A 57,543-nucleotide genomic window follows, 5' to 3' on the forward strand; every position below is an offset into this window, starting at 1 on the left:
AGCCGGAAAAGCCACTTGGCGCGGCCGATCAGTCGAGGTCGCATCGACCAGTCCAATGGCGCCATCAGGGTAACATTCGCTGATGCGGCAATACGGGGGGTCAATATTGCAGGCCGAATGACACCGTAGCCCTAGCATAGCCTTCTCTCCAGCAACTGAATCTGATCGGTTACGTTGCTTGGAAGCGCGTGCAGCGTGTCGATTGCGGCACGGTGGTGCCCTGCTGCAGGGTGAAGCCGGCCGCTGGGCATGGCTTCACGGAGTGGCACCAAGAAAGCGATGAACGTAACAGATTGAGCGAAAGAGCTAACAATCGGCGGCCCGTTGTAATTATTGATCTCGGTTAGCTTCAAACTGATCGGCATAGCCCCACCTCGTGGCGGCGGCGCCTCTCTCCGAAATCAATTGAATTTCCCAGGGCCCGTATATGGTTGCAGGCATGGAAACGACGCGCACTCTCTTGCCGGCCCCAGGTCGGGTACAAGCGAGACTACGAATGCGGGCTCCGTCGTCCTGAGCCATTGCGACGATTGCCTTTCGGATTTGGAATGGCGTTTCGCAGATGACAGTGTCAGCCATCGTCCAAAAATAGGACGTCTTGACGTCTACCGATCCATCCGATTGCCAGCGGAGCCAAACGGCCCCTGCAACCGCAAAGGCGAAGCCAATGTCGAGGAGGCGCATGAGACCTACGTACCAGCCCGGCGCGGCTCCGGCCGCGGGAATCCGGTCAAGATCTATATTACAGGACAGACCTGCTGTGCGCCAGAGCCGGAACCAAAGATCTGGAGGTGATGTGGTGATTGGTACGCGGCTTGAAGCCGCGCATTGCCGCCGTGGCACTCAGTGACCGTTGGCTGACACAGGCCAACCATCTAAACCATCATCGACCCGATTCCTGTGACGGACTCGATGGAAAATGATCGGCTGCCTCAAGCCAGAAAAGCCGGGCCGTCGGAATCCAATTAGGAGCTTTCACCGAATTTGCGGCCGGCATGCGCAGAGGCAACTGCCATTAACCTGCACCGGTGGGCAACTCTGGCAGCGACATGCATTGATGCGCACTGCCGGAGATGGGTCCGCGCAGTCCTAGGTTACGCTAACCAGTTTCAGAAGGTGAACAGAACGGATGTGTACCAGGAATAGCGATCAGTTTGCTCCGTGTTCTCGACTCCTCGCCTGACATAACCGAGCAGATGAAAGTTCTTGCTGAGATCATAGCGCCAACCTACGCCGACATCCGATGAAGCAGGGGTGCCTTGGGAGTCGGCAGTCCGATGAAAGAGCTCAGCGCCGATCTGAAGCCTGGGCATCAGCTGATACGTCAGAACGGCACCTGCCAAACAGAAATCCGCCGTGCGGATTGCACTGAATGTGCATCCACCGCCTCCGAAGGCGGACCATCCTGACTTCCAGTCCTTTTCTACCCAGACCGGCAGAAGCACCGAGGTATGGTTGTCGCCGATCGTGTTCGAACCACTGGGAAGAAAAACGCGAGGAAAAAAGGCGACGTCCAGACCGAAAGTGTCTTGATGCAGAAAGCGGTATTTTGCGGCAAGCTCTATGTTGCTTAACCCGAAATTGGTGCCGCCGGCCGAAGATTGACTAAAGCCCGCGGGCAAGGTCGCTGTGAGCTGGAGATCAGGCGCTGCACCGTAGTTGAAATCTATGCCGGTCTCGCCATCCGTGCCGTCGCGCGTACTCGTTCCGTTGTTGAAGGTGTAGATCTCGAACTGATGATAAGGAGTCGGCTCGGGATCATCGGACACGAAGGGAGGACCAGCGATCGCTGGCCGCGCCAAAACGACGACCAGCACTGTAGCGCCCAACCAGCTCAACAGAACCCGCATTGAACTGCCTCCTCCGCTCAGCAATGCGAGGACTCCATCTGAGAGTCACCGCGGCTGCGCAGCTACCTCGGATCCGGGATGCCGTCCCGGCCGCTGCGGCAAGACCAGAATAAGCACAACGATTGCGGCGAGGATCACCGCAGACGCCAAAGGACGGCTCAGCGCCAGGCCGCCATGGCTCGTCGGCTTGTCAAGAAAGTCTCCGACCGTCGCACCGAGCGGTCGCGTCAATATGAAGGCGGCCCAGAACAGGAACACGCGCGAGATTGCAGTCCAATAATACAGAGCCGCCAGCAGGACCAGTCCCGCACAAAACAGGAGCGCGCCTCCGTCATAGCCCAAACCGGTGCTGTCCGCGGTCCAATCTCCGAGCGCGGTCCCGAGGGTCTGCGAGAACGTGATCGTCACCCAGTAGAAGATTTCCACTTTCGGCGTTGCAACCGTCTGAACATTGATCGAGCCGAGAGTGAAGTACCAAATCGCGAGCGAGCACAAGACGCACGCTAACAGGATCGACGAACCTCCGGTGTAGCCAATGCCCAGTGAGCGATCGAAAAAATCGGCCATGGCCGTGCCCACTGTCGTGGAGGCCACGATGGCCAGCCAGTAAATCCAGGCATTGAACCTTGTTGTCGAAATTTGAGCGAGCACTGCCGCAACAAACACCGCAAGAAATATCCAAGTACCGATCAGATAACCCCCATTGTGAGCATTTTGGTCAGCATGCAGCCAGGTCATTGTCACCGCATCGCCGCCCGTTTCGCCGAGCGTCGTGGCAAGGATCTTGATCACCCAGAAGCCGAGTGTCACCTCGGGGACTTTGCTTAGGATCTCGTCGTCGTTTTGCATTGTGCCTCTCGCAAACATTCACGCAGTTTGAGTTTCACCAGTGTAGAGCGGCAACCTCTCGCGCGTACAACGCAGGACGCACGAGAAGGTCGCTTGGTAAGCTAAACATTCTCGTCACATCGCCGTTGGTAAGCGCGGCACCCGCGCGTTGGAGACATCGTTGCTCCATGGCGCAGATTCATGAAGCGCATAATTGCCGTTAGCCCGCCTCATGATTTTCCGATCGAGTCCATAACGGACAGCAGGTCGGTGATCGTCTGCTTGCATTGGGCGGGATCTAGCGTCGCTGCGCGCAGCGCTTCGAGCGTGCGATCGATTGCCTTGTCGACGATGTGCCACTCGACGGCGGCGCGCGGCTTCAATGCAGCTTCCGCATCGTCCCACTGCGTCTCGAGATCCTTGATCCGGTTCTTGGCGCCAACGAGGTCACCCTTGTCGATAAAGGCAGAAACATCGATGACGATGGTGCGGAACGGTGAGAGGTCACCGAGATGCGCGGACACTCCGGCCTCGGCGCGCGTTAGGAACGAGATGGGCCCGCGTGCATGCATCGGCTCGCCAATGGCCCATGTCAGCAGGCCGATCGCCGCTGCCAGAAGAACTCTTTTCATGAAACATCTCCTCATGGTTTCCCCACGCAGGATCCACGCAGGCTCTCGGGTGGAAGCTCAAAGGTTTTTCGGATCACTCCGCCGGATCGGCGCCTTCGCTGCGGTCACCTTCGAAGGTCACCCAGGCGACTAGAGCAATAATCACAGTCAGGAACGCGAGGCTGGTGTGAATCGTGCCGAGACCCACCCCGCCGTAGTGTCGTGATTGCGACAGCAAATCGCCGAGCGAAGCGCCAAGGGGGCGCGTCAGAATGTAGGCGAGCCAGAAGGTGAGGACCGGATTGACACCGAGCGAGTAGAAAATGCTAATGAACGCGATTAGCACGCCGAACGCGAGAACGCCGAGCTGGAAACCGAGCCCGAGCGCTTCCGTGGCGAGGTCTCCCGCCGCCGTCCCCAGCGCAAAGGTGAAGAGAATAGCGGCCCAGTAAAACAGCTCGCGTCGCGTCGTGACAATCGTGCGGATCGAGAGCGAGCGTTCGACGCCGTACCAGATCGCGAAGGTTGCAGCGAGCGCGCAGGCGAACGCCGCCGTGCTCACGTAAAGGCTGATCTCGAGCTTGTCGCTTATGAAGTCGGTGATCTGGGTTCCGACAATGCTGACCAGAACCACCGTCAGCCAATAAATCCACGGAATGTAGCAACGCGCGCGCAGCTGCTGGATCAGCGCACCGATTAGGAGACCGGCCATGCACGCCATGGTCAGGGTTGACCCGAGACCGACATGCAAGGCGAGATAGTCGGCGCCGGTCTCGCCGACGGTGGTCGAGAGGATTTTGATGGTCCAGAAGATCAGCGTGACCTCCGGAACCTTGTTCAGCATCGGAGATGGACGCAATTCCCAGGTCGTGGACATGTGGGTCTCCCCGAAACGAGTCACCCCCAGGCGACGCCAGAGATTGGCCATGGCCGACTTAGGTGCGCCTTAGGGCCAGGGTTGTCCTGCGGCGCCGAGACCCACTTTTCTGTCAAAGCATTGTGAAGCGCGACACCTCCCTAAGTCTGCGCTAAGTCTGGAGCACAAGAATTCGGCAAGTCCGGCTCTGGCCTCCCGGATGAGGGAAAGGTGATGCGAGTTCTGCTGATCGAGGACGACAGGATGATCGGCACGGCCATGCAGCAGGCGCTCAAGGATGCAGCCTATGCCGTCGACTGGATCACTGATGGTGAGACCGCGATCCACGCAGCGGAGAACGAAGCTTACGGGTTGGCCCTGCTCGATCTTGGGCTGCCGAAGGCAGACGGCCGCAAGGTGCTTCGGCGCCTGCGCACGCTGGGCCGGAAGCTCCCCGTGATCATCGTCACCGCGCGGGACGGCGTCGATGACCGGATCGACGGACTCGATCTCGGCGCAGACGACTATCTGGTGAAACCATTTGAGATTCGCGAACTGCTGGCGCGCATGCGCGCCGTGCTCCGCCGCGAGGGCGGAGGCTCCCCGCCGCTTTTGAGCAATGGCAAGCTCAGTCTCGACCCGGCGACGCGGGAGGCGTCCTTTTTCGGCGAGAGCGCACTGCTCACCGCGCGCGAATATTCTCTGCTGCAGGCGCTGCTTGCGCGGCCGGGCACGGTTCTGTCGCGCAGCGAGCTCGAACGGCAGATTTACGGCTGGAATGAAGAGGTCGAGAGCAATGCCATTGAATATCTGATCCACACCATCCGCAAGAAGCTCGGAGTCACAGCGATCCGTAACTTGCGCGGTGTAGGGTGGATGGTGGACCAATCATCATGATCGAGTCGTTGCGCGGACGTCTCTACGTCGGGTTGACCGCAATCATCCTGCTGACCGGCGCAATCGGCAGCATGTTCGCCTACCGGTGGGCGTTCGGCGAGGCCATCGAGCTGCAGGACTCGATCCTGATCCAGCTCGCGAGCCTGGCGCAAAATACCAGTTTCAGCGGCGGCCAGCCTCTTCACGGCGTCGAGGAAGACACTGAGGTCTGGCTCATCGAGTTGGGAAAGATGCCGCGGGTCTCGGCAGACGATCGCCAGCTCTTCACCCTGCAGGATGGTCTGCAGGTCGCAACGTGGAAAAACCAACCAGTTCGGGTGCTGCTACGAACACGACCCGACGGCAGCCGGTTTGCCGTGGCACAGCCGACCGCTATTCGAGAGGAAACCGCGCGCGATGTAGCGTTTCGCACGCTGCTTCCGATCGCGGCGCTCATTCCCTGCCTGATGGTGGTCACGGCGCTTGTCATTGCGTACTCGCTGCGCCCGATGGTCCGGCTGGCCGGTGATCTCGATGCAAGACGCGCCGATGACATGACCGCGCTGCCGCTTTCGGGGACGCCCAGCGAGCTGCATCCACTCATCACCTCGATCAATGGCCTGCTTAAGCGAATGCGGCTCTTGATGGATCAGCACCAGCGCTTCGTTGCCGATGCCGCTCACGAGCTGCGCACACCGATCACTGCGCTGAGCCTGCAGGCGGAAAACCTTGAGTCGGTCGCGCTCCCCAAGCGGGCGCGGGAGCGCGTTGCCGCGCTCAGGCAGGGTATGCACCGCACCAAGCATCTTCTTGAGCAATTGCTCGCGCTGGCGCGGCATGAAGCGGCTCCGACCGGCCTTGCCGAAAAGCCGCTGGCCGCGCTCGACCATGTGGCGAAAGAGGTCGTGGCCGATCTGTTGCCCGAGGCAGTCGATCGGGGCATCGATCTCGGCTTCGCGTTTGTCGAACCTCTCACGGTGCACAGCGAGCCGGCGATGCTCGCGGCGATCATCCGGAATTTGCTCGAGAACGCGCTTCGCTTCACGCCCCGGGGCGGGACGATCGATATCGGAGTTTATCGAGAAGATAGCACGGCGATCCTGCAGGTTGAGGATACCGGCCCCGGCATCGCATCGGCTGATATGGATCAGATTTTCGAGCCGTTCTTCCGCGGTTCGCGCCCGGAGGGCGAAGGCACGGGACTTGGTTTGTCCATCGTGAAGCGCATTGTCGACAGTCTGGGTGGCAGAATTGCGCTGGAGAATGTCACGGGCATCGGCCGGTCGGGGCTCCGTGCCACGGTTCGGCTGCCGATTTCTGGCAATCCGGATTCATTGCCCAGTAAAGGCGCGGGCGAGTAGAGAAGCCCAGGGGCGCTGGAACGGGCGTGCTGCTAAGTCGCAGCTAATTCTCATCGGAGAAATGATCTCGCTCAATCCAAGAGGCGAAGGAGGATGATAGAAAGATAACCAACGAGCTTGGGCATCTTCAAAATCGCAATCCGCAAGGGGTGGCAACAGGAGGTCAACCATGAACAGAATGAGCGCCCTTACCATCGCCGCCGCTATGGCGAGCCTTGTTGGATTTGCGCCCGCGTCGCTCTTTGCGCAGGCAAGCAGCGCCGAAAAGCCCGTGGCCACGGAAAAGAACCCGCCTGGCGACATCCCGGACAATCAGGTCTTCATCGACTACCGCTCGCCGCTCGGCTTCAAAATCAAGGTCCCGGAAGGATGGGCTCGTCGCGAGACCTCGGACGGTGTCACCTTCAGAGACAAATACAACACGATTGCGTTGGACGTGTCGCAACGTGCCGATGCCATAAGCGTGGCCAACGCCAAACAACAGGAGATCGCCGACCTTGAAAAGACTGGCAGGGCGGTTCGTATGACAGGGGTCAAATCCGTCAAGCTCCCTTCCGGACCTGCCATTGTCGTCAGCTACAGCTCGAATTCCGAACCGAACCCGGTGACCGAGAAAGCGATCCGCGAGGAGAACGACCGCTATTTCTTCTGGCAGAATGGCAAGCTGGTCACGTTGACCATGTCGGCGCCCTTGGGAGCGGACAATGCCGATCAATGGGATCTGATGGCGAAGAGTTTCAGGTGGCAATGACATGGCCGTCGTTGAGGCTTTCGATATCTACAGGTTCTTTCACACGCGAGAATCCGAAACGCTTGCGCTTCGTGGCGTCTGCCTGCGGCTCGACGAGGGCGAACTGGTCGCGCTGGTGGGCCCGTCCGGCAGCGGCAAGTCGACGCTGCTTGCCTGCCTGTCGGGTCTGGATGAACCCGATGGGGGGTATGTCGAATTACTCGGGGAGCGCCTGACCCGCCGGTCGGAAGCCGAGCGCGCACGCCGCCGCGGCGCGAACATCGGCATCCTGATGCAATCCAGGAATCTGTTTCCCTCGCTTTCCGTAATGGACAACATCAAGCTGGCGATGCTCATCGCCGGCAAGATCAGCGATGAGCGGGCAAAGAACCTGTTGGCGGGTGTCGGGCTCGGAGAGCGCGCGGCGGCTCGGCCCGGTCAGCTGTCGGGAGGCGAATTGGCGCGGGCGGGTCTTGCCGTCGCCCTGGCTGCGGCTCCTCGTATCCTTCTCGCGGATGAGCCGACCGGAGAGGTCGATGCCGTCACGGAGCGGTCCATCCTCGATATACTGAACGAGCAATGCCGGGCCGGAGTTGCCGTCCTCGTGGCAACCCATAGTCAGGCGCTTGCCGCGCGCGCCGATCGGATTATTCATCTTCGCGACGGGAGAATCGGCGATGCCTGACATCCTTGTCGAGGGCAGGGAGGTGACGCGCCGCTTCAGCCAGGGCGGCAGCGACATCTACGCCCTGCAGCCGGCATTGTTCGAGATCCGGGCCGGCGACCGAATAGCCCTGCTCGGCCGCTCTGGAAGCGGCAAATCGACATTGCTTCATCTGATCGCCGGGCTCGATACGCCGACCAGCGGTCTGCTGAGATGGCCCGCGTTCGGCCCGCATGATGCGCTTCGGCCGGGATTTGTCGGGATCGTGTTCCAGGCGCCAAGCCTGATCCCGACGTTGAACGTCGTCGAAAACATCGAGGTCCCGCTGCGAATAGCCGGAAATATCTCCTCGCCGCAGACCCGGGCACTGGCGGCGCTGGAGTCGCTTGGGCTGGCAGACATAGCCGACAAAGTCCCGGACGAGCTGTCGGGTGGCCAGGCGCAACGCGTCGCGCTCGCGCGGGCGATCGCGCTGAAGCCCCGGCTGATTCTGGCCGACGAGCCGACCGGCCAGCTCGATCAGTCGATCGCCCGGCAAACCGTCGATGCATTGCTCAACTCCCTTGAGGGGAGCGACGCCGCCCTTCTCGTTGCCACCCACGATCCCTCCGTGGCCAAGCGCATGAAGACCACATGGCTCATGGATCACGGACGGCTCCAGCTCACGGCGATGGCGGAGAGCACATGATACGGCTTTGGCTCAAGGGCTTTTTCGCCGCACATTTTGGCCGCCTTGCCGCTGCTGTTGTCGGGCTCGCATTGCCTGTCGCGCTGCTGGGATCTCTGGGCGCATTTGTCGTCGCATCCTCCGAAAGCATGGCCCGACGCGCCGTGGCGAACCTGCCCGCGGACTGGCAGGTTCTTCTCGTCCCCGGAGCCGATGAGGCAACGGTGATCGACGCGATCGGCAATGCCGCTCGCTATGAAAACTTGCAGTCCGCAGGCTATGCGGACACGGAGGGATTTTCCGCTATCACGGGCGGGACGACGCAGACGACCGGACCGGGCAAGGTGCTCGGCCTGGAGACGGATTATCGTCAGCTCTTTCCCGGCCAGATTCAGCTCAACCTGGGATCATGGGACGGCGTGCTGATTGCCGCGCAAACGGCCGCCAATCTTCACGTCGCCCCCGGCGACACGGTGACGATCCGTCTTGTGGGCGGCAGCCCGGTCGACGTCAGGATTGCCGGTGTGGTGGCGCTGCCGAATGCCGACTCTATGTTCCAGGCGATCGGGGTGTCCAAGAACATTGCGCCCCAGGCTCCGCCAGACAACGTGCTTCTGATGCCAATGTCGGAGTGGCGGACCGTGTTCGCACAACAAGCATCTGCGCGGCCGGACACGGTCCGCACACAGATCCATGTTCGGCTCGATCATGCCGTCTTGCCGCCGGATCCGAGTGCGGCCTTCGTGCAGGCGCAGCGCGCGGCCAACAATTTCGAGGCACGCGTCGCAGGCAGCGCCGCGCTTGCCGACAATCTTGCCGCGCGGCTCGACGCGGTGCGCGCCGACTCGCTTTATATGCGCGTCCTGTTCCTCTTCCTTGGCATTCCCGGAGTCATTTTGGCGCTCCTGGTTACGCTCGCGGTCGCCTCATCCGGTTCGGAACGTCGCCGCCGGGAGCAGGCGCTGCTGCGGCTTCGCGGCGCGTCGCTTCTGCAACTGTTGCGTCTTGCCGCGATTGAGGCCGCTGCGGTTGCGGGACTCGGCACCGTGATCGGCCAGCTTCTCGCGGCTGTCGTGGCCGTGACCTGGTGGCGGTCGCAAAATCTCGGCCTGGTGATGCCTTGGCTCGTCCTTGTCGGCGCCGTCGGGCTTGGCTTCGGAATTGCGGCCTCGCTCGTTCCCGCCTGGATGGACGCGACGGGCACGTCGATCGCGGCTGCGCGCGCGGAGATGGATCGACCGGTGCCTTCGCTATGGCAGCGACTTTATCTGGACGTTGTCATTCTCGGTGCCGGCGGCGTCGTATTCTGGATGGTCGCAAGGACCGGTTATGAAATTGTTCTGGCCCCCGAGGGCATCGCCCAGACCTCGGTGCACTACGAAGCTTTCCTGGCGCCGCTGTGCTTCTGGATCGGTGGCGGCCTGTTGTGGCTCCGCCTGAGCCGATGGGCGCTGGGACGGGGCCAAGGCGTGGTCGCGGTGCTGCTTGCGCCGCTGTCGGCGGCTCTCGGGCCGATCATCGTGGCCTTGCTGTCGCGTCAGCAACGCCGGATGGCGAGGGGCGTTGCGCTGGTCGCGCTCGCATTCGCCTTTGCGACGGCAACGGCTATATTCAACAGCACGTACAACGCACAATCACGCGTGGACGCTGAACTCACGAACGGCGCCGATGTCACATTGACGGGAACCACGGCGCATCCCGCCAGCGAGCTTCTGGCGGAGCTGAGAGCAATTCCAGGCGTGGCTGCAGCGGAGCCGATGATGCATCGTTTTGCCTACGTCGGAGCGGATCTGCAAGATATGTTCGGGATCAATCCCACAACGATCGGCAAGCTGACCACGATTTCGAACGCCTATTTTGCCAATCATGATGCCGGCAAGTCTCTCTCGTCGTTAGCCGAGACACCGGATGGTGTTCTGGTCTCGCAGGAAACGGTGGACGACTTCCAGCTGCAGCCCGGCGACCGCCTGAACCTGCGGCTTCAGAACGCAAGCGACCATCAATATCATGTTGTTCCGTTCAAGTTCATCGGCGTCGTCCGCGAGTTTCCGACAGCTCCAAAGGACTCCTTCCTGGTAGCCAACGCGGACTACATCGCAAAACAGGCTGGCTCCGATGCCAGTGAGGTAGTTCTGTTGCGAACGTCGGGGGACGCAGAAGCCGTGGCGGCTGACGCGCGCAAGCTGGCAGCGAAACGCGGCGGCACCAAGGTTACGACGCTCGGTGAGACACAGGCGCTTATCAGCTCTAGTCTGACCGCGGTCGACCTGCGTGGCCTGACCGCGTTGGAGCTTGGCTTTGCAGTGTTGATGATCGCGGGCGTCACCGGCCTTGTCCTGGCGCTGGGGCTCTCGGAGCGTCGGCGCAGCTTCACCATTCTCTCAGCGCTCGGCGCTACGCCAAGACAACTCGGCGCGTTTCTCTGGAGCGAGGGGCTCATCATCGTGGTCGGGGGCGCGGTGATGGGCATCGCGGTCGGCTTCGGAATAGCGTACGCCCACGTCACTCTCCTGTCCGGCGTGTTTGATCCACCACCGGAGACGCTCACCGTGCCATGGTTATATGTGACGGTCGCTCTGGCTACGGCGCTCCTTTGCGGCTCAATTGCAATAGCCGGAACGCTCACCCTTTCGAAGAAGCCGGACCTTGAGGCGTTGCGCGGTGGCTAAGCGACATGTTCGATCAAGTTCTTGCGGCAGTTACGAACTGGATTATCGGTTCAATATCGGATCTGGGCTATTTCGGCCTGGTCATTCTGATGGCAGTCGAGTCTGCCTGCGTTCCTCTACCTTCTGAAATCATCATGCCGTTTGCCGGCTATCTCGTTTTCGCAGGTCGGTTCAGCCTGCTCGGCGCCGCGACCATGGGTGCGATCGGCTGCAATCTCGGTTCGACCTTGGCGTATCTTACTGCCGCCAAGGGTGGAAGGAAGGCGATCGAACGCTGGGGGAGTTTCATCTTGATTCGCCCCGCCGAACTGGCCTACGCCGAACGTTTCTTCGCGCGCTACGGAAGCATCGCGGTCTTCATCAGCCGCCTATTGCCGGTGATACGGACCTTCATTGCATTTCCTGCCGGGCTGGCGCGAATGCCGATGCTGAAATTTCAGGTTTATACGTTCCTCGGCTCATGGCCCTGGTGTTTTGCTCTCGCCTACATTGGATATTTACTAGGGGAACGGTGGCACAGTGACCCGACCTTCCGCAGGCTCTTTCATCAATTTGATGCCGTGATCCTGTTGGCTCTTGTCGTCGCCTGCGGGTGGTTCGTTTGGTTGCGGGGACGCCAGAGATTTAGGCGAGGCCAGTGATCCCGCGGTGCATCTCAAAAGGGCCGCCACAAAGGTGGCAGTCCCTGGCAAAGTCCGCTCAAAATGAAATGCCGCCAACCCCGGTGCTCGGGAAAATCCGAATCGACTTTTCTTGAGAATCAGACACTTCGGCTCCACTTATCGAGCACAAAAACATTGTCAGTCGCAGTTGATCTTGCCGCCAGGCACGACCCGACAGCGCTCAATAATCTTCTCAACTTCTGCTTCGGTCAAATACCCCTTTGCCTGCGCGATGCTTTCTACAGCCTTCTTAAAACCCGGGTGGTCGAACAATTCCCTCGACGCGGCGACAGGTCGCTGAGGAGCGAGGAGGTAAGAGAGAATTCCAAGGTTGGCGATCGTCGTCAGCAACACCAGAGTGACAACGAGTTTGATCCAATGTGGCATGTCAGTCTCCGACAATTGAATTCTACCGATACGCGCGGACAAATACCAGACGGTCGATGCTGCTGAACGCCGGTCGCCGCGGCGATTTGCGGCGCAGCCTTATGGCGCAGGCAAATCACCTGCCCAATACAGATCACCTGCCCAATAGAAGGCGTACCCGCGACGTCAATTGGATCTGTCCTCATTCCGCCGAAGTCGCGGTGATCATTTCTCAATTCGCCTCAACGCCGCCGTAGCGAGGTAGGTAGACCGGACGGTGTTGCGTATCGAAGCCGGGCTCTTAAATTCCCGACGATACGGTCGCTGCAATGCGGATAACAAACTCTCGTAGATTAACCCGCCATTAAATGGTGTCCCTCATGCTTCCGGATATGAGAGTTGCAATGGCTACGCTTGTTGCTCTCCTCGCGCTTCATTTCGTGGATGAGCAATTGTACGGCGGCCGCTATTCGGACGCTGCGGCGGCAATTCTTTCTCGCATCAGTTGGTAGTTTGGCCAAGTTTCGTGTTGCAAGGGCGCGTTATGATTAGCAAGGTCGACCATGCTGGAACCTCGCTCTGAGACGAGTTCTGGATCATCCTCTGACCGCTACCGAGAGATCGTCGCACAGCTGGACGAGATAGTTCAAAGTCTGCCGTGCTCTCATTTTTACAGCAGCGATTTGGCTCGCCGCATTGGAACATCCGTCCGAACCTTGCAGGTCGCGTCACAGTCCGTCAACGGCGTGAGCCTGCACTGCTACCTGCGCCTGAAAAAGCTATCAGCGGTTCGCGACCAGCTCTCGGCGGGACAATCAAGCGTGAAAGCCACCGCACTTGCCAACGGCTTCTGGCACCTGGGCGACTTTTCGCGCCTATACGCCAGGACATTTGGGGAGATGCCGTCCGAAACTCTCGCCCGCGCTAAGCGCGTGAGCGAGCCTTAACCACCGACCGATCTCACCTCCACGGATGTCCTTCTTGATGGCATAGAACTCGGCGATATGCCCGAGCGCCTCGGTCGCAATAGGCCAGGGACCGGGGGTGGCAAGTTCGTAGAAGTTACGCCGCATATGTGATCAGCAGAATGCAAGCCGAACGTCGCCACGCTCGGCGAGCTTGCCATAGCCGGCATAGCCGTCGACCTGCAGGAGCCCGCTGAAGCCTGCGAGATGGGCGATTGGTCGGTCGGCTTTGCGATCAGGGGCATAGACATAGGCGACGCCCGGCGGTTCGGCACCGCCCCATGGCCTGTCGTCCGCTGCATAGGCCCAGAGCTGACCGGTCTTTGGCGCGCCCGCGGCCGGGATCGAGCACCGGCATCGTCGTCTCGTCGCCGAACAGCTTTGGCCGTTGCCTTCGCAGGGCCCTGAAGCGCGTAAAATTTGAGCGGCTCGATTGGGCGGACCTTAACGCAGAGCTAAGGCACAAGCGCGAGATTTACCGGTCGTTCAACCCGGTGATGGTGTGATGGTCTCGCTGACTTAAGCTCTTTGTCTTTTTTAGACTTTTTCGAGCTGCGAGCGCGTCATGGCTGACACCGCGTCTTTATTGATCGAGTTGGAAGAGGCCGTTGCCAAAGGAAATCCCGAGAGTTGTCTTCGGGCGTTGTGGCATGTGACCGATGTGCTGATTGCCGGTACCTGCTCCGAGGACCAGATCTGGACCTTCGGCGAGATCATTGGTCGCCTCGCCCAGGAGATTGAGACGACAGCTCGTGCCCGATTGGCAGGAAAGCTCGCCTCCAGCACCAATGCACCCTACCAGCTGGCCCGCAAGTTCGCCTCCGATGACCGCATCGAGGTCGCCTGGCCGATCCTCAAGCGGTCGGAGCGCCTCGATACTGAGACGCTGATCGCTTGTGCCAGGACGAAGAGTCAGCAGCATCTGCTTGCGATCTCCAAGCGAAGGTCGGTCCCGGAATCGGTCACCGATGTCCTCGTCGTCCGTGGTTCCAACGAGGTCGTGAGCTCGGTCGCAGCAAATAACGGGGCGAATTTTTCGAGTTCCGGATTTTTACACCTGGTGCGGCGTTCGGAAGGGGATTCGATCCTCGCGGAATCTGTGGGATTGCGAAAAGATATTCCGCGGCACCTGTTTCATCAGCTGATCGCCAAAGCCTCCGAAGAAGTGCGGCAAAAACTCGAACGGGAGCGTCCCGATATCGGGCCGCAGATCCATCAGGTCGTCGTTGACGTCACCGGCGCAATCCACGCCAGGTTCGGTCCGGCCTCCAAGGACTATTTCGCTGCCAAGCGGACAGTGGCAAAGCTGCACGAGCGAGGCGAGCTGACCGAGGACAAGGTCTTCGAATTTGCCCACTCGCTCAAGTTCAACGAAACGGCTGTAGCTCTATCTTTGCTGTGCCAACTGCCGATCGACATCGTGGAACGAGCACTGATCGAAAAAGATCGAGAGCCGATCTTGATCCTGGCCAAATCGCTGGAGTTCTCATGGCCATCTACGATGGCGCTGCTGTTCTTGGGGGCGCCAAGCTACAAGATCACGGCCGGTGACCTCGAGCGATTGATGCACGATTTCTATCGGCTAGACGTGAAGACGTGCCGCGGCGTCCTAGCTGTGTACCGATCGCGAAAGAACGAACCGGGCAACGGACCTTTTCAGCGTGCCAGCGCTATGCGTCTTTGACAAATCCCATAGCTTGGCTTGGCCGAGGTCCCGAGGCATTTCGAACGACAACGAAGCTGAAGAACAGTGTCAGGTTCCTAACTTCATAATGTTGGCCTGGGCTGAGCGGGACGCTTCGGATCAGCAGCTTCTGGTGTCAATCGGCGCGGGGTCCCGACGCCGATCGGCGAGCTAAGCTATTGACCTACCAAGCGGTGGAGGGGGCAATCTTGAAGGCCTTTTCACAGCGACTTGTCGCTGAACAGGTCCGTCAACGGGGAGGACGAGACAACGGACTGGCAGTCGATGCTGGTGGACCAGTCGCCCACTGCCGAGATGATCCTGGCCGAGCACGACGAAGCGGCACGGAAATCTGGCGCACTTCACGCGGCACTGGATGCGCTGACGACACGGGAGCGGCGAGTGTTCGAAGCAAGGCGGCTGAGCGAGAAGCCTCCTACGCTCGATGAATTGGCGCGCGAATTCTCGATTTCCAGCGAGCGCGTGCGGCAGATCGAGACTAGCGCCTTTGTAAAGATCAAGCGGGCTGCAAGAAGGCATTTGAGGCCGGATGCGGAGCTGCGTTCACCAAGGTCAGAGTTCGAACTTCAAAAAGAAGCAGCATAGGCGTCCCAGACTGGGCGGGCCGGCCAATCAATCCGGCTTCAAGCTTGAACATCGCGACGAAGCCCCGGCAAGCGAGATCTGCACGACGCAACCCGGCCCGGGCAGGATCGTAAATCGGAAGCCGTGCAGCTTTATAATCGCGTGAACGAGGCTCAGCCCCAGCCCAAGGCCGGGCGCCGCACGACGGGTCCGCTCCGATCGGTAAAAGCGTCTGGTGACGAGATCTCGCTCCGCTTCAGGGATCCCAGGGCCAGTATCGGTGATACGCACGACGTCGTCGTTTCCGGTGCGGCATAGCCTCAGTTCGACCCGGCCTCCTTGCGGCGTATATTTCACGGCGTTGTCGACCAGATTGGAAATGGCTTCGAGCAGGAGATCGCGATCGCCCCAAGCGATGATTTCGTCCTTCGCCTCCACGATCAGAGCGACGCCTTTCTGTTCGGCGAGCGGCTCATAGAGCTCTCCGGCTGCGCGCACGAGTTCCGTTAGAGAGATATCGGCGAATCCCGCCAAGCGCCTATTCTGATCAATCTCGGCGATACGAAGCAACCCCGTGATCGTGTTAAGCGATCGATCAAGCCCTCCAATCGCCTGTTCAAACACCGTTTGTACCTGGTCGAGGCGCATTGCCTCGTCGCGGCCGCGCTCAAGAACCATCCTGACGGACGTCAGCGGCGTGCGTAGATCGTGTGCGATCTGATCTCCGACGCCGGCGAGCCCGCGGATGAGAGCCTCGGTCTCATCTAGCATCGCATTAAACAATATCGCAAACTCATCCAACGGATCGTTCGTGCCCCTCAGCGGCAAGCGCTCGCGCAAATCCCCTGTCAGGATTTTCTGAACCGATCGGTCAAACAATTCGATACGTGCGCGCGTTGCCCTCCTGCTCATGAAGGCTCCGGCCGCCAATCCGAAGCACAGGACCGGGACGACACTCAAGGCCATAGCGCTATCCACCGCACTTCCCGCCCGCCTTACTTCGTCGATGCTGCGACCGACGACCAGCGCCGATCCATCGTCAAGTCGACGGACAATAGCGCGCGCTACCTTTTCCTCGCGCCCCAAGGCGTCGACGCGTATCATGGCAAATTCCCGAGCGTATCCGGTAGCGGCCAGCCCAAATGGCAGAGTCTCGACATTGCCGCCGAGGCGGCTGCCATCCTCTGCGAACCGCCCTATGAGATGCACCCGGCGCAGATCCCGCTCGAGGAACTGCTGAAACTCCTCATTCAACCGCTGGGCTGGGAGTGTGGAAAAGGCATCGGCCAGATCGGTAATTGCCCGATCGATGTCAACAATCGCCTGGCTGGAGATCCACCAATGCAAAAATCCCCATGTCAGCAGCAAGCATATCGCACACACTCCTGAAAACATACTGGCCCAGCGGAAGCTCGTCGACGCCAGTCGCTTATGTAGGCTCATTGGCATGGCTCAACGCGCAGCTTTCGATACGCTGGCTGCGGCAGAGGGCTGCCTAAACCGACGCGCGATTGATGCCATCATCAGCTGGTCCGTAGAACGCGCGTGGCATGCGCCGGTTCAGCCTGCATCTCTGGCAGGACTTCAGCGAGTGCTTTGGCAGAGTTGTCTGAGACGATTGAGCTCATCATTGAGCCTCCGCGGACGAACCGGTCATGTTCACTATGCGCATTGGCGATTTGATCGTGCACGCTTTAAATTATCTTCTTCGATTTTCGTTGTCAACGCTGGCGATTCAATCGCGCGCGATCTATACCAGAGTATAACTTGTGGGAGGTTCCAGTGGTGATCCGAAAGAAGCGTCAGATCCGGCAAAAGACCCAAATGAAGCGCGGTCCCGGGTTGAACGAATTGCTGTGCTTCTCGATCTATTCGGCAGGGCATGCATTCAATCAGTTCTATCGCCCGCTGCTGAGCAGAATCAGACTCACGTATCCTCAATACCTGGTGATGGTAGTGCTCTGGGCAAAGGATGACCGCACGGTCAAAGAATTGGGTGAGGCGCTTTTCCTTGAGTCGAACACATTGACCCCGATCCTGAAGCGGCTCGAAGGAATCGGCCACATCGTCCGCGCGCGTGATCCCGAAGACGAGCGGCAGGTCCGCGTGCGCCTGACGGATCGGGGGCTCGCGCTGCGTCGCGAAGCCGCGAATATCGTGGCCTGCGCCGAAGAAGCCCTTGGGATGTCCGAGAGCGAACTCGTCAGGGTCCAGCGAGAAGTATCTAACATCCGCGACCGGCTGCTGGACTACCGGCGGAAAGTCGATCCCGACTCTCTCCGATAGGATGACGAGCGACCAGCGAAGCGCCGCTAAATTCGGATTTAATGCGGGAAACGCGAGTTTAGTGGTCTGAGGTTTCCGGAGATCTATTGTGTCCCTTTATCTCCACCAGCCAAAGAGAGATCAGATGGATCGATATCAGCAGGACGGGACCTCCGGAATCCTGAGCTTCCCCCCAACTGCCGGCGACAGAGCTCCGCGCGCTCGAATGAACGGCGAAGGCCTCCCTCTTTTGCTCCAGGAGGTCAATCACCGGATTCGCAATCTGGTGGCCATGATCGAAGCGGTTCTTGGACAGACGCAATCTCGGACCGTGGACGATTACCGCGAGAAGGTGATCGCCCGAATTTCCGGCTTGAGCGACTTTTATGAAGTGATGTACCGATCGGACACAGGGAAAATCGGGCTCGCTGAATTGCTGAAGCAGACGATGCGTTCCTGTTGCGCACGAAGCGGTCAGGTCGTCGTGGGCGGACCCGATGTAGAACTTGGATCGAAGTTGGCACTTTGGTTGCACTTGCTCATTCATGAGCTCGCCACCAACGCCAGGAAATACGGTGCGCTGAGTTCAACAGATGGGACTGTCAATCTCACTTGGGAGGTCCGGCAGGCACTCGGCGCCGCCGGTAAGCTCGCCCTTGTCTGGTACGAGGATGGGGGGCCGGAGGTGAAGCAACCCAAGCGCCGCGGTTTTGGTTCGCGCCTGATTACGAAGGCTCTCGACCAATACGGCGAAGTGCAACTCCACTTCCGGCCGGCGGGCGTTGCTTGTTCCATGCTCATCGATTTGGATCGAGATGTGGGCACGTAGCCGAAGCGCAATGCGGCAACAACGCTCGCCGCGGGACCGCGGCTACCCACACCGATTTGTTACTCCGAACCGCAAGAACAACACCTACCTATCGTCTCGCGAAAGGAGTTTCGACATGAAGATGCTTTCCATTCTTTCTATCGCTCTCTCCCTTGGCGCTTCAACCAGCACGGCATTTGCCCGCGCCGGCATGGGATCGCCTTCCATGTCCATGACAGGTATGTCTATGACAGGCGGCGCCTTCGGCACCAGCGCTGCAGCGCCCGGCACCAATTCATTGGGCACAGCGCTTTCGTCAGACACCGTGGGCAACGGCCGCCCTATGAAAGGACCACTGCTCGGCACCGATCCCGCCATCGACCGGGAGGAAGCGAAGGTCAATAGGACGATGAATTCGATCTGCCGGAGCTGCTGATGGCGCGTCGGCAGTGCCGTGAGATTGCGTGCAGAGCATGATGATGGGCCAGTGCTTCTAAATTCAAATTTAGTCACCTTAAGGCCATTTAGTAGTCCTACGCCGCAGCCTCCTTACCTGCCTGCCTAGACGTACAGCGAATTCCTCGGAACAGCGAACGCTGCACTGCGGGCTCGTACTCAATGGACTTCCAGGAGGCGCAAGTGCCAAGCAAAACTGTTGCCGATCAATTCGTCGAAACTCTTGCGGCCGCGGGCGTCAAGCGCATCTACGGCGTTGTCGGGGACAGTCTCAACGGTCTGACAGACGCCATCCGTCGGCACGGCAAGATCGACTGGATTCATGTCAGACACGAGGAAGTCGCGGCCTTCGCCGCCGGTGCCGAGGCGCATCTGACCGGCGAACTCGCCGTGTGTGCGGGCAGTTGCGGACCCGGCAACCTTCACCTTATCAATGGCTTGTTCGATTGTCACCGTTCGCGCGTGCCTGTGCTTGCGATAGCGGCGCACATTCCCTCATCCGAAATCGGCAGCGGCTACTTTCAGGAGACCCACCCGCAAGACCTATTCCGCGAATGCAGCCATTACTGCGAGCTTGTGTCCGGTGCGAACCAGATGCCCCGCGCACTGGAGGTCGCGATGCGGGAAGCAGTGGGAAAGCGTGGCGCGTCCGTCCTGGTCATTCCGGGCGATGTTGCCCTGCAGCCGGCCGCGGTGGCCCCGTCGCCAAAGCGCATAAACTTGCTTCCGCCTGTTCCCGTCGTTACGCCGGCGCCTGCGGACCTCGACGGGCTGGCGAAACTTCTCAATGGCGCGAGCCGCGTGACACTCTTGTGCGGCTCCGGGTGCGCGGGCGCGCATGATGGATTATTGGCACTCGGCGAGCGGCTCAAGGCGCCGATGGTGCACGCATTGCGCGGCAAGGAAATTGAGGCGTCTATGACGCCAAAGCTTGTCCATGCGCCGGCTGGTAACGTTTGGCTGCAAATGGAGCCAGTTGGCCAACTGATAAGATAATACGCGAAAGATTATCAGTCTGGCGGCGACGAGGCGATCGGTGCCGGCCACCGTGGTTTGGCCGTGATGGTGAATAACTCGCCTGTCGGGGGTTCACCTACAGCGCCGATGACGTGACCGACGACATTGTCTCTGGATATCAGCAACGGAAGATCATGCGGCCCGCTGCCGGCATCACAATGATCCCGCCCAAAAAGGTCAAGGCGGAGCAATAGCGGAGCGCACGCAGCATGGCCGCGAGCCCGTCCGGCGCCCTTGTCCAAGGACGTCCCGTCGACGCTATCAAGTTCGGGGCCTAGCGCCCTTGCGCGGATCGCGTCGCGAGCGACAGCTGTTCGGGAGCGGCCGCTTTTTGTGGCTGTGTCGACGACGAAGGCATCACGCTTCAAAGTCCCAATCTGGGATTAGATCGTCTGTCGCCACCTTCCGCGTCTCCCTGGGCACGACATAGTGAACCGCGTGGACAGCACCTGGGCGAGCGGCTGGGGTACTTGGGTAACCATGCGCCACTTCCTCCCAAGTCATGCGGATGAGCCCGATGTTGCTCGACAGTACGCCAAGCTGGAACGCTTGGCATTCAGCCCGGGCGCTCTAAAGATGGCCGCTCGGTACAACATCGTGGTCGAGGTGAGGGCCATTCTTTCCTTCCATTCGAGTGCCGATCCTGGTGATACACCGTCAAAACGACGTCATGTCCATCGAGAAGGGAAGTTCTTGGCGTCGCAAATTTCGGGTGCACAATTCTTAGCCTACGCAGACTGTAGAGATCATCTCATTTTCCCCGGAGACAGGCCGCGCCTGTGCGGTGATATCGAGGAGTTCGTTACCGGTCACCGCGAGACGACCGCATCAGATGTCAACCGCGTGTTGGCGACTGTTCTCTTCGCTGATATCGTCGATTCAACGCGGCGGGCGGCCGAGATGGGCGATCAGGCGTGGCGCCGGGTACTCGACGAGCACGACCGGGCGGCGCAGCGCATCGTGGTGCAGCATCGGGGAAATCTAATTAAAACGACCGGCGATGGAATCCTCGCGACGTTCGACGGACCCGGCGGGCAATCCGTTGCGCAGTGGCGTTTGAAGCCGCAACTAGGCGCTTTTGTTTGCCGTGCGGGCCGGGCTTCATACTGGCGAAATCGAGCTCCGAACCGACGACATCGCCGTTCACGCCGCCGCGCGTGCAATGGCACAAGCCGGACCAGATGAAGTTCTCGTGTCGCGAGTCGTCACCGACCCTGTTGCGGGTGCTGGGCTGAAGTTCTCCGACCGTGGAACTCAGAAGGGCCTACCGGGCCACTGGGATCTATTTGCGGCGAGCGCGTAGCCGATAGCAACCGGGAAGCTCAAAGTCCGTTTCGGGGCCCTTAGCGGCCTTCTCGGGGGCCGCCGAGGACCGCCTGGACCTCTCGCATGGCTTCCTTCCAGAGACTTAGCGCGCAGAAAGTTCTTTCTGACAAGAATGGACGCCCCATGTCGGGCTTCGGCGTGCTATAAATTGGTTTCCCGCATCATTGGCGGATCGTCATGCGATATGGACAACCAAGTCAGACGGCGCGGAGAGCGGCTGCCTATCGCGCTATTCACCAAACACTGGAAGCCGGGGCGATCTTCAAGGATCAGTTGGCCCTGAGAATACTAGACGAAGAGATGGCCGCCGCCCTGAATAAGATCGCGACGGACGTCTCGGTGCGGCCAATGCGCTTATTCACAGCCGCACGAAGCCGGCTTTCGGAAGACTCGATAGCAAATTGCGTCGCTGATGGCGTGCGTCAGGTCGTGGTGCTGGGGGCGGGCCTGGATACGTTCTCATTGCGAGATCCCTATGCTGCTTTAGGTGTTCGCGTCTTTGAAGTTGACCACCCTGCAACGCAAGTGTGGAAGCGAGATCGGATAAGTGCAGCGGGCCTTTCTGAGCCACCATCGCTTGTCTTCGCGCCGATCGATTTTGAACGAGAAAGTCCGGCCAAAGGTCTGACGAGGGCAGGTTTCAATGTAGACGCGCCGGCCGTTTTTCAATGGCTTGGCGTGGTGCCTTATCTGACAAAGGATGCAATCTTATCCACTTTGAAGTTCATGTCCCAATTACCGCAAGCTTTCGTAGTCTTCGATTATGCGGAGCCATTTCAGAATTATCCTGCTGAACGCCGGGCAAGCATTATGGCAACGGCCGAAAGAGCGGCGGCGCGAGGTGAGCCTTGGCTCAGTCTCTTTGAGCCTAGCGAACTGCACGAGTTGCTGCGCGGCGCGGGCTTTAGCGCCATAGAAGATCTCGGCGCTTCCGAAATAGCCGAGCGCTTCTACGGGGTCTTGGGGCGAGACATCACCCTTGGACCCGGTCCCCATATCGTGCGGGCGGCTACAGAAGGACCCTTGATGTCCCGGTTCGCTTTGGACCCAGTGGTAGTTGAACCCGAACGGGGCTAACATTCGGAAGTGTTGCCCGGCGATCCTTATTTGGAGGAGCCGTTTATATGCACGAGGAGGAGTCCTTGGCTCGCGAACACCTCTTGCGGCGACTCGTTGCCGTTTTTGCGGCTGATGCAGCTGGTTACAGCCGTCTGACTGGCGCGGACGAAGAAGGCACTCATGTCAGACTCAGGGAACATCTGCAGGGCCTGTTTGTCCCGAATATTGCTGCCCATCGTGGGACCATTGTCAAGAATACCGGTGATGGGTTGCTGGCTGAGTTTGACAGTGTTGTCGATGCTGTACGTTGCGCCCTCGATGTTCAGCGCGGGATGGCCGAGCGCAATGCGGCCGTGCCGTCAAATAAACGTATTGAATTCAGGATCGGGATCAATGTCGGCGACATCATCAAAGATGCCGGCGACATATTCGGGGACGTTGTCAACGTGGCGGTTCGTCTCGAAGCCATCGCAGAGCCCGGCGGTATTTGTCTTTCTGACGATGCTCACCGACACGTCCGGGATAAGCTCGATTTCGCCTGTGACGATGGCGGCGAACAAAGATTAAAAAATATCGAGCGCCCCGTCCGAGTTTTCAGAGTTAGGGATCGCGGCATCGCAGTGCGCCAGAGGCCTGCCTTGGCGTTGCCAGACAAGCCCTCCATCGCCGTCCTGCCCTTCCAAAATCTTAGTACAGATCCTGAGCAAGAGTACTTCGCGGACGGCATCGTGGAAGACATTACAATGGCGCTGTCGCGGTTTCGCTGGCTGTTTGTGATCGCAAGAAACTCAAGCTTCACTTACAAGGGGCGCGCCGTCGATGTGAAGCAGGTCGGCCGCGAGTTAGGGGTTCGCTACGTGATGGAAGGAAGCGTTCGCAAGGCTGACGCGCGCGTTCGCATCTCGAGTCAGCTTGTTGACGTGGATACCGGGGCGCATCTCTGGGCGAATCACTTCGATGGAACGCTCGAAGATATGTTTGATCTTCAGGACCAAGTGACGGTTAGTGTCGTTGGCGCTATTGCGCCGAAGCTGCAGCGTGCGGAGATCAAGCGGGCTCTACGGAAGCCGATCGAAAATCTTGACGCATACGATCGCTACCTGCGTGGGCTCGCGTGCATTCATCGGTGGACGAGAGATGGAAATAACGAAGGACTCGAGCATTTTAGAACTGCGATCGAGCTCGAACCGGGTCTTGCCGCTGCTTACGGTCTGGCTGCATGGTGCTATGTGCGTCGGAAGGCTCATGGTTGGATGACCGACGCGACATTGGAAAACGGCGAGGCGACGCGACTGGCGCGCACGGCGGTGCTTATTGGCCGAGATGACCCGGTGGCGATGTGCTTGGGTGGCTACGCACTTGCATTTATCGATCAGGAGTTCGACGATGCTGCAGCCTTCATGGATCAGGGACTCGCGGTCAATCCAAATTATGCGTCAGCCTGGATGCTGAGCGCCTGGCTCAGGGTGTGGAGAGGAGAACCGGATCTCGCGATTGACCACGCTGCCCGCGCACGGCGGTTGAGCCCGCTAGATCCAACAATGTTTGGCATTCATGCGGCAGCTGCTTGTGCTCATCTCCTGGCGCGCCGCTATGACGAGGCGTCATCGTTGGCTGATCAGGCCACTCGCGACTTTCCGAGTTTCTTGCTGGGTATTTGTATCTCCGCGGCCAGCAAAGCGCTTGGGGGTCGACTTGATGAAGCGGGAAAAGTCATTTCGCGGGCATTTGAGTCTGATCCCGACTTGCGGCTATCTAGTCTTAAACGCTTGGCGCCGTTCCGACGACCAGAAGATTTCGCTATGTTCGCGAATGGCCTTAGCAAGGCGGGTCTTCCGGATTGAGGTCTCCTTGTGGCCCATCAGCGAAGTAGCGCCCCCGCTTGGTTGAAGTCCGCCCAGAGAGGCTTGGGGGACTAGGAGGCGCGGTCCCGAACCTTCAGATAGGTCGATCGGGTCGCGAAACGGGAGGCGTTGCCGATATGGACGGCCGTAATCATTTCGCCGGGAGCGAGCGAGGAATCCGGCGCGTCGGTCGCACCGGGGAGCGGGTAGAGGTCATCCAGCGCGAGTCGCCGCTCGCCGTTCGAATCGCTCACGACGATTTCGGCGTCGAGCACAGCCAACGCGACCGCGAGATCGGAGGCTTGTGTCGCCACGCAGCCCGCGCTAGCACCGAAGAGTGCCGCATGACGGTTCTCGCCAACCAGCGCGCCGCATCCGGAGCCCCGGATCGCGCTTGTTGCAGGCCGTTGCCTGGTCACGAAAATAGGGACACCGGGTCCGCTGCAGCAGGTTGCCGCCGATCGTTGCCTGATTGCGCACTTGCCCGCTCGCACTCGCGAGGATCGCGTCGGCGATCAGCGGGTGATCCGCCTTCACGTCTGGATGAGCGGCGACGTCGCTCATCCGTGCGAGCGCGCCCAGGACCAGCCTGACGTGGTTACGAGAGATGTCCGCGAGGGGCAGGCGGGTGATATCGATCACTTCGTGTGGCGTCGCGAGGCCTGCCTTCCAGAGCGGCAGCAGGTCGGTGCCTCCAGCGAGGAAGGCTGTGCCTTGCTTGGCTCCCAGCGCGAGCGCTTCCGCGATTTCAGTAGCCCGGACGTAATGGAAAGAAGGTCCGCTCATAGCCCTGCGACCTCCGCGATGGCCGCGACGATATTGGTATACGCACCGCAGCGGCACAAATTGCCACTCATTCCTTCTTGGATTACTTCGATCGATTGCGGCTTTTCAGACAGCAGCGCGATGCCCGACAGAATTTGGCCCGGCGTGCAGTAGCCGCACTGAAGCGCATCGTGGCGAATGAAGGCGGCTTGCAGGGGATGCAAATGATCGGCCGTTCCAACGCCTTCGATGGTCGTCACCTCGGTGTCACTGAACGAGGCGGCCAGCGCGAGACAGGATGCGATGCGGCGGCCAGCCACAAGTACGGTGCAGGCGCCGCAGCCACCCATGTCGCATCCCTTCTTGGTGCCGGTCAGCCGAAGTTCGTCCCGGATCACATCCAGAAGCGTCGCGGTTGGAGCGACCTCGAGGTCGTGTCGCGTCCCGTTGATGGTGATCGAAAGCGCGACACGCTGGTCCGGGATCGAAGTCGCTGGGTCTCTCGGTCGCTTGAGGTCTGTGCTCATGGCCATCGCTCTGGATATCGGCCGTAAATATGGCACGCTAATTGGGCGTGCAGAAGGCATGGTATTATCCTAGGATTGGCAGGCCCCCCATCTAACTCGCCCGAGGCCAACATGCCGGTGATCGACAAAAGCCGCAGTGAGCTTGGAGATTTCCTGCGATCGCGCAGGGAGAAGTTGCGGCCGCGGGACGTCGGCCTAGCCGATGGACGCAGGCGCCGGACGGCCGGATTGCGGCGTGAGGAAGTGGCCGAACTGGCTGGTATCGGCGTGGATTGGTATGTCCGCCTAGAGCAGGGTCGGTCGGTCAATCCGTCTCTCTCGACAATAGATGCGCTGGCGCGTGCCCACAAGCTCAGCAAGGTCGAGCACCTTCACCTCAAGGCCCTCACGCGCTCAGGCGAGCGACGCGCCTTTCAGCAGGAGACAATGCCGGATTCATTGCAGCGGATGATCGACGCCATGAAACAGCCGGCTTACGTGACCGGCCGGAGATGGGATCTCCTTGGCTGGAACAAGTCGGCCAATGACCTCTTTGCGTTCGATCAACTTCCTGGCGAGGACCGTAACATCCTCATCTCCATGCTGACGCGTCCCTCGGCGCGGAGACTGTTCGGCGCAACCTGGGCCGACGAGGCCAAGCGGGTGGTCGCGCAGTTCCGTGCAACTCATGACTTGTGGGCGGACGATCCCGCCTTTCGCGATCTTCTGCAAAAACTTCGCAAGGGCTGCCCCGAATTTTCGCTTTGGTGGCAGACGCATGATATCCGAGGCACGGTCGCCGGAATCAAGCGGCTACAGCATTCGAAGAAAAGCATTCTCTCGTTCGAACAACCGACCCTTCCATGGGGAGCCTGCTTCGCTCTAGGCGCGATAGTCTCTTCTGCAAGGCTCTACCCTAGCGCCGCTCGTACGACTGCTCTCAGGAGCCAGGATCGGCTCGTTGCACAATTCGAAACTCTCTGAGGCCGATGCCCGTGCTCGCATTGCTGCCGCTCAGTTGGCGGCGGTCGAAAAAGAGTCACTCGAACCAGACGGAAGCCACCGTCATCCTCGCTTGATGGAGCAATATTCCTACCGGGTAAGGGCGTCGGCGCGATTCTCGGAGGAGCCCGAAATATTGACGTCGCACCGCGCGGATCACTTCGCGGCCGTCTTGGCGGCAATTTCCGCCGGCCGCAAAGAATTGCTTCGGATGTATCGAGACGACCAAATCCACGACAGCGTGCTCCACGCAATCGAGCAGGAACTCGATCTGGAGGAGATCACAGTAAAGCGGTTCGTATGACTTAAGTCCGCTATCGGGAGAATTGACCGTGTGCCTCGGAAACCACGGCACACGGGAAGACGCTCAAGGCATCGATGAACTCCGAGATAGGCGTTTGCCAACCAATCATCCGACAGGAACGCCTTCCATTCTCCGGCGCCAACCTCGTGAACGATCCGGCCGGGAGCTATAAGTGCGACCGGTCTGTGATCTCGGAAGCTATGTCGGCGTTCTGTTCGACGAGGAGCAAGCCCATTCCTCTTTGTCTCAACTTTCGAGTAGTCCAGTGGATGGCTCGTCCATGATTAATTAGTAGGCTTGGTCGCAAGAGAAGCGCGCGCGATCGCAACTATCTGTTGTTAGATGACCGACACAGCGATTGACCACGCGGAGGAGCGCGTCGTGGCGATGCTGTAGAGGTTGTACATAGAGGGTCCGCGCTCAAACGTATGCGGACCTACATCGTACGTTGTTGATTATTCCCGTAATTTCCGACATAGTAGCCTTGTGTTTCGACGGCTGACTTGATCTCGTCGCTGACTTTGACCACTCGTTTCTTGCTCTTCCGCCATTTACCGGGCGAGCCGAGGATCGGCTTTGCGGTGCCCTTGCACACGACGAGCAGATCACGTTTCGGACTGACGTAAATGTCGAACATAATTGCCCCCTTGCGGCGGTCCAGCGTAACTTGTCGGGTGCCTGCATAGGTTGCAAATTTGCCACGCTATCGCTTTGTTTGGCCAGCGTTCCACTTCAGGAACGATCAAAAAAGCCGCATGCCTTTTTGAAATTTTGGGCATGAGATCGCAACTGAGGCGGATCTCACCCGGATCTGCGGCAATGGTATCGATTTCCATCACGCGTCAATACGCGCACTTGTCTTTCTCCCGTCTGAGGCGCCGGTGTTTCGTGGGGCCTTGCATCCTGATGATGGCTCTATTAGCGAAGCTTCGCGCTGATATGTAGAACCAGGTCTGGCACTGGCGGTGCGGAGGAGACGAATGACCTTCAGCAAATACCAATTCAGGGTCGAGCTGCGGCAGCTGATCGAGAAGCACATCAGTCAGTCCAGCACGTTCGAAGACTACGTCTTGATCACCGGAGAGATGGAAGAGGCCAAGCACAAGCTGGAAATGGCGGCTGAGGAGTTCCCGGACGAGGAGGTCAACGCCTGCGAATTGTAGCGAGCGGTTCGCGCTTATCCCCTCGGCCCGGGTGCCGTTTCGCTCGAGGCTGGAAAAGACTTGCCCTAGCGCGGAAAGAACTTTCCAGTCACTGGACGTTCCGTGACCGTATTCAACCGGGCAGATAAGTCGCTGGCTTTGTGCTACCGAAATGGCCGCGCCGGGGCTGGCTCATTTCATCACTGAACTATATTTCCGACCGGCGGGCCGCAGAGTGATATCCGGCCATTTTGTTCGAGCTTCAACTCGGAAATACGCAGTCAATCGCGGGTTCGGGCTAGTCACTTTGCTCCTTTTGCCAGATCTCGATAGCGTTTGGGCATAAATAAGCGAACCGCGTCCGACGTACAACGTTTGTTAAGAATTTCGGCGTCAGATTGCCTCATAGATTTGGTTCAACCGACTCGGCTTTTTCTGGTCGGGCTCACGTATGAAGTTGCGCGGTCTGATTAGGCTGCTCCGTCGAGTTCATTTAGTTTTGCCATTCCTTTCCATCGCTTCCGACGAGGGTAGCGACAACGACAGCTATTGGGGCACTCAATGTCTAAGGTCCTGAGATTTCCTCGACCTGATGAACGGAGACCCGAACCGGATCGTTCGCTCCCGGAAACATCTGTCATTCTGCCTAACATTGCTGCGCTGCTGTCGAGAGTGGAATCTCTTCAAATTCAAACCACCGACGATCTGCGCCTCGCCATCTTCATGCTCGATCTCGCAAACATGTGCATCCGATTGACTGTCGGCCAGACCCCGAATGGACTGACCAGAAAACAGTTACTGGCCCAATCCGCGAAGATGGGTCAGCTCCTTGAGACTGCGCGTTGCGAGATGCAGCTATAGGTTTCAGGAAATGACTACTTAAACTTGCCACCGTTAGTTCGAGGACTCGCCATGAGGTGGAATAATCGAAAGGCGACCCGCGTTCAGTTTGAACGCAAGCACATGGTCAACATCATCGGGGTCGATGGCACATGGCGACGGAGTTGCATCCTCCTCGACGCTTCTGAAATCGGCGCCAAGCTTGAGGTAGAAGGCTCTATCGACGCACTCAAGGCACAGGAATTTTTCCTGCTTCTATCGTCCACCGGCCTGGCATTTCGCCGATGCGAGTTGGTTTGGGTCAACGGGGCGCACGTAGGCATCAGATTCGTCACTGAAAAGACGAAGAAAAAAGAGCGCCCGGGAAACAATAATCATCTCGCTCCTGCGCAATGAGGCGAATGTTGTCGGTCAAGACCTTAGATGACCAAAAATCAAAGATGCAGCTGGTCTCGTCGCGAACGATCTCCTTCATCGATGTCCCCTCTCTTGCAGTTTGTGAGGCCAAAGAAGCTTTGCTTCATGACCAGAGTGGAGGCTTCATTCTCTATCTGTCCGGCGCAGGTTCATCATCAACCATGGAAGAGCGAGTCTTCTTCCTGGAATTGCGCGAGGCGCTGGTGTGGTTGAACGAGCCTCCTGAGGATCAAGGATCATTCTGGGTATGAACCCGCGCGAGAAAGCCGCTCAACGGAGGCGGCCAGACATGTTCTGGCTGACAGTGCAGCCAAGTTGTCTGATCTTTGTCGCGTACTTGACCGAAGATTTCGCATAGCGGCGGAATGGCTGGATGTCGACTCGAAGCTTTCTTACATGCCTCACGCCGTCGTCGTCTGCGCCAACCTACGCCTCGTCGAGAACATCGCGGCTCTCAAGAATAGAAGTGCTCGTCTAACCAATATCCCCAAGCGCATATTCCTGGTCGAAGGGCCGTCTCACGCTTGCATCTCGCAGGCCTATGCTCTAGGAGCCACGCTCGCGCTGCCAGGCATCGTAAATCAGGCCAAACTGTTTGCTGCTTTGGCAAAATCTGCAAACGCTGAAAGCGCCTTGTTAACTGGCGAGCCGCGGAGAGACCATGCGATTGAGGTCGCCGCTACTGCTATTGGATCAATATTTTCCGCGGTGTCCTTGGGCGAGCCGATAGATGTGATCGGGACGAGAGAAGCTGGGAGAAAAATCGCCGATCGCATCGCGGAGCGCGGCCTCACTGAATGGCTCGCGACCGTGCGGCGACACCACGAGGGGACCTATCAGCACTGCCTCCTCGTTACCGGGGTAGCAATCGACGTTGGGCTAAGCCTGGGCTTGAGGAAAACCGATCTTGAGCGGCTGTACTCTGCCGCCATGTTTCATGATATCGTTAAAGCAAACGTCCCGCTGGCGATCCTCGACAAGCCGGGCCGCCGCCCAGCGGGAAGGGTGCTTGCCGGCGTGATCCAGAACCATCCGAACCGCTCGGGCCCGGACCTCGGGTGAAAACTTGTTCGTCGTCTTGCTTGTCATGGCTCATCCTCTCAGAAGTTGGAGCCTCCGGCAAACCCGGGGCGGTTCAGCGGGAGCGCAAACTGGCGTTCTCATCACCGATAGAGGCCGAGGGCGGGGCGCTGATAGGTTAGATGTCCTCCGAACCGATGAACAAAGCCAGCGCTGTATTTTGCTCCAGCAATGCAACTTCATCGAAACGGCTCATTCGGCGCCCTTTGATCAAGTGCGGTCAACGACGCTAGAAACGGCTGTTGCCCACCCTACTTCTTCGTTGCTTCGCGCCTCAACGTCCGCTTGGGGTCAACACGCGGAAAACCCAAGCAGAGCAAATCGAGTCCGCCATGCCTCATTGAGCGGACCTCAAAAATGTGCGCCGTCAGTTCGCTGATGGGCCAATAGGCGACCTCGCTGAACTTTAGAATGACGTAAGGAGTTGGCGAGAGACAGGAATGCTCTGAATACGTTGCCGCCCACGAACCCAAGGGCGCAGTCATTTTAAGCCCGTTTCTATCGTCCGCGGCAGCGGCATGCGCTACGGTCACGCCGCCCATGACGATAGGCCTCTACTTCCATAGGATGAAAGACGAAGTGTGATTATGGATAATCTGATCGTATAATAGTTTTAGCGAATGCCGGGATACCCCGTTGGAGCAGTGTTGCAGCGGCGCGTGATTGTGGGGACGAGAGTGCACATTGGCAAGGACCAACCGCATGACCAAGATAGCGAATTTGGCTCTACTCTCATTCATGGTAGTCTTGACGTTGAGTGCGCGGGGACCAGCCGAAGCCCAGCAAGGCAGCATGGGTTTCTTCATAACCAGCGTCGGGCTTGGGAGGGGCGGCGACCTCGGTGGGCTGGACGGGGCGGATCGACATTGCGAGACCCTCGCCCAGGCCGCAGGCGCGGGTGGCAAAACATGGCACGCCTATCTTTCGACGCAGGGGCCGGGCGCTATCAATGCCAAGGATCGGATCGGTAACGGTCCCTGGTCCAACGCCAAGGGAATCCAGATCGCGGCAAACGTGGCCGACCTGCACAGCGACAACAACAAGATCAACAAAGAGACCGGCCTCGATGAGAAGGGTATGGTGGTCAAGGGACGTGGCGACAACCCCAATCAACATGACATGCTCACCGGCACACAACACGATGGCACGGCCATTCCGGGTGCCGACGCGACTTGCAGCAACTGGACCAGCAGCACTGACGGACAGGGTAGCGCGATCGTCGGACACCATGACCTGATCGGCAACACTCAGGGTCCAAATTTCTGGAACTATTCGCACAAGACGCCGGGTTGTTCCCCGGCGAACTTGCAGCGCGTCGGCGGAGCGGGATTGCTTTACTGCTTCGCCACCAACTGAGCGGCATCTTGGTCAACGGTTTTCTGGGCCGAGGAATCGAAGCGTAAAAATGCTGGCGCTCGCCCATCGAGGCATTTTCGGACTTGTTTTTGCTACCGTTATAAGGGCCGTCGCGGAGACTACAATGCCGACTGACGAAAGCAAGGATCGCTCCCACGCACAATCGGGTGAAGTGCTCGATTTCCAGTCTCACCGGATCCATGCCATCACGCAGAGCCAAGCAGAGTCGTCCGGGATCCCTACGAGCCTCTACATTCGGCTCATCCAGTTGGCGCAGCGGGCCGAAAAGATTTGGCGTGATGAGACAGCGGCCATCAGACGAGAGGAGCTCGGATTGCTCGATATCCGTGATCGGAGCGGTGCTCAGGTTTCATCAATCTCGGAAAACCTATCTCTGCTCGACCTTGATCGCGACTTCGTTGCCTCTCGTTTGGCCGTCCTGGCCGCAAAAGAGGATTTGCAGGGCCGCGGAGCGACAGAGCTAGACGCCGAGGCAACCCTTACGTGGGATGACATCGAAGCCACGATCTCCTCCGTAAAGGATTGGGGCGCGTTTATCGAGGCTGTTCGTGCGTATGGACGTTCGATCGCGACGGTGAAATAGCCGATGCCAAATGTCGAGGCTGTTTCCGAGTCGATCAACACCTAGCTTTTTCGGATCATGTTTTCGGTCAACCTCTGTCGTCTGCATCTCGCCGCCCTGACGCAGCCGCGCTTGTGGTCGACGAAACGGGCCCATCTTGCCTATCGCAGTAGCGTCCTTGCAACACGAACACTCATGTAATCCATCCGATTCGATGAGCCGAACCAAATGCGCGCCGCAGCGCGGCGGGTTTGCACCGCTCGACTAACCGAGCCGCCGCGCAGGACATGTCGGCTGCAATCTCCTTCTATCCATGCCGTTCCGTCCGCCGGTGCGTCTTGGTAAGTGTCGTGCCAGCAATCCTCCACCCAGTCGTAGACGCTACCATGGACTGCATAGATCCCCCAAGGATTAGGAAGCGACCGTCTTGGCGGCGGAGACTTCGTCCCGGCGATTTGGCGTTCTTCGGCCGGATCAAGAGCGAAGGAATCGCCCCACCAGAAAGCAGTCGTCGTTCCGGCGCGCGCGACGTACTCCCGCTCCGATTCGCTCAACAACCGATATGGCTTTCCGGTCGCACGCGACAGCCAGTCGACGTACTCTTTGGCTTCGGCCCATTGAATATTGGTGACGGGTTTCCATTCGCTACTGCTGGTCGGATCCGACGATCGAAAGCTGCAGCCCTTCCTCATGACGCAGGCGTTCCACTCCTGGAGAGAAACGGGAAAACGTCCAACCGAGAAGCTCGGAAACGTCACCTGGTGTTGCGGCCGTTCGTCCGCTGTGCTGCCTGCTTCACCCGCGCTTGCGCCCATGGTGAACCGGCCGGCAGGAACGACGATCATCACCGGACAGAGATCACACTCTTTAAAGCGATCACGCGGTACCAATGCGCTTTCTTCAGATCGCGATAGCGGCCGGGAAAGCCGCAAATCCAGGGGCGATGGGCGCTCTAAGATCGAGAGCGCCGATGTGGATTGATCCAACGTTTCTGCACCGGCGCTCGCTACCTGGAGTTGGACAATCAGCGGCGCAAGCAACAGAGGTAATAGGTGAAACAAACCTGTCCATCCAGGGCTCCCAGCCGCATCACGGTGGTCGACACTCGGTTGGCGGCGGCGCGTCAGGCAATTTGTTTCAATCAAAAGACAGAACGGCTTGCGGCGTCTTCCTCGAACGCCGTTTAGCCCCCGGACCGCACGCTGCATAGCCTCGATGCCTGCCCAATAGATGTTGATCGAGTCGATCTCCTCGACCTCGACGAATGCCACACACCAACTCTCTGCCTTTGCCTTGATCTCCTTCGCGAGTTCTTCGCGAGCCGCGGCGTCGAGTTTCTTCGAGTCGTCGATCCCGACTATCCGCGTGCCGGGTTTCAGGATCACGGCGCCAGCGGAGACCGGCCCGGCGAGCGGGCTCATTCCAGCCTCGTCCACGCCCGCCACGGCATGAAGGCCGCTCTCCCAGAGGGAGGTTTCGAAACTGAGCATCTTGCGGAGGCGCTGCCCTTCGGACCTGTTTTCGAAGCGCCGTTTGTCGATCGAAGCCAGGATGGCTCGGGCTCCCGCGCGGGTGTCGGCCCGCAAGATCTGCTCGACACTGACCTCGAGCGGTCTTTTCTCGACGACATAGCGCTGACGCAGCACATCGAGGGAATATCGGGACATGGAAGCTTTCGTGGAGACTGACTGTGGGGAGCGTGTCGGTGAACTTTGTGGCGATTGTCTGAAGCTAAGCTACGCCGCCGAATAACTCGCAGCGCCTTGTCGAAAAGCGACAGGCCCGGCCTTCACCTGAGACGGATTGCTTCCACCGATCTCAGAACGGAACTAACCGGGGTCTTCATCCCTTTAGGGAGGAGTGGAGCCTCGATCCCAGGGTGCTTCCGAGGGACAGGCCCATGCTCCGACAGACCGGCAACGACGAACAGGTTCTGGACCGCACCGTCGAAGTGGCGGCTACCATCGCGGAAGAAGGCCTCCGGTACGTCAGCGACTCCGCGCCGGGTTACACGCGCAAGCGGAATGGAACCACTTTCAGCTACTACGACAAGGACGGCAAGCGCATCACCGATGCCGCCGTCATCCGACGCATCAGATCAATCGGCATCCCGCCGGCCTACGAATCCGTGTGGATCTGCCCTTCGGCCAATGGCCACATCCAGGCGACCGGGCTCGATGTGCGGGGTCGGAAGCAGTACCGCTACCACGCAAAGTGGCGCGAGCTGCGAGACCAGAACAAGTATGAGCATATCATCCTGTTCGCTGCCGCGCTGCCCGCGCTGCGGGAGCGGGTCGCCGCCGACATGAAGCGGGACGGACTGCCCCGCGAGAAGGTGCTGGCCACGATCGTTAGTCTTCTGGAAAAGACATTGATCCGGGTCGGCAATGCGGAGTATGCCGAGAAAAACAAGTCCTACGGGCTCACCACCATGCGTCGCAAGCACGTCGAGGTCGGGCGCGGCATCCTTCGGTTCGACTTCACGGGCAAGTCGGGCAAACAATGGAAGCTTCGCGTTGAGGACAAGCGGATAGCCGCGATCGTGAAGCGCTGCGCCGAGATCCCTGGACATGAGCTCTTCAAGTACCTCGATGACGACGGACAGCCCCGTACCGTCGATTCAGGCGACGTCAACGCCTATATCAAGGACATCACGCGAGAGGACTTCAGCGCCAAGGATTTCCGCACTTGGGCAGGGACGGTCTTGGCGGCGCTGGCGCTTGCGGAGTTCAAAAAGTACGATAGCCAGGCCGAGGCGAAGCGCAACGTAGTCGCGGCAATCGAGAGCGTCTCGAAGCAGCTCGGCAACACACCAGCCATCTGCCGCAAGTGCTACGTGCACCCGGAAGTCCTGAACGCCTACATGTCCGGTGACCTCGTGAAGATGATCGACGCCAAGATCGCGCAGAAGTTCAAGCGCCAGTACGCCAAGCTCACTTCCGACGAGATCATGGTGCTGGCATTTCTCCGCAAGCGTCTCGATTCTTTGAAGGTGCCCGCCTAGCCTCGCGTACCGGTCTCCGGACGCCTGCGTCCTCCTCGAGGCCTCCGGCCACCCTCGGCAGGTGCTCTCGTCGGCAAAAACGGCCTTCCGTTCAAAGCCGGGGTGCCGGGCGTGGTCGGGCCGGCGGGAGGGTCGCGGCTGGCTATACAGCGCGGGTTCGGCTTCCGTCCTCGCCATTCGCGCCCCTGCCGGCTCGGTAGAAGCACCCGTGCACAAGTCGCAGTCCCGAAATCCGAAGCAAAACCGTTCTTAGGTCGGACCAGCCTGGCCGCAAACGACGTAACGGCGGCACGCCTGGGGCTGGGGAGGCAATCGACAGTCTGGGACTGTTTCAGCCGCCGCGCCCAGCCTGCGGCTTCTTCTTTGGCTTCGATCCACCTCAAGAGGCGTTCGCTCTCGCGCGTTCGCGCGCCTCACGACGACGTTCGCGGCGTTCGCGCCGCCGCTTGGCACGGTCGGCGGGTTGCCGCAGCGGAGGAACCGGCGCTGTCTCGGATACCAATTGGGGAGCCTCATCGGCTGCGGCCTGTTGGGCCGGCTCGGATGCCTCCGGGCGGGCTTCCATGAATTCAAGCACTGCCCGACCCTTTGCCGTGATCTTCCAGCCCCCGCTGATGCGTTCGACTAAGCCTTGAGAAAAGATGTCGAGGTCGGGGACCTGCGCAGCGAGGCGCTTGGTCCGGTCCGCCCAATCGCGGCCGCTGGTCGCCAGAATGGCCATGTCGCGCTTGAGGTCCTCCATGACGGCGAAGCCGTCCGGATAGCTCACCAGGATCTTCAGCACCGTGACCTGAAAATTCACGCCCGCCTCGACCGATCAGCGCCACATCGTAGGCGCCCGCCAAAGGGCGTCACGGCCGGCCTGCGTGAGTTCGTCCTCGATACCTCGCCTCTGGTAGCCGCCTGCAGGATTACTGCGCACGAGGACGGCCCATTGCGACCCTCGCAAAGTAACCGTCCGACCAGCGCGCTACGCGGATTCGCAGCCCGATTCACCGTCGTCGCTCAGGCGTGTTGGCCGGACTGGCGCATCCTCTGATACGCCATGACCGCGGACACGCGGTTTGTCGCGCCGCACTTCTGCATGATGCTGCTCATGTAATGCTTGACGGTCTTTTCGCTGATCTTGAGCTTGTCGGCGACCATCCTGTTAGTGGCGCCGCTCTCGACCTCTGCGATGATCTGGAGTTCGCGATGGCTGAGACCGACGTCCATCGACGTCGCCTCCTTCTGCTGAACCGCCGAAAGCAGCCGCGCCGCGAACTCCGGCGAGACGAAAGAGGTCTCGTTCTTGAAGACCGCCCAGATTGCCGCCTTCAATTCGCTCGCGCTGACACCCTTCAGGATGTAGCCGTGCGCGCCCGCGTTCAGGGCCGCGATGCCGGTCTGCGGATCGTCGCAGGCGGTGAGTATGACGCAATGCGTTCCGGGAAATTCCACGCACAATTGCTTGAGGGTCTCCAGGCTGTTGCCGGGAATCCCGAGATCGAGAACGAGGATGCTCGGGCGATGGGCTTTTGCGATGTCCAGCGCGTCTGCCGTAGAGGCGCCTTCGGCTACGACCTTGAAGCGAGCCTCCGCCCGAAAAACGGCGGCCAGTCCTTGGCGATAGATCGGATGATCGTCGACGATGGCAATAGTGGCCTGCTCACTCGAATTTTCCATATATGTACTCTCACAATCAAAAAACACTGCGGAAAAGTGGCATTTCAGAATGCTGCGAGAATAGGCATCGTAAGGATAAAGTTTCAACCACTTTTGATCGGTTGACTATCTTTTGAGTGTTCATCGCTAGTTCCTGCAGTGGAACTTGGGACGAAAAGCTCGCACGAAATCTCCGCGCCTTGCCCCGGGGCGGAGATCACCGAGAAGGTGCCGCCGAGCGCTCTCACGCGGGAAGCCATCCCCGTCATTCCAAGACCGGAAGGGGGCTTGACTGCTATACGCGGAAAACCGCACCCGAGGTCGCGAACCGAAAGTCGCAGTTTTCCGGCACCGTAGCTAACCATCACCGTCTGCCGGTCGCTCCCCGAATGCTTGTAGGCGTTGTTCAACGCCTCCTGCGTCACTCGAACGACGCAACGTACCGCATCGCGAGGCAATTTCTTAGGCACTCCGGTCGTCTGGAAATCGACGACGCAGGCGGCGCGGCCTTCATGCGCTGCGATGATTTTCCGGAGCATCTCGGTGAGATTGCCATCATCGCCAAGATCGGGAAGAAGGAGATCGGCGGCGATCGCGCGCAGCTCCTTGAGCGCGTCCTGAAGGGCGCTCCGGAATTCCGTCAGGAGCGCTCGCGCTTTGGGTGTGCGGCCGTCCAGCTCCTGCTCCAGACCTTCGATCCGCAGCAGCGCGAAGGATATCAGCTGCGCTGGGCCGTCGTGGAGCTCGGCTCCGAGCCGTGTGTGGACAAGATCGTCGATATGAACGGCAGTGCAAAGCGCGTCTTCTCTTTCAGATTTGAGGATATCGTTCTTGCGATGCAGCAGCACCTTCTCCCGGAACCGCTGCTTGATCGCGGTCCTCTGCCTTTTGATCGTCGTGCTTCCCTGATGGACCACAATGAACAGAGCCAAGAGGGTGACGAGACCTGCAGACCCGACAACCGACCAGGCACCGCGGACGGCGCTTGCCTGATCGCGGAGAAGCGCGCCGGCGTCTTCGTAGATTTCGGCGACGGCGATGATCCTTTCCGTCTCGTTCTTGTAGAGAGGCAGAAATATCTCATAGAGTGGCATCGACAGCGAGCGTTCGAATTCGCTGTCGTCATCCTCAAGGTCCGCCATTCCCGCACGAATTTGCCCTTGCAGCGAAGGTGCGAGGTCGGTCGTCGGAAATCGCCTTCCGATAAGGCTCTTTTGCGTGCTGAAAACAATGGTGCCATCCCGCCCCCAGATCTTGATGGAGGCGACATGCCGCCTGGCTTTCAGCAATTCGGCGACCGCGTCCAGGCCGCGAAGGTCTTCGGCACTCGGCGCCCCCCCGCCGTCCATTGACTGGACGTAGGGCTCCACGAAATTCGTCATGTACAGCGCAGCGGCGCCGCTGGTGCCGCGCAGAACGCCCTCGGCGATGCGATTGCCGACCCATCCTCCGACGGCCGCGACGGAAAGCGATAGCACAAGCGAAGACAACAGCGCGAACTGCCCGAAGAGCGACCTTCGAATCCACCAGCTACGCAGCCGGCTTCTGAAAATCCGGAGGAATGCGTTGGTCGTCCTTTCGGACTCGGGCTGGCCTTCACAGGCTCTCAATGAGGCACTGTCGACGCGACCAATCTGCCGATCAGCTTCATCGGCGGCGGAGACTTCCCCCACGACTGGCTCCATGACGATCATTCTCGAACAATGTCATTGATGAACAGATGCTTAAATCAGCGACATCATATGCTTCGATCGAAGCAGCTTTCAACTTCCGCGAAACATGGTGAAGATCGCAGCCCCGCTCGTACGGCTGGTCTGAAGTGGCGCGTCAGGGTTAACGCCACCGCAGGAGTTGGCCGACCTTCCCTCGGATGCGCGCCTGCCGCCGAAAGACCGATCTGGCTTCGGACTAAAGTCGGAAGCAAGGGACTTTGGTCGCCCGCGACCCATCCGACCATCGACGGAAGTTTTCGCTCGACCTTCTGCCCTACCGCGCCCACGCACGACTCGACATGCTTTTGCAATGTGGGAGATCCGGCCGTCCGGTCTCCATGGACCTTGGCAGGAGTGGATCATGGCGAATTATCTCAAGCCGTTCGTAATCGATCAGAGCGACATCGACTTCATTCTCAGCCAGGTCAACTTCCGCCCGCTGTTCGATGCGGCGGGCAACGCCATCATCCTTTGGGACGGCACGGGTGCGGTATACGACTCGCACGGCAATCTCATCGGCAGCGGCGGGACCGTCGCCGGCGACGCGACATCGACGGCTGCCATCGCGCAGTGGGGACAATCCTACTATTCCGAATTCGACTTCGCCGGCCTGCGGGATCCCAGCGGCCTCAACAACAACCTCTCGCTCATCAACGCCACCTTCGGCGCGGTCGACCAGATCTTCACCCGCTCGGGGGCCGCCGACTACGCCGGCTATTCGTCCGTGATGCAGGCGGTCGCCGACCGCGCCTACGCGGCCGCCAAGACCTACTACTCCTCCTACAGCGCCGCGACCGGCGGTTTCAACCCGGCACTCAACGGCGACTACGCCGTCAAGGCGGATCCGGCCGGCGCCCAGACCGCGGCCGACGGCATCAAGATCGATCTGCCGAACGTCGTCGACTATACGCCCCGCATGATCAGCCTGACGACGACGACGGCGGGTGTCGCCTTCGACACCTGGGCAAACCACCAGGGCGACGCCGGAGCATCCTCGCACCAACCGAACGAAATCTACTACGACCCGGCGACCGGCACCGCCAAGGTGCTCGACTGGGGCCAGCTCGCAACTGTGGCTGACGGCGGGCTCGGCCAAGTCGACACCCAGGCACGGCTTGCGGCCTCGGCCGGCCAGAACGACCATTTCATCGGCGGGCTCAATCCCGGCGTGTCGCCCTCGAACGGCTTCTTCGTGCTGTTCGGCCAGTTCTTCGACCATGGCTTGGACTTCATCGGCAAGGCTTCGGGCCAGACCATCAAGATCGCACTCGCCAGCGACGATCCGCTGTACGGCATGCTGGGACCGGACGGGCAGCCGGTGCACGAAATCACCATCAACCGCGCCACCGTCCAGACCGTCGACGCCAACGGCCCGGAATACGTCAACCACACCTCTCCCTTCATCGATCAGAGCCAGACCTACGGCTCCCACGAGCAGCTCACCACCCTCCTGAGAGAATGGGTCAAGGACCCGGCCACGGGACAGTACCACGCAGGCATGAACCTGTTCGACGGGCAGACGCTTGAGACCGCCTGGACCAGGGCGGACGGGGTCTCGACCCACCAGACGCTACCGACGCTCGACGAATTGCGCGCCCATGTCGACACCACCGGACGAGACGCGCTGACCTGGGAGGACGTCAACGACCTGCGCAACCGCGACGCCTCAGGCCACGTCATCGCCGGCACCAGCGGCTCGGCACTGCTGCTCGACATGAACCCGCGCTTCGACGCCGGCCACATGGCCGGATTCTACGACAAGAACGCCAACGGCGCGCAGGACGCCGGAGAGGCGAGCTACGGCACGCCGGGGCAGTCCGCCAAGGTGGCTGCGGCGATCTCGACCATCGACGGCTACGTCAAGACCACCTACGGCGCGGGATCCAGCTTCGGGGTCGATGCGACCACGCACAAGCTGACGCTGTTCATGGAGAACCTTCCCGCCGGCGCACCGGCGGGAACGCCGCACACGCTGGACGGCGCCAACGCGCTCTTTCCCTTCGTCAACTTCGCAGACTTCAGCATCACGAGCCCGGCCGGGGCGCTGCACGAGGCCGTGGGCGAGATCCTGATGGCATCGGTCGGAGACCATTACGTAGCCGGCGACGGGCGCGTGAACGAGAATTTCGGTCTCACCTCGATCCACCACGTGTTCCACGAAGAGCACAACTACCAGATCCAGAACATCATCGAGGCGCTGCACACGCAGGACGTGGTCTCGGGCGACGCGACCCACGCCGCGCTGCACGGCTTCCAGATCGACACCGGGCACGGCATGAACGCCGCCGGCGACTACCTGGACGCCACCGGCAACATTTCCTGGAACCAGGACAAGATGTTCGAAGGGGCCAAGCTGGTCGTCGAAATGGAGTACCAGCACGCCGCAGTCGACCAGTACGCACGCAACGTCTCCCCCAACATCCAGGAGTTCGGCGCCTACTCGACGGAGGTCGACTCCGCGATCTCCCTTGAATACTCCCAGGCCGCCTTCCGCTTCGGCCACTCCACCCTGCGCGAAACGATCGATACCATCGATCCGTCCGGCGGCCTGACCGGCAAGATCATGGGGTATGCCCTGAAGGCGGCCTTCCTGGCCCCGGACAAGTTCGCCGACGTCGGACCTTCGGCGATCGTCCTCGGCATGACGCACCAGCAGATGAACGAGGTCGACGAGTTCGTCACCCCGGCGCTCAACCAGGGTCTGCTCGATCAACCGCTCGACCTCGCCGCGATCAACATCGCCCGAGGCCGCGATGTAGGCATGCCGACCTTGAATGAGGTGCGCCACATGCTGGGCTATTCGGAATACACCAGCTGGAACGATTTCGGCCAAAACATGCAGCACCCGAGCTCGCTGGCCAACTTCATCGCCGCCTACGCCTTCGACGGTGACCTGGACAAGGCTAACACCATCGTCGGAATCGTCGACGGCAGCGTCGCGGCCGGCACGCTCGGCATCTCGCTCGATCAGGCCTATGGCTTCATGAATGGCGACGAAGCCGCCGGCGGCGTCGGCACGCTCGCCTTCAACCAGATCGATACCTGGCTCGGCGGGCTGGCCGAAGTCCACCAGCCGGGCGGCCTGCTTGGCGAGACCTTCGACCGCATCTTCGTCGATCAGATCGAGAAGCTGATGGACGGCGACCGCTTCTACTATCTCTACCGCCTGTTCGGCGTCCAGTTCGGCACCGAGATCGTCAACGCCCAGCTGAAGGACATGGTCGAACGCACCACCGGCCTGACTCACCTCAACGGCAACATCTTCGGATACGCCGACCAGTACGTCGACCTCGGCGCCCACAAGGAAGTGTTGGCTCCCGGACAGATTGAATACCTGACGACCGGCAACGAGCACAAATACGGCGACATTGCCGCGGTCGACGCCGGAACGATCGGCATCTACTCGAACGGTGGTCGCGGCAACCTGAACGACGGCCACGAAGTCGTCATCGGCGGCGTGCACTACATCCAGGACACGCGCCTGGCTGACACCGATCCCAACAGCGCCTACGGGCAGAACGGCTTCGTCAATCTCGACGGCACGCCCAATTCCGGCGCCGAATCCAACGAGATCATAGTCGGCTCGAAGGGTGCCGACCTGATCTACGCCCAAGGCGGCGACGACACCGTCTACGGCGAAGACGGCAATGACAGGATCTACGGCAGCTACGGCATCGACCGCCTATACGGTGGCGGGGGTTCCGACACAATCTACGGCGGCGACAACCCCGATCTGATCGACGGCGGCGCCGGCGACGACTTCCTGTACGGCGAATCGAGCGGCACCGACATCAACGGCCTCGACCAGGTCATCGGCGGCGCCGGTAACGACTACATCAACGGCGGCCTCGGCATCGACAAGCTGTTCGGCGGTACCGGCGACGACGTCATGTACGGCGAACAGGACACTGACCCGTTCTTCGAAGGCAACGACGGCAACGACTACCTCGACGGCGGCTCTGGCACGGACATGCTGTACGGCAGCAACGGCGACGACATGCTGCTCGACGGCACCGACGTCGACATCTCCTTCGGCCAGGCAGGCGACGACTGGTTCAAGGTCGGCGACATCGCCCAGGCCCTGAGTACGGGACCGGACGAAGTCCTGGGCGGGGATGGCGTCACCGACGAGGGTAATACTCCCGGCACGATCGGTTTCGACATCATGGACTTCAGTCTGCAGCACGCCCGCCCCGTCGGCGTCACCTACGACCTCGATATGCAGGCGAACCCGCTGGCCGCCGTCAACAGCGCGCAGTCGGTCCCGGCGGCGTTCGAGCTCGAAGGCCTGGTCGGCAGCGTGTCCGACGACAATCTGGGCGGCGACTCGGGCGACAACTGGGTGGTGGGCGGCTCCGGCGCCGATCTGCTGACCGGCGACGCGGGCAACGACGTTATCGTCGGCGGCTCGGTCCGGCTCGACACCCTGATCGGCCAGTACATCCAGGGGCACGACGCGCAGGGCAGCGAGATCGCCTCGACCTATGATCACAACAACAACAACGACGGCTCAACGGAGGCGTTGCGGCTGCAGGACGCCCGCTATCAGGGAGCCTCGCATCGCGTCGCATACGACGATACCCTTGGCGCCGGACTGCTCGACAACGCCGCGCTGGGCACACAGGTGTTCGACAAGCATTTCACCGAAATGCTGCGCACTCAATTCTTCAAGGACAACATGCTCGGTGACGGCGGGACGGACGCCAGTACGCTGGCCAAACCGGACATCGCGGTCTTTACCGGCAACTACGCCGACTATCGCATCGACCCCATCTCATTCCAGAGCGCCCATGAGGGGACGGTCACGGCCTACAAGGTGACAGACCTCCGGGATCCGAACGGCGTCGACGCCAACGGGGCGCCGATCGTCACCGACGGCACCGACTTGGTCGTGGGTGTGGAGCTGCTGCGCTTCGCCGACCAGGACTTCTCGCTGATCAACACGCCCCCGAACCTGAAGCTTCACGCCTTCGATCCCGGCGCCGCAGCCGACAACTTCGCCTCCAGTACCTACGCCGGCGGCTCGAACTGGACCGGCAATTGGAGCGAAACCGGCGACAACTTCAACGGCGCGGTCAACGGCAACGCCGCCGCGGGACAGATTCGCGTGGGCTCGCAGCAGTTGCAGTTCACGGACAACGCCGACGGGGCCACTGTCCAGCGGGTGGTGAACCTTGCCGGGGTCGTGGAGGCGAAGCTTGCCTTCACCTACAACCAGAACAGCTTCGACAACGGCGACTTCGTCCGCGTCCTCTTCACCGCGGATGCCACGGCGGCGACGCCGGCGTTCCACGAACTCGGGACCATCACCAATGCGGCCGGCTTCGGCACCCATACGTTCTCCGCCGATCTTCTCGCGTCCCTGAACGCCGGCGAGACGGTGACCGCCAACGCCGCTCTCCGGTTCGAGGTGGTCAGCTCGGCCACCAACACGGGCAACAGCGCCAACAACGGCACCATCTCGATCGACAACATCTCCGTCGACTACGTCAGGCCCGCGGCGGCTCCGAGCACCGACTACGTCGCGACGTTCACGGAGAACGGAAATGCCGTCGGCATCGCCAACCATCCGGGAATCGTCGACGACGGCACGCAGCTGATGTCCGCGAAGGTCGTCCTGACCGGCAGGGTCGCGGGTGACACGCTCAACGCGAACGACATCGCCGGCGACGGTATCGCGAGCTCGGTCGACAATTCCGTTGCCGGGCAGATCACCGTCAGCCTGACGGGCAAGGCCTCGATCGCGGCCTACCAGAACGCGATCCAGGCGATCACGTTCTCCAGCAACTCCAACAACCCGACCAATGCGGACCGCATCGTGCACGTCACCGTCAATGACGGCTTGGCCGACAGCAACGTCGCAACCACGACTATCCACGTGACTCCGGTCAACGATCCGCCGAGCGTAGGCGCCGACCACGTCTACACCAACGTCGGCAACGTCGCGAACGGCATCGTGGTGCCGGACTGGGCGTTGCTCGCCAACGACAGCGACACGGATGGGCCCAACGCGCTGGCGATCACCGGGGTCGGCTCCTTCAACAGCCTCTCGGCGGTCCATGCCGCTGGCGCGGTCACCGTCACCGACAGCGGAACGAGCGGCAACCCGGCAAGGCCGAACGGCGGCTCGTTCTCCTATACGGTGAATGACGGCGTCGCACCGGCCTCGGCCACGGTCACAGTGACCGCGGTCAACGGCACGACGATCAACGGGTCGAGCGGCAACGACATCCTGGTCGGAAGCGCGGCCAACGACGTCCTCACCGGCGGACGCGGCGACGACACGGTCTTTGCGGGCGGTGGCGACGACAGCATCGGCTGGTCGGTGACCAATCCGGTCAAATTCGGCAACATCACCATCATTCCCGAACTGCCGGACGGCCGCGACTTCGTCGACGGTGGCGCCAACGGCGCGGCGGGCGACCGCTTCACGGTCACCGGCAACAACACGGCGGAATCCTTCGCCATCTACTCCAACACCGACGACTGGGACGGTGCCGGTCCAGGCACGGGCAGCAGCGCGGCGCATGCCGGCTTCACGGGCCTGCATGCCGGCACCGAGATCGTCGTCGCCCGCAACGGGACGGTGATCGCGGAACTCGACAACATCGAGGAGATCACGATTAACTCCCTCGACGTCACCGCCAACAACAACAACGGTGGCCTCGACGGCGGCACGGTCGCCGGCGACACGGTCTCCATCATCGGCAACTTCACCGGCACCAGCCTGAACTACAGCACGATCACGGTGAACGGGGGCGCGGGCGCCGACACCGTCGACATCTCCGGCTTGACCTCGGACCACCGCATCGTGTTCCACGGAGGCGGAGGCGACGACCAGGTCACCGGCACCCTGCGGCCGCAGGACGTGGTCGACACCCAGACCGGACAGCCTCCGGGCGACCAAGGCGGGACCGGCGATAGCGGCGGCCAAGGCGGCTCCGACGACGGACAAGGCGGGGGCTCCGAGGACGACCAACATTGTTCGCCGGGCGACCATCAACACGACGGACAAGACGGTGCCGGCACGCCGATTCCGACGATGCCGCCCGCGATCAACCCGGGCATGGCCGAAGGCCAGATCGGAACTGCAGCCGCCGACGTGATGGTCGGGACGGCCGGCGACGACGTCCTCAGTGGTCTGGACGGCGACGACGTGATCCTCGGCAACGACGGTGCCGATACGCTGAAGGCCGGAGCCGGAGACGACCTGGTGAAGGCCGGTGCAGGCGACGACGTGGTGTTCGGCAACGAAGGCAACGACGATCTCTTCGGCGGCGCCGGACGCGACCTGATCACGGGCGACGCCGGCGACGACCGCCTGTTCGGCGATGCGGGTGACGACGCCCTGGAAGGCGGTGCAGGCAACGACACCGTCTACGGCGGCGCCGGCAGCGACCGGATCATCGCGACGGTCGGCGACGGCAACGACACCTACTTCGGCGACACCGAGGAAGACACGCTGGACTACTCGGCGATCTCCGCCAACATCACGGCCGATCTCGGCAACGGCATCGGCCAGCACGGCAGCGTCGCCAGCGCCCAGAGCGGCACCGACCAGATCTTCGGGTTCGAGGACTTCATCGGCGGCTCCGGCAACGACACCATCGTGGCGAGTTCGGCGGCGAACGTCATGGACGGCGGCGGAGGCAACGACACCTTCGTGTTCGGCTCCGCCGCCGACGCCAACGGCGACACCATCAAGGGTTTCCAGCCCGGCGATAAGATCGACCTGTCGGCCATCGACGCCAACACGGGGGCGGCTGGCAACCAGTCCTTCGTGCTGTTCGCCGGCAACGTCTTCACCTCGGCCGGACAGGTGATCGTCACCCAAGAGGTCAAGGACGGCGCGGAGCACACCTTCGTCTCCGGCAACACCAACGGCGACACCGCGGCCGACTTCAAGATCGACCTCGGCGCCGGCAACCACGCGCTGACGACCGCCGACTTCAACGGCGTGCACTAGGCGCAACCGACCATCACCCGGGCGAACCGCCGCCCGGGTGAGCACGACGTCACCGAAGCCAAGGGCAAGGGCAGGACACGATGGGCAAGAGCGCGAAGCGGAAGAAATCGACAGAGAATCCGATCGGCAGCTACCGGGGCATCGGTCTTGTCCTGTTCGGAGTGTCCGGAATCATCAATTTGCTGGCGCTGACCGGCTCGTTCTACATGCTGCAGATCTACGACCGGGCGCTGACGAGCCACAGCATCCCGACCCTGGCGGCGCTCTCCGCGCTCGCCATCGGGCTCTATCTGTTCCAGGGCATGTTCGACATCCTGCGCTCGCAGATCCTGGTTCGCCTCGGGGCCCGCCTCGACGCCAAGCTGGCGCCCTTGGCGCACCACGTCGTCATCGAGATGGCCCGCTACGGCTACTCCACCTCCGAGGCGCTCGAGCGCGGCCGCGACGTCGATGTCGTGCGCGGCTTCCTGGGCAGCCAGGCCCCCATCGCCTTCTTCGACCTGCCATGGATGCCGCTGTTCCTCGGCTTCGTCTATTTGCTCCATCCCGTCCTGGGGCTGGTCACGCTGGCCGGCGCGGTGGTTCTGATGTCGCTAACCGTCGCGACCGAACTGCTGACCCGACGGGCCGGCAGGGAGACCCACCAGGCGGCGGTGCTGCGCTCCACGCTGGCGGATTCGCACGCCCGCAACGCCGACATCCTGCGGGCGATGGGCTTCGGCGGCCGCGCCGTAGCCCGGTTCGAAGCCGCCAATGCGCGCCATCTGGCGCTCCAGACCCGAACCAGCGACATCAGCGGCAGCTTCGGCGGAATGGCCAAGGTGATGCGCATGATGCTGCAATCGGCGCTGCTGGGGCTAGGCGCGTTCCTCACCATCAAGGGCGAGCTTTCGGCGGGCGCGATCATCGCCTGCTCGGTGGCTTCGGCGCGGGCGCTGGCGCCGATCGATTCTGCCACCGGCAACTGGAAGGTGATCGCTGCAGCGCGGCGCAGCTTCAACCGTCTGAAGCAGACGCTCGCTGCGGCAGAAGATGGCAGCCACATCCTGCCGCTTCCCAAACCCTGCGCGAGCCTGAAGGTCGAAGGCATCACCGTGGTCGCGCCGGGTAGCGGCACGGTGCTGGTCGGCGAAGTCGGTTTCGAGCTCAATGCGGGCGAGGCGCTCGGCCTGATCGGGCCCAGCGGTGGCGGCAAGACCTCCTTGGCCAAAGGTCTCGTCGGCGTTTGGCCGCTGCTCAGGGGCAAAGTCCGGCTGGACGAGGCGGATCTCGACCAATGGCGCGCCGATGCCCTCGGCGAGCATATCGGCTACCTGCCGCAGGACGTCTCGCTGCTCGACGGCAGCATCGCCGAGAACATCTCGCGGTTCGAGACCGAGCCCGACGCCCGCAAGATCATCGCCGCGGCCAAGGCAGCCGGAATCCACGAGATGGTCACGCGCATGCCGGACGGCTACCAGACCGAACTAGGGCCCTCGGGCACGGCGCTCTCTGCCGGCCAGCGGCAGCGCATCGGTTTGGCGCGCGCGCTCTACGGCGATCCCTTCCTCGTCGTGCTCGACGAGCCGAACTCGAACCTGGACGCGCCAGGCGAAGCGGCGCTGGGCGAGGCCATCGAAGGCGTCAAGGCGCGCGGCGGGATCGTCATCGTGATTGCGCACCGTCCGAAGGCGCTGGCGGCGGTCGATTATGTCGGTGTTGTCCAGGGCGGCAAGCTGGTTGCGTTCGGACCGAAGGACAAGGTGGTCGGCGCGCCGGCGGCGCCGATCCCGTTCCCGACCGCAGCGACGGCCTGATCAGCGGGAGGTGGCTATGGACGAACGGCTGTCCTTGGGAATTCCGGACCGCAGCGCGCTCGACGCGCCGGCGCGTCGGTTCGCGCTCATCGACGAACGGTCTCGCGTCAGTTCCATCGTGCCCGCGATACTGCTCGCATCGTGGGGACTTCTGCTGAAACAGGTGTTCGGCAGCGGCAAGGAGGAGGCGCCCCATCAGCCGAAGCCGGACTCCGGGGACCCGGCAACACAGTCGGAAACGGATACGTCGTCTACGCCTTCGATCGCCGCGGAGCGGAACGCAGGATCGTCCGAGCTCGTCCGCGCCTTCGGACTGCAGGCGGTGTCGATGAACGAGGCGTTCGAGCCGGCCGTCGATCCGGACAGGCTCAGATTTGCCAGGACCGAGGAGCCGCGTCTGTCGCTGGTCCCGGCCAACCAAAACGCGCCCGCTCCCGCGCATCCGCTGCCGAGGGCGCCGGAGGCGACACCGGCCGCTGGCGGCGGCGGAGGCGGTGGTGGCGGTGGTGGCGGTGGGGGAGGGTCTTCCGACGACCACACCAGGCCCCCCGTCGACGAGCCCAAAAAGCCGCCGCCGACGAGCAAGGACCCGCCCCCCGATCCGCCGAAGCGGGTCAACCATGCCCCGGTGAGCGCAGGGGCGGTCGATCTCGGCAGTGGGCTCGTCAATGAAGCCTTCATCATCTCGCTCGCCCAACTGCTGAACGGCGCCAGCGATCCGGACGGCGACCGGCTTTCGGTGCAGGCCCTTCAGGTCGACCACGGGTCGCTACAGGCCTTGGGAGCGGACCGTTGGCTCTACACGCCCGAGCACGACGAAGTGGGTCCGGTCCAATTCAGCTACCGCATCTCCGACGGCACCGCCTCCATCGTCCAAGCGGCGCACGCGAATCTGCATGCCGCACCCGACGAAGAGATCCACGGCACCGAGGGCGACGACTTCCTGATCGGAACGCCCTTGGTCGACGTGATCGATGCCGGCGCCGGCAATGACATCGTCTACGGTCGCGAAAGCGCCGACACGATCTACGGGGGCGAGGGCAACGACCGACTGGTGGGCGGCGACGGCAACGACACCCTGTTCGGAGGCCCGGGCAACGACGTCATCTTCGGGGGGGCGGGGAGCGACACGCTGTTCGGCGAAGCCGGCAACGATACCCTCTACGGCGAGGACGGGAATGATCTCATTCTGGGCGGCGAAGGCGACGACTTTGCGTCCGGCGGGCAGGGCGACGACACGATCCTGGGCGGCGCCGGAAACGACACCCTCCAGGGCGACGTGGGGAACGACAGGATCGAGGGCGAGCAAGGCGACGACCATATCGACGGCGGCGCCGGCAACGACGTGCTGCTCGGCGGCGCGGGCAACGATTGCATCGTCGGCGGGGCCGGCGACGACGTGCTGCTCGGCGGCGCGGGCAACGATTGCATCGTCGGCGGGGCCGGCGACGACACGGTCCACGGCGGGGAAGGGAACGACCGTATCGACGGCGGTGCCGGGAATGACACCCTACGCGGAGACGCCGGCGACGACCACATCGTGGGCGGGCTAGGCAACGATGACCTGGATGGCGGGACCGGCGACGACGTGCTCTCGGGCGGCGCCGGCGACGACTCCCTGCAGGGCGGCGCCGGCGACGACCATCTCGACGGGGGCGCCGGCAACGACGTGCTGGCGGGTGGCGCCGGCAACGACTGCATCGACGCCGGCTGTGGGGACGACGTGATCGTTCTCGGCGTCGAGGCTGGCCACGACGTCATTCACGGCGGGGACGGCGAAGACACTCTGGATCTGTCCCAAATCGTGTTCGACGAGAACGTAGACCTGCCCGACGGCATCGTCGAAATCTGCGACGGGCAGACCGCGCAGATTTTCGAGATCGAGAATGTCCAGGGCGGCCACGGTCGCGACCGCCTGGTTGCCGACGCCCATGTGAACATCATGGAGGGCGGCGACGGCAACGACACGTTCGTCTTTCAGGACCTGGCTTCTCTGAAGAACGACGGCGGGCCGCGCGATCACATCGTGGACTTCAGTGTCGGCGACAGGCTCGACCTGTCCAGAGTCGGACAGGAACTCGACGATTTCTCCGGCAAAAAACTGTTCTTCGCCGGCGCCGACCAGGCGACGTTCGACGAGGTGGGCGCCGTCGGCTTCCGCCATGAAATTGTCTCCGACCAGGAGATCACGATCGTGTTCGGCCACCTCGACGATGATGCGAAGCACGAATTCGAGATCGTGCTGGACGGCAATCTCGATCTTGACGAGAGCAGTTTTGTCTTCACGGCCCCCCAGCAAACGAACGCGCACCACTGAACGTGAAACGGCAGCGTGCCGGTTCTAAGAACGGAGCTCGAGCGATGAACCAAAATTCCACGGAAAGGGCCGCACGCGCTGCGGACCAGTCGTTCGGCATCCGCTCGCGCGTGGCGATGGCGGCCGTTCTCGGCATCGCTCTTATCGGCGGGTGCGGCGGCTGGGCGGTGCATGCCGAGCTGACCGGCGCCGTAATCGCGCAAGGCAAGGTCACGGTCAGGAAGCAGGTCAAGCTGATCCAGCACCGCGACGGCGGCATCGTGGGCGAGATCCTGGTCGCCAATGGCGACGCCGTAAAGGCGGGCGACATTCTCGTCAGGCTCGACGAGACCCAGACCAAGGCGGAACTCGGCGTACTCAAGGGGCAGCGCGCGGAGCTCGAGGGCCGCAGGGCGCGGCATGTGGCCGAGCGCGACGGGGCCACCTCCATCATGTTCGATTCCCGGTTCGAGCACGACCCGTTCACGGCGGAGATCGCGCGGGGCGAGATCCGGCTCTTCAACGAGAACTTGGCGGTACGTGAGGCCAGGCGCGATCAGTTGTCGCTGCAGATCGCGCAATTCGAGGAGCAGGTCCGTGGGCTGACGGCACAACAGGAGGCCAACGCCAGCGAGCGCAAGATGGTCAGGGAAGATCTCGAGCGTCTGACGCCGCTCTACAACAAGGGTTTTATAGAAATCGGCAAGATCCGCACCATGGAGCGCGATCTCGTCAAGATCGACGGCCTCAAGGGCGAGATCGACGCCAACATCGCGCGAGTGAAAGGACAGATCAGCGAGTCGCGGATCAAGATCATCGAATTCGATCAGCAGGCGCGCACCGACGGCCAGCGGGACCTGCGCGAGGTGGATGGCAAACTTGCGGAGCTTCAGGAACGAATCGTGGCGTCGCTGGACCGTTTGTCGCGCATGGTGATCCGCTCGCCGATCTCCGGCACCGTCAACGAGCTCGCGGTCAATTCCGTCAACGGCGTGATCTCCCCCAAGGAAACGCTTATGTCCATCGTCCCCGAAAACGCCGACTTGGTCGTCGAAGCGAAACTGTCTCCGACCGACATCGACCAGGCCGCGACCGGACAGCCGGCACGCCTAAGGTTCTCCTCCTTCAACCAGCGGACTACGCCGGAGGTGGCCGGTACGGTCGAAACGATCGGAGCGGCGGCCAGCCTGGACCAGGCCAGCGGCCAGACGTACTATCTCAGCACCATCGCGATCGCGGGTGGCCAAAGGCAAGTGGCCGGCAAGCCGATCGTGCCCGGCATGCCGGTCGAGGTTTTTCTCACCACCGGCGATAGGACCGCGCTTTCCTACCTGATAAAGCCGTTTACCGATCAGATGATGAAATCCTTCCGGGAGGAGTAGAACGCCTGTTCCCTGTTGCGAAAATGTTCAACATCAATCCCGCCTTCGCGGCGCGTGGCCGAAACAGGCTGGCGCCGGCGTTGCTTGCGATCATGATTTTGTCAGGCGCAAGCTCGCAGGCGCGCGCAGCCGACCATTCGTCGCCCGATCTAGGCCTGCCCGTCGACTGCCGCTTGGGCGTGGACTGCTTCGTGCAACAGATGCCCGACGTCGATCCAAGCGATCAGGCGTTGGATCCGCTCTGCGGCAACGCCACGTACCAGGGGCACGACGGCTGGGACATTCGCATCCGCACGCTCAAGGACTTCGACCGCCAAACGCCCGTGATCGCAATTGCCGACGGAACGGTCGCGCGCGTAAGGGACGGCATCCCAGACCGCATCTACGACCGGGCGCAGGACAAAGATACCGCGGGAAAGGAATGCGGTAACGGCGTTCTCGTGGAGCATTCCGGGGGACTGGCCTCGCAATACTGCCACCTCAAGGAAGGCAGCATCTTCGTGAGGCCCGGAGCGCATGTGAAGAAAGGCGAGCGCCTGGGGTCGGTCGGGGCATCCGGATTGGCCGAATTTCCGCATGTGCACCTCTCAGTCCGACGGGATGGCAAGCCGATCGAGCCCCTGACGGGCCGGCCACTTGGAATCGGTCGAGAAGCCTGCGGTGCAACCGCAGGAAGCCTTTTCGAACCGGCCGTCCGGGATGCACTTTCCGGGTCGGCCTCCGCGATCCTGCTGGTCGGGCTCACAAGCGCTCCGCCCGAGCTTGCGAACCTCGTTCGCGAAGGTGAACCAGCCGTGCCCAGGACGTCGCAAACCGTCATTGCTTGGGTCTGGGCGATCAACGTCGAGGCCGACACTGTTTTCAGAATGCGCATCGTCGACCCGGACGGAAAAACGCTGATGCACATCGAAACAAAACCTCTCGAGAGACGGAAGGCGAACTACATCGCCTATGCCGGAGGCAAGTCCGCGCAGCGAGCAGGGGAGTATGGACTGCAAATCGAAATGGTTTCGCGCGGGAAGACGATCTCATCGGCCACGCGATCGGTCCTGATCCGAGGCGAGGGGGAACGGTAGCTCGATACGCTGCGAGAACTAACCGCACTTGGAAGAGCTCCCGCCCAAAATTTCTTCGACCGCGGAATAATCCGGCGCTCGTGGTTTTTTGGTTCTATGACGCCAGGAACGCGCAATGAGCCGCTCTGCATCCACGACACAATCGGGCCGATGGCTCCCCAGAAAATTCCGGATCATGGGGATCAAGCTCGTCGCCCTCACAAATGCGTTCAGGGGCTTTGTTGGCCAGTTCGGCTTCCGGTACTGCAAGCGCAGCGAAAAGCTGCGGGGACCCATCCTTTGGCTCGGAGACCTGCACAAACGCAACGACAGGGGCCGGGGCTCCGATGCCGATCCCGCAGTTTCCGAACGTCCGAGCGACCAACGGAGCACACGCTGAAGAGCCCTCTGTCGCTTTGACCAGAAACTTGCGCAATCGTCCTATCGGGACATCCTTCCGAACGAGAGCACCGCATGCCGGGCCGATCTGCGCTCGGACAGCGAGATCCGGATGTTGCAGGGTGGGACAGCGACCGCTCGGCCGAATTCCTGCTCACGTAGGTGGGGGCGGTAGCCTATGCGAACGCGCGGCGCTGCGGCTTGCCCGCTTCTGCTGCCGGATCCCACCTCCCAGCTTGCTGCAATATCGTAGCGCTCGCAGCGGAGTTCCTGGGGCAGCGCCCTGTTTAGCGCGCCGTATCCACAGGGCCCGATTTTTTGCCGGGAGGAGCAAAAGGCTTATCTGGGCCTTGATGGTCCGGGCCTGTCATCACCTCGCTCAACCTGCCCAGCGGCGGCACCGTCACCGCTTCTGGGCTCGACGGGTCGCTGCTCGTCAACCTGACCCACCAGCAATCCACGACGGCCGGGATCCGAGAACCGGGCTAGGCCAGGTGTCAAAGTGCCGCCTCCAGATGCCTCGAAATCGACCGAGATTGACGGTCCGAGCGGTCCACTCGGTGGTACACAGCGGTGGTCACAAAATGCGACCGCTTATAGGAATCCTTGTTTTTCGGCGGTTTTCGTACCTTCGCGGCATCGGGGAAGGGAGTCCCACTCTCTCCGCTGAGGTAAAATCCAATGAGGCGACATGTTCGACGTGCGCGTAGCGACGGCAGGTGATCCGGGGCTCGCGGCCGATTACGCCCCTGTTGATGTGGATGTTCTCGAATCCGGGGCGTAGTCCGGCGGGACGGCGTGCAAGTCGCAGCGAGTCGCCAGCCAGCCGCCACTGCGGAGAACCGCCCTCTCGCGGACACGTCACAGGTGCGGGCGCTGCTGGCCTCGGCCAGGTCGATCGCCTCCTCGACCCGGGCGCTCGCTTCCGGAGACAGCCGGCCCGTCGACTAACGGCTCTCACATGCCGCCGATGTTCAGCGGCCTCGGGTTCGGCACCTCTCATGCGTTCGACACGGCGTACAAGTTCACCAAGGTGCTTAGGAAGCGGAAGAAGTCGGCCGGCTTCATGCGCGGCCTGATGCTGCAGCGGCTGTGCTCGAGTTATGCCAGCGGCCTGGCTACCGCCAAGAAGCTGCTCGCCGGCCGGTCCCTGGAGCATGAGGAGCTCGAACTCGAGCTGGGCGATGAGGGCCTGAGCCTGATCGACGAGGAGCGTCGACACCTTCACACCATCATCGACTCCTGTCACCCCATCCCACGGACCCGAAGTTCGACGCAGTCCTGTATCTCCTGGAAGAACGGCGATGGCTGGACCAGCATTTCGACACGACTAAAATGGATTGCGGAGGGCCTGAGAACTACACCAACCGCCGCGCCCGGGGCCAATGCGTTCGATTTGCGGTACGCCGGCGACGTCGTTCCGAAGGGTGAACGATGGGAGCTCTGCGAGAAGGTGTTGGCGCGCCACGACGTAAAGCAGAGGCTGTCCCGGGGCTGGGGCGAGAGGGGAGCGTGCTGAACAGGTTGCGGTATAGGAAGATGGAAGGGCTTGCCTTGCGATTCAACCCATGAGATCAGTAGGTTGAAAGCTCACGTAAACGGCGCGTCAACCCTATCCATGGCCGAACTCAACCTCGATGGCGAAGGCTGCTCCGCTTTGCGCTTGAGTTCCTCGATCGTGCGCGCCATCGACTCGATCGTTTGATCCTTTTCGGCAACGCGAAGCCTGGCAGCATCGTCGGCTTCCTGCCTGGCCTTGGCCTGGACCGCTTCAACGGACGCTTGAACGCGCTTTTCGACGGTCAAGTCCAACTCACGCTTCTCATCGTCCAACGCGCGCTGCTTGCGAATAAGTTCAGCCTGAGCCTGCTGGGCTTCGGCAAGCTTCCGGTTATTCGCCTCCAGAAGCTGGCGGAGCTCGGCAGCCTCATTAATTTTCGCTGATAGTTCCGCGGCAGAGGCTTCGCGGGCCTTCTTGGCTTCAGAAGCGACAATCCGCTCGCGTTCGGCCGTCAATCGTTTCGCGACCTGGTCCTCGATTGCCTCGCGGTCTTTGGTCAGCTGTTCGCGTTCCAGACGGAGCGCCTCGGTCTTGCGCGCGACTTCAGCATCTTTTCCCGCGAGCTGTTCCTGGAAGCGCCGGCGAGTTTCCTCGAGCAGCGGCGCGGCAAGCGACTCCGTCAGTCAAATTTCGTGATTGCAGTTCGGACAATGTAAGGTAGGCTCGTATGCGCCGATCGCGGCTGCCGCTTTGAAGTTCATCGGTTTGATCTCATTCGTCACTGAGTCGCGATTGAACCGTATTGATGTGTTGGCGCCATAGCGGAATGTGCGTCTCCACATGGGATTTCGAGATCTGGGTTTGAAGATCTGAAATCTGCAGGTGCGGATCTGCCGAATATATTCCATAATCTATGTTATGCGAAACAAAATACGTTTGTTCTTCCAATCGACTAGTCGTACGAAATTCCATAACTATGAACTAGAGATCGATCCTACCCTGCTCGTCCGCGGCGTTGTCGATCGGCGCGATCCTGATCTTTGCGCGCGACAGCCAGTTTTGCGGTCAGGTCTCGGCGTAGCCGTCCAGGCTTGTCGCTGATCGTTGCCGCGCCACTTGGAAGCTGAGACCCGGCGTCAGGCCATCGGAGCAGATGAGACGTGGATCATTCTCCTGCGTTCTTCTCGCGCGCCGCTCTTCGAATAACCTTCATTATGGAATATCCGAAGTCGATTTACTGGCGATCGGCTAGCACGATCGGCCAGCGTTTTGATTTCGGGCCGCGGGATCAGATGGAATTCTTCGCCAAACAGAACGGTGATGTAGACTAGCTTATCGCGGATGTCGCCAAGGGCCCTGGCGTCCCGGAGGCGATCGACCAGAACGACAGGCGCGATCGCCATGTCGGCGCCCGCCAAGGTAAGGACGTCGACGACGTTGCGGACGCCGCCGTTTCCAACTAGTGGCAGCACCCGCAACGCCATTTCGCCGTGTGGTCCGGTCTCCTGACCGGTGGCCAGCATGGTCGCTATTTCCTGGGCTATGGCGAATTCGGTGCTTTGCGGCATGCCGGTAACCAATCCGGCCGTGTAGCGGCTCTTCGATACCGTCACCCCCTTATCGCCGCCGGCGCTCTGCTTGCGCGGAGGCGCCTTCGCGGGCTCGGCCAGAGACGTCTGCGCCGCGCATCGATCGACCAGTTCGCCGATCCAAGCCGTTGCGATCACTGCGGTAAACAGGCCGATCCGAATCGCTCTGCAGACGCTCATTGCTGTAAAACCTGTTCGGTCCGGATCAGCCCCCTTCTCCGCCGTGGGCGGCGCCGTGCCGTCACCTCGATCAACAGGCAATTCCGCCAGAGCGTGACGGACGGAATGGATTCGTCTTGTCCCTCAAACGCATCCAAACCACGGCAGTTCCTGCACTCGCAGGCGGCGTGCGCAAGGCGCGGGCCGAGGCCTACGCGACTACCCCGAGAGTCAGATGATGATGATGTTCGGTTGGACCGATCCGAGATGCCGGCGCGTCAGATCGCGCAGGCAAACCGGGAAAAGCTCGGCACGAAACAAGAGTGTTTTCTGCTTATGGGCGACGCGAAAAAGTCGCGACGATGGCCGAGAATAGAAGGTCTTTGGTGCGTCCGGAGGGCGGTCGCATTTCTCGCGATTTCAATGACTTGCCGAGATGGGTAAAGAAACTAGGTGCATTTCCTGCCTATAAGTGACTTTCAACGCGGAGCCCAAGCTGGCACCAAGTCGGGCGTGGCTCCCTTCCCTAAGCGCCAGCGGCATAGAGCCCTGCCCTCCGAAGGCAAAGGTCACACGTTCGAATCGTGTCGGGCGCGCCAGCTTTTCTTTGTTTTACAACGCGATATGCAGACTCATCCTGAGTCTTCAGTTCTGTTTCATTCGCGTGAGTAAGCAATTGGGAGAAAATTTCTGCACGCCCTTGAATTGGCGCTCGCAATGTAGGTCGGTCCAGTCCATCGAGAGGAAGTTGTTCGGACTAGACTAGGCCGAGTTTGCAGGAGCTAGCGAAATCTAACATCCACGACGACCGCTTCGTAGCGGGTTCAACTGATCGCTGCAACACATTCTGCGAACTTCTCAGCCGGCGTCTGATAGAGCAAGGTCTTTCTCGGCCT

The 57,543-nt window shown here is 61.0% G+C and carries 48 protein-coding genes, 1 tRNA gene and 4 pseudogenes (1 of these 53 only partly in view); 35 read left to right on the top strand and 18 right to left on the bottom strand.

The annotated features are described in order from the left end of the window. Positions 1-1,109: 1,109 nt before the first annotated feature. The 4 genes from ABIB06_RS09645 to ABIB06_RS09660 form a co-directional block, all read right to left on the bottom strand. On the bottom strand, positions 1,110-1,850 hold the full coding sequence (locus ABIB06_RS09645) for a transporter (protein ID WP_354049392.1): 741 nt from the start codon (positions 1,848-1,850) through the stop codon (positions 1,110-1,112). Between the two features lie 45 nt (positions 1,851-1,895). Next, positions 1,896-2,699 (bottom strand): COG4705 family protein, encoded by an 804-nt coding sequence (locus ABIB06_RS09650; protein ID WP_354049393.1) that lies wholly within the window; start codon positions 2,697-2,699, stop codon positions 1,896-1,898. Positions 2,700-2,908: 209 nt separating this feature from the next. Continuing rightward, positions 2,909-3,310: a hypothetical protein gene (locus tag ABIB06_RS09655; protein WP_354049394.1), complete on the bottom strand. Its 402-nt coding sequence runs from the start codon at positions 3,308-3,310 to the stop codon at positions 2,909-2,911. Between the two features lie 73 nt (positions 3,311-3,383). Then, positions 3,384-4,166 (bottom strand): COG4705 family protein, encoded by a 783-nt coding sequence (locus ABIB06_RS09660; RefSeq protein ID WP_354049395.1) that lies wholly within the window; start codon positions 4,164-4,166, stop codon positions 3,384-3,386. 213 nt (positions 4,167-4,379) lie between these two features. On the opposite strand from ABIB06_RS09660, the gene ABIB06_RS09665 reads away from it, so the two are divergent. The 7 genes from ABIB06_RS09665 (at position 4,380) to ABIB06_RS09695 (ending at position 11,753) form a co-directional block, all read left to right on the top strand. After that, positions 4,380-5,042 carry a response regulator transcription factor gene (locus ABIB06_RS09665; RefSeq protein WP_354049396.1) on the top strand — a complete coding sequence of 221 codons (663 nt, stop codon included), beginning with the start codon at positions 4,380-4,382 and terminating at the stop codon, positions 5,040-5,042. Continuing rightward, the gene (locus tag ABIB06_RS09670; protein WP_354069955.1) at positions 5,039-6,382 is read left to right on the top strand and encodes a sensor histidine kinase; all 1,344 of its coding nucleotides are present in this window, start codon (positions 5,039-5,041) and stop codon (positions 6,380-6,382) included. Before ABIB06_RS09665 ends, ABIB06_RS09670 begins: the two co-directional genes overlap by 4 nt. 169 nt (positions 6,383-6,551) lie before the next feature. Then, positions 6,552-7,133 carry a hypothetical protein gene (locus tag ABIB06_RS09675; RefSeq protein ID WP_354049398.1) on the top strand — a complete coding sequence of 194 codons (582 nt, stop codon included), beginning with the start codon at positions 6,552-6,554 and terminating at the stop codon, positions 7,131-7,133. Position 7,134: 1 nt separating this feature from the next. Further along, a complete protein-coding gene (locus ABIB06_RS09680; protein ID WP_354049399.1) occupies positions 7,135-7,797 on the top strand; it encodes an ABC transporter ATP-binding protein in 663 nt (220 codons plus the stop codon). After that, positions 7,790-8,464: an ABC transporter ATP-binding protein gene (locus tag ABIB06_RS09685; protein WP_354049400.1), complete on the top strand. Its 675-nt coding sequence runs from the start codon at positions 7,790-7,792 to the stop codon at positions 8,462-8,464. The genes ABIB06_RS09680 and ABIB06_RS09685 overlap by 8 nt, the downstream gene beginning before the upstream one ends. Continuing rightward, entirely contained in the window at positions 8,461-11,112 is a 2,652-nt protein-coding gene (locus ABIB06_RS09690) for an ABC transporter permease (RefSeq protein ID WP_354069953.1), read from the top strand. Before ABIB06_RS09685 ends, ABIB06_RS09690 begins: the two co-directional genes overlap by 4 nt. Positions 11,113-11,117: 5 nt before the next feature. After that, a complete protein-coding gene (locus tag ABIB06_RS09695) occupies positions 11,118-11,753 on the top strand; it encodes a DedA family protein (protein ID WP_354049402.1) in 636 nt (211 codons plus the stop codon). 159 nt (positions 11,754-11,912) lie between these two features. On the opposite strand, the gene ABIB06_RS09700 is transcribed toward ABIB06_RS09695, so the two are convergent. Further along, positions 11,913-12,161: a hypothetical protein gene (locus ABIB06_RS09700; RefSeq protein ID WP_247301871.1), complete on the bottom strand. Its 249-nt coding sequence runs from the start codon at positions 12,159-12,161 to the stop codon at positions 11,913-11,915. Between the two features lie 56 nt (positions 12,162-12,217). On the opposite strand from ABIB06_RS09700, the gene ABIB06_RS09705 reads away from it, so the two are divergent. Further along, positions 12,218-12,397 (top strand): hypothetical protein, encoded by a 180-nt coding sequence (locus tag ABIB06_RS09705; protein WP_354069951.1) that lies wholly within the window; start codon positions 12,218-12,220, stop codon positions 12,395-12,397. A gap of 306 nt (positions 12,398-12,703) precedes the next feature. Beyond that, on the top strand, positions 12,704-13,087 hold the full coding sequence (locus ABIB06_RS09710; RefSeq protein WP_354049404.1) for a helix-turn-helix domain-containing protein: 384 nt from the start codon (positions 12,704-12,706) through the stop codon (positions 13,085-13,087). Between the two features lie 18 nt (positions 13,088-13,105). On the opposite strand, the pseudogene ABIB06_RS09715 reads toward ABIB06_RS09710, so the two are convergent. Then, positions 13,106-13,490: pseudogene (locus ABIB06_RS09715) on the bottom strand (IS66 family transposase); the annotation flags it as partial. Between the two features lie 180 nt (positions 13,491-13,670). On the opposite strand from ABIB06_RS09715, the gene ABIB06_RS09720 reads away from it, so the two are divergent. Together ABIB06_RS09720 and ABIB06_RS09725 are read left to right on the top strand one after the other, a co-directional pair. Continuing rightward, complete coding sequence (locus ABIB06_RS09720) at positions 13,671-14,789, top strand: DUF2336 domain-containing protein (protein ID WP_354049405.1); 1,119 nt, start codon at positions 13,671-13,673, stop codon at positions 14,787-14,789. Positions 14,790-15,074: 285 nt separating this feature from the next. Next, on the top strand, positions 15,075-15,395 hold the full coding sequence (locus tag ABIB06_RS09725) for a sigma factor-like helix-turn-helix DNA-binding protein (RefSeq protein ID WP_354049406.1): 321 nt from the start codon (positions 15,075-15,077) through the stop codon (positions 15,393-15,395). Positions 15,396-15,422: 27 nt separating this feature from the next. On the opposite strand, the gene ABIB06_RS09730 is transcribed toward ABIB06_RS09725, so the two are convergent. Next, entirely contained in the window at positions 15,423-16,742 is a 1,320-nt protein-coding gene (locus tag ABIB06_RS09730) for a HAMP domain-containing sensor histidine kinase (protein ID WP_354049407.1), read from the bottom strand. Between the two features lie 456 nt (positions 16,743-17,198). Between ABIB06_RS09730 and ABIB06_RS09735 the strand changes: the two genes are divergently transcribed. The 7 genes and pseudogenes from ABIB06_RS09735 to ABIB06_RS09765 all read left to right on the top strand — a co-directional run bounded on the left by ABIB06_RS09735 (position 17,199) and on the right by ABIB06_RS09765 (position 24,149). Beyond that, entirely contained in the window at positions 17,199-17,660 is a 462-nt protein-coding gene (locus tag ABIB06_RS09735) for a MarR family winged helix-turn-helix transcriptional regulator (RefSeq protein WP_354049518.1), read from the top strand. A gap of 124 nt (positions 17,661-17,784) precedes the next feature. Continuing rightward, positions 17,785-18,468, top strand: a complete 684-nt coding sequence (locus ABIB06_RS09740; protein ID WP_354049408.1) for a sensor histidine kinase — start codon at positions 17,785-17,787, stop codon at positions 18,466-18,468. A gap of 115 nt (positions 18,469-18,583) precedes the next feature. Beyond that, entirely contained in the window at positions 18,584-18,883 is a 300-nt protein-coding gene (locus ABIB06_RS09745; RefSeq protein ID WP_354049409.1) for a hypothetical protein, read from the top strand. Between the two features lie 182 nt (positions 18,884-19,065). Continuing rightward, positions 19,066-19,809, top strand: a pseudogene (locus ABIB06_RS09750) (thiamine pyrophosphate-binding protein); the annotation flags it as partial. 549 nt (positions 19,810-20,358) lie between these two features. Then, positions 20,359-21,105 carry an adenylate/guanylate cyclase domain-containing protein gene (locus tag ABIB06_RS09755; protein ID WP_354049410.1) on the top strand — a complete coding sequence of 249 codons (747 nt, stop codon included), beginning with the start codon at positions 20,359-20,361 and terminating at the stop codon, positions 21,103-21,105. Positions 21,106-21,423: 318 nt separating this feature from the next. Then, entirely contained in the window at positions 21,424-22,323 is a 900-nt protein-coding gene (locus tag ABIB06_RS09760; RefSeq protein WP_354049411.1) for a class I SAM-dependent methyltransferase, read from the top strand. Positions 22,324-22,370: 47 nt separating this feature from the next. Continuing rightward, entirely contained in the window at positions 22,371-24,149 is a 1,779-nt protein-coding gene (locus ABIB06_RS09765; RefSeq protein WP_354049412.1) for an adenylate/guanylate cyclase domain-containing protein, read from the top strand. 71 nt (positions 24,150-24,220) lie between these two features. Here ABIB06_RS09765 and ABIB06_RS09770 read toward each other — a convergent pair whose 3' ends face one another. Genes ABIB06_RS09770 through ABIB06_RS09780 form a run of 3 tightly spaced genes read right to left on the bottom strand, consistent with a single transcriptional unit; the run spans position 24,221 to position 25,441 of the window. Beyond that, complete coding sequence (locus ABIB06_RS09770; protein ID WP_354049413.1) at positions 24,221-24,463, bottom strand: FAD binding domain-containing protein; 243 nt, start codon at positions 24,461-24,463, stop codon at positions 24,221-24,223. Positions 24,464-24,473: 10 nt separating this feature from the next. Then, complete coding sequence (locus ABIB06_RS09775; protein WP_354049414.1) at positions 24,474-24,935, bottom strand: FAD binding domain-containing protein; 462 nt, start codon at positions 24,933-24,935, stop codon at positions 24,474-24,476. After that, complete coding sequence (locus ABIB06_RS09780) at positions 24,932-25,441, bottom strand: (2Fe-2S)-binding protein (protein WP_354049415.1); 510 nt, start codon at positions 25,439-25,441, stop codon at positions 24,932-24,934. Before ABIB06_RS09780 ends, ABIB06_RS09775 begins: the two co-directional genes overlap by 4 nt. A 117-nt stretch (positions 25,442-25,558) precedes the next feature. On the opposite strand from ABIB06_RS09780, the gene ABIB06_RS09785 reads away from it, so the two are divergent. Then, positions 25,559-26,404 carry a helix-turn-helix transcriptional regulator gene (locus ABIB06_RS09785; RefSeq protein ID WP_502916580.1) on the top strand — a complete coding sequence of 282 codons (846 nt, stop codon included), beginning with the start codon at positions 25,559-25,561 and terminating at the stop codon, positions 26,402-26,404. Then, positions 26,382-26,726 (top strand): hypothetical protein, encoded by a 345-nt coding sequence (locus ABIB06_RS09790; protein WP_354049417.1) that lies wholly within the window; start codon positions 26,382-26,384, stop codon positions 26,724-26,726. Before ABIB06_RS09785 ends, ABIB06_RS09790 begins: the two co-directional genes overlap by 23 nt. Positions 26,727-27,162: 436 nt before the next feature. Here the strand turns inward: ABIB06_RS09790 and ABIB06_RS09795 are convergent, their stop codons facing one another. After that, entirely contained in the window at positions 27,163-27,363 is a 201-nt protein-coding gene (locus tag ABIB06_RS09795) for a hypothetical protein (RefSeq protein ID WP_354049418.1), read from the bottom strand. 343 nt (positions 27,364-27,706) lie between these two features. Here ABIB06_RS09795 and ABIB06_RS09800 point away from each other — a divergent pair, with 343 nt between their 5' ends. The 7 genes and pseudogenes from ABIB06_RS09800 to ABIB06_RS09830 all read left to right on the top strand — a co-directional run bounded on the left by ABIB06_RS09800 (position 27,707) and on the right by ABIB06_RS09830 (position 32,165). After that, on the top strand, positions 27,707-27,889 hold the full coding sequence (locus tag ABIB06_RS09800) for a hypothetical protein (RefSeq protein ID WP_354049419.1): 183 nt from the start codon (positions 27,707-27,709) through the stop codon (positions 27,887-27,889). Positions 27,890-28,429: 540 nt separating this feature from the next. Beyond that, the gene (locus ABIB06_RS09805; RefSeq protein ID WP_354049420.1) at positions 28,430-28,729 is read left to right on the top strand and encodes a hypothetical protein; all 300 of its coding nucleotides are present in this window, start codon (positions 28,430-28,432) and stop codon (positions 28,727-28,729) included. 51 nt (positions 28,730-28,780) lie between these two features. Further along, positions 28,781-29,104: a PilZ domain-containing protein gene (locus ABIB06_RS09810; RefSeq protein ID WP_247349526.1), complete on the top strand. Its 324-nt coding sequence runs from the start codon at positions 28,781-28,783 to the stop codon at positions 29,102-29,104. Positions 29,105-29,109: 5 nt separating this feature from the next. Continuing rightward, positions 29,110-29,376: a hypothetical protein gene (locus ABIB06_RS09815; RefSeq protein ID WP_354049421.1), complete on the top strand. Its 267-nt coding sequence runs from the start codon at positions 29,110-29,112 to the stop codon at positions 29,374-29,376. A 145-nt stretch (positions 29,377-29,521) separates the two neighbouring features. After that, positions 29,522-30,049: pseudogene (locus ABIB06_RS09820) on the top strand (HD-GYP domain-containing protein); the annotation flags it as partial. An 858-nt stretch (positions 30,050-30,907) separates the two neighbouring features. Continuing rightward, a complete protein-coding gene (locus ABIB06_RS09825; protein WP_502916578.1) occupies positions 30,908-31,561 on the top strand; it encodes a hypothetical protein in 654 nt (217 codons plus the stop codon). A gap of 124 nt (positions 31,562-31,685) precedes the next feature. Next, positions 31,686-32,165, top strand: coding sequence for a hypothetical protein (locus ABIB06_RS09830; protein ID WP_354049422.1), 480 nt, complete (start codon positions 31,686-31,688; stop codon positions 32,163-32,165). Positions 32,166-32,305: 140 nt separating this feature from the next. Here ABIB06_RS09830 and ABIB06_RS09835 read toward each other — a convergent pair whose 3' ends face one another. Beyond that, a complete protein-coding gene (locus ABIB06_RS09835) occupies positions 32,306-33,811 on the bottom strand; it encodes an SUMF1/EgtB/PvdO family nonheme iron enzyme (protein ID WP_502916577.1) in 1,506 nt (501 codons plus the stop codon). Positions 33,812-34,044: 233 nt separating this feature from the next. Between ABIB06_RS09835 and ABIB06_RS09845 the strand changes: the two genes are divergently transcribed. After that, the gene (locus tag ABIB06_RS09845) at positions 34,045-35,148 is read left to right on the top strand and encodes a DNA topoisomerase IB (RefSeq protein ID WP_354049423.1); all 1,104 of its coding nucleotides are present in this window, start codon (positions 34,045-34,047) and stop codon (positions 35,146-35,148) included. A gap of 379 nt (positions 35,149-35,527) precedes the next feature. Here ABIB06_RS09845 and ABIB06_RS09850 read toward each other — a convergent pair whose 3' ends face one another. The 3 genes from ABIB06_RS09850 to ABIB06_RS09860 all read right to left on the bottom strand — a co-directional run bounded on the left by ABIB06_RS09850 (position 35,528) and on the right by ABIB06_RS09860 (position 38,486). Next, positions 35,528-35,950, bottom strand: coding sequence for a hypothetical protein (locus ABIB06_RS09850; protein ID WP_354049424.1), 423 nt, complete (start codon positions 35,948-35,950; stop codon positions 35,528-35,530). Between the two features lie 203 nt (positions 35,951-36,153). Further along, the gene (locus ABIB06_RS09855) at positions 36,154-36,813 is read right to left on the bottom strand and encodes a response regulator (protein ID WP_354049425.1); all 660 of its coding nucleotides are present in this window, start codon (positions 36,811-36,813) and stop codon (positions 36,154-36,156) included. Between the two features lie 83 nt (positions 36,814-36,896). Continuing rightward, positions 36,897-38,486 carry a sensor histidine kinase gene (locus tag ABIB06_RS09860; protein WP_354049426.1) on the bottom strand — a complete coding sequence of 530 codons (1,590 nt, stop codon included), beginning with the start codon at positions 38,484-38,486 and terminating at the stop codon, positions 36,897-36,899. A gap of 379 nt (positions 38,487-38,865) precedes the next feature. Between ABIB06_RS09860 and ABIB06_RS09865 the strand changes: the two genes are divergently transcribed. From ABIB06_RS09865 to ABIB06_RS09890, 6 genes are all read left to right on the top strand, one after another. Then, positions 38,866-46,470, top strand: a complete 7,605-nt coding sequence (locus ABIB06_RS09865; protein ID WP_354049427.1) for a peroxidase family protein — start codon at positions 38,866-38,868, stop codon at positions 46,468-46,470. A gap of 80 nt (positions 46,471-46,550) precedes the next feature. Then, positions 46,551-48,266, top strand: a complete 1,716-nt coding sequence (locus tag ABIB06_RS09870; RefSeq protein WP_354049428.1) for a type I secretion system permease/ATPase — start codon at positions 46,551-46,553, stop codon at positions 48,264-48,266. A gap of 16 nt (positions 48,267-48,282) precedes the next feature. After that, the gene (locus ABIB06_RS09875; RefSeq protein ID WP_354069948.1) at positions 48,283-50,583 is read left to right on the top strand and encodes a cadherin-like domain-containing protein; all 2,301 of its coding nucleotides are present in this window, start codon (positions 48,283-48,285) and stop codon (positions 50,581-50,583) included. A 44-nt stretch (positions 50,584-50,627) separates the two neighbouring features. Next, positions 50,628-51,944, top strand: coding sequence for an HlyD family type I secretion periplasmic adaptor subunit (locus ABIB06_RS09880; protein ID WP_354049430.1), 1,317 nt, complete (start codon positions 50,628-50,630; stop codon positions 51,942-51,944). A gap of 23 nt (positions 51,945-51,967) precedes the next feature. After that, a complete protein-coding gene (locus ABIB06_RS09885) occupies positions 51,968-53,020 on the top strand; it encodes a M23 family metallopeptidase (RefSeq protein WP_354049431.1) in 1,053 nt (350 codons plus the stop codon). Positions 53,021-54,359: 1,339 nt separating this feature from the next. Beyond that, positions 54,360-54,917 (top strand): hypothetical protein, encoded by a 558-nt coding sequence (locus tag ABIB06_RS09890; RefSeq protein WP_354049432.1) that lies wholly within the window; start codon positions 54,360-54,362, stop codon positions 54,915-54,917. Between the two features lie 71 nt (positions 54,918-54,988). Here the strand turns inward: ABIB06_RS09890 and ABIB06_RS09895 are convergent, their stop codons facing one another. Next, complete coding sequence (locus ABIB06_RS09895) at positions 54,989-55,414, bottom strand: hypothetical protein (RefSeq protein WP_354049433.1); 426 nt, start codon at positions 55,412-55,414, stop codon at positions 54,989-54,991. Positions 55,415-56,035: 621 nt separating this feature from the next. Beyond that, on the bottom strand, positions 56,036-56,668 hold the full coding sequence (locus tag ABIB06_RS09900) for a TAXI family TRAP transporter solute-binding subunit (protein ID WP_354069945.1): 633 nt from the start codon (positions 56,666-56,668) through the stop codon (positions 56,036-56,038). A 490-nt stretch (positions 56,669-57,158) separates the two neighbouring features. On the opposite strand from ABIB06_RS09900, the gene ABIB06_RS09905 reads away from it, so the two are divergent. Next, a tRNA-Arg gene (locus ABIB06_RS09905) sits at positions 57,159-57,246 on the top strand. A gap of 225 nt (positions 57,247-57,471) precedes the next feature. Here ABIB06_RS09905 and ABIB06_RS09910 read toward each other — a convergent pair. Continuing rightward, positions 57,472-57,543 (bottom strand): annotated as a pseudogene (locus ABIB06_RS09910) (IS30 family transposase) (it continues 1,084 nt past the right edge of the window).

The sequence above is a fragment of the Bradyrhizobium sp. LB8.2 genome (assembly GCF_040548035.1).
Classification (GTDB): domain Bacteria; phylum Pseudomonadota; class Alphaproteobacteria; order Rhizobiales; family Xanthobacteraceae; genus Bradyrhizobium.

What these genes read in the sequence shown, in the direction of transcription:
- ABIB06_RS09680 (WP_354049399.1), top strand. Translation starts at nt 7,135, where the DNA reads ATGGCCGTCGTTGAGGCTTTCGATATCTACAGGTTCTTTCACACGCGA.
- ABIB06_RS09800 (WP_354049419.1), top strand. Translation starts at nt 27,707, where the DNA reads ATGACCTTCAGCAAATACCAATTCAGGGTCGAGCTGCGGCAGCTGATC.
- ABIB06_RS09740 (WP_354049408.1), top strand. Translation starts at nt 17,785, where the DNA reads ATGGATCGATATCAGCAGGACGGGACCTCCGGAATCCTGAGCTTCCCC.
- ABIB06_RS09710 (WP_354049404.1), top strand. Translation starts at nt 12,704, where the DNA reads ATGCTGGAACCTCGCTCTGAGACGAGTTCTGGATCATCCTCTGACCGC.
- ABIB06_RS09815 (WP_354049421.1), top strand. Translation starts at nt 29,110, where the DNA reads ATGTTGTCGGTCAAGACCTTAGATGACCAAAAATCAAAGATGCAGCTG.
- ABIB06_RS09685 (WP_354049400.1), top strand. Translation starts at nt 7,790, where the DNA reads ATGCCTGACATCCTTGTCGAGGGCAGGGAGGTGACGCGCCGCTTCAGC.
- ABIB06_RS09655 (WP_354049394.1), bottom strand. Translation starts at nt 3,310, where the DNA reads ATGAAAAGAGTTCTTCTGGCAGCGGCGATCGGCCTGCTGACATGGGCC.
- ABIB06_RS09835 (WP_502916577.1), bottom strand. Translation starts at nt 33,811, where the DNA reads ATGTCCCGATATTCCCTCGATGTGCTGCGTCAGCGCTATGTCGTCGAG.
- ABIB06_RS09875 (WP_354069948.1), top strand. Translation starts at nt 48,283, where the DNA reads ATGGACGAACGGCTGTCCTTGGGAATTCCGGACCGCAGCGCGCTCGAC.
- ABIB06_RS09775 (WP_354049414.1), bottom strand. Translation starts at nt 24,935, where the DNA reads ATGAGCGGACCTTCTTTCCATTACGTCCGGGCTACTGAAATCGCGGAA.
- ABIB06_RS09865 (WP_354049427.1), top strand. Translation starts at nt 38,866, where the DNA reads ATGGCGAATTATCTCAAGCCGTTCGTAATCGATCAGAGCGACATCGAC.
- ABIB06_RS09705 (WP_354069951.1), top strand. Translation starts at nt 12,218, where the DNA reads ATGCTGCTGAACGCCGGTCGCCGCGGCGATTTGCGGCGCAGCCTTATG.
- ABIB06_RS09880 (WP_354049430.1), top strand. Translation starts at nt 50,628, where the DNA reads ATGAACCAAAATTCCACGGAAAGGGCCGCACGCGCTGCGGACCAGTCG.
- ABIB06_RS09825 (WP_502916578.1), top strand. Translation starts at nt 30,908, where the DNA reads ATGACCAAGATAGCGAATTTGGCTCTACTCTCATTCATGGTAGTCTTG.
- ABIB06_RS09795 (WP_354049418.1), bottom strand. Translation starts at nt 27,363, where the DNA reads ATGTTCGACATTTACGTCAGTCCGAAACGTGATCTGCTCGTCGTGTGC.
- ABIB06_RS09780 (WP_354049415.1), bottom strand. Translation starts at nt 25,441, where the DNA reads ATGAGCACAGACCTCAAGCGACCGAGAGACCCAGCGACTTCGATCCCG.
- ABIB06_RS09890 (WP_354049432.1), top strand. Translation starts at nt 54,360, where the DNA reads ATGCCGCCGATGTTCAGCGGCCTCGGGTTCGGCACCTCTCATGCGTTC.
- ABIB06_RS09700 (WP_247301871.1), bottom strand. Translation starts at nt 12,161, where the DNA reads ATGCCACATTGGATCAAACTCGTTGTCACTCTGGTGTTGCTGACGACG.
- ABIB06_RS09650 (WP_354049393.1), bottom strand. Translation starts at nt 2,699, where the DNA reads ATGCAAAACGACGACGAGATCCTAAGCAAAGTCCCCGAGGTGACACTC.
- ABIB06_RS09720 (WP_354049405.1), top strand. Translation starts at nt 13,671, where the DNA reads ATGGCTGACACCGCGTCTTTATTGATCGAGTTGGAAGAGGCCGTTGCC.
- ABIB06_RS09735 (WP_354049518.1), top strand. Translation starts at nt 17,199, where the DNA reads ATGAAGCGCGGTCCCGGGTTGAACGAATTGCTGTGCTTCTCGATCTAT.
- ABIB06_RS09830 (WP_354049422.1), top strand. Translation starts at nt 31,686, where the DNA reads ATGCCGACTGACGAAAGCAAGGATCGCTCCCACGCACAATCGGGTGAA.
- ABIB06_RS09845 (WP_354049423.1), top strand. Translation starts at nt 34,045, where the DNA reads ATGCTCCGACAGACCGGCAACGACGAACAGGTTCTGGACCGCACCGTC.
- ABIB06_RS09665 (WP_354049396.1), top strand. Translation starts at nt 4,380, where the DNA reads ATGCGAGTTCTGCTGATCGAGGACGACAGGATGATCGGCACGGCCATG.
- ABIB06_RS09765 (WP_354049412.1), top strand. Translation starts at nt 22,371, where the DNA reads ATGCACGAGGAGGAGTCCTTGGCTCGCGAACACCTCTTGCGGCGACTC.
- ABIB06_RS09645 (WP_354049392.1), bottom strand. Translation starts at nt 1,850, where the DNA reads ATGCGGGTTCTGTTGAGCTGGTTGGGCGCTACAGTGCTGGTCGTCGTT.
- ABIB06_RS09760 (WP_354049411.1), top strand. Translation starts at nt 21,424, where the DNA reads ATGCGATATGGACAACCAAGTCAGACGGCGCGGAGAGCGGCTGCCTAT.
- ABIB06_RS09690 (WP_354069953.1), top strand. Translation starts at nt 8,461, where the DNA reads ATGATACGGCTTTGGCTCAAGGGCTTTTTCGCCGCACATTTTGGCCGC.
- ABIB06_RS09855 (WP_354049425.1), bottom strand. Translation starts at nt 36,813, where the DNA reads ATGGAAAATTCGAGTGAGCAGGCCACTATTGCCATCGTCGACGATCAT.
- ABIB06_RS09810 (WP_247349526.1), top strand. Translation starts at nt 28,781, where the DNA reads ATGAGGTGGAATAATCGAAAGGCGACCCGCGTTCAGTTTGAACGCAAG.
- ABIB06_RS09725 (WP_354049406.1), top strand. Translation starts at nt 15,075, where the DNA reads ATGCTGGTGGACCAGTCGCCCACTGCCGAGATGATCCTGGCCGAGCAC.
- ABIB06_RS09870 (WP_354049428.1), top strand. Translation starts at nt 46,551, where the DNA reads ATGGGCAAGAGCGCGAAGCGGAAGAAATCGACAGAGAATCCGATCGGC.
- ABIB06_RS09670 (WP_354069955.1), top strand. Translation starts at nt 5,039, where the DNA reads ATGATCGAGTCGTTGCGCGGACGTCTCTACGTCGGGTTGACCGCAATC.
- ABIB06_RS09885 (WP_354049431.1), top strand. Translation starts at nt 51,968, where the DNA reads ATGTTCAACATCAATCCCGCCTTCGCGGCGCGTGGCCGAAACAGGCTG.
- ABIB06_RS09675 (WP_354049398.1), top strand. Translation starts at nt 6,552, where the DNA reads ATGAACAGAATGAGCGCCCTTACCATCGCCGCCGCTATGGCGAGCCTT.
- ABIB06_RS09805 (WP_354049420.1), top strand. Translation starts at nt 28,430, where the DNA reads ATGTCTAAGGTCCTGAGATTTCCTCGACCTGATGAACGGAGACCCGAA.
- ABIB06_RS09745 (WP_354049409.1), top strand. Translation starts at nt 18,584, where the DNA reads ATGAAGATGCTTTCCATTCTTTCTATCGCTCTCTCCCTTGGCGCTTCA.
- ABIB06_RS09695 (WP_354049402.1), top strand. Translation starts at nt 11,118, where the DNA reads ATGTTCGATCAAGTTCTTGCGGCAGTTACGAACTGGATTATCGGTTCA.
- ABIB06_RS09900 (WP_354069945.1), bottom strand. Translation starts at nt 56,668, where the DNA reads ATGAGCGTCTGCAGAGCGATTCGGATCGGCCTGTTTACCGCAGTGATC.
- ABIB06_RS09660 (WP_354049395.1), bottom strand. Translation starts at nt 4,166, where the DNA reads ATGTCCACGACCTGGGAATTGCGTCCATCTCCGATGCTGAACAAGGTT.
- ABIB06_RS09860 (WP_354049426.1), bottom strand. Translation starts at nt 38,486, where the DNA reads ATGATCGTCATGGAGCCAGTCGTGGGGGAAGTCTCCGCCGCCGATGAA.